Source organism: Mycolicibacterium arcueilense (genome assembly GCF_058536225.1).
The window spans coordinates 1922901-1980387 of the sequence record NZ_JBZTYL010000007.1 but is presented as its reverse complement, the minus strand read 5'-3'; the positions used below and the strand labels follow the sequence as shown (position 1 = coordinate 1980387).

Annotated in this window: 54 protein-coding genes (1 of these 54 running past the window's edge); 17 read left to right on the top strand and 37 right to left on the bottom strand. The window is 67.0% G+C overall.

Going from position 1 to position 57487, the window contains the following annotated elements; all coding sequences use genetic code 11:
* Both AC4LGL_RS13850 and AC4LGL_RS13845 read left to right on the top strand, forming a co-directional pair.
* Positions 1-289, top strand: the final stretch of a protein-coding gene (locus AC4LGL_RS13850; RefSeq protein ID WP_491839181.1) for an ATP-binding cassette domain-containing protein. Its footprint begins 1244 nt before the window's first position; only the last 289 of its 1533 coding nucleotides appear in the window; the start codon falls outside the window, past its left edge; the stop codon is at positions 287-289.
* A gap of 10 nt (positions 290-299) precedes the next feature.
* Positions 300-857, top strand: a complete 558-nt coding sequence (locus tag AC4LGL_RS13845; protein ID WP_491839180.1) for a DUF4190 domain-containing protein — start codon at positions 300-302, stop codon at positions 855-857.
* Positions 858-863: 6 nt separating this feature from the next.
* Here AC4LGL_RS13845 and AC4LGL_RS13840 read toward each other — a convergent pair whose 3' ends face one another.
* From AC4LGL_RS13840 to AC4LGL_RS13785, 12 genes are all read right to left on the bottom strand, one after another.
* Positions 864-1736 carry an acyl-CoA thioesterase II gene (locus tag AC4LGL_RS13840; RefSeq protein ID WP_491839179.1) on the bottom strand — a complete coding sequence of 291 codons (873 nt, stop codon included), beginning with the start codon at positions 1734-1736 and terminating at the stop codon, positions 864-866.
* A gap of 47 nt (positions 1737-1783) precedes the next feature.
* A complete protein-coding gene (gene pyk, locus AC4LGL_RS13835; protein ID WP_491839178.1) occupies positions 1784-3202 on the bottom strand; it encodes a pyruvate kinase in 1419 nt (472 codons plus the stop codon).
* A 24-nt stretch (positions 3203-3226) separates the two neighbouring features.
* Positions 3227-4729 carry a glutamate synthase subunit beta gene (locus AC4LGL_RS13830; RefSeq protein WP_491839177.1) on the bottom strand — a complete coding sequence of 501 codons (1503 nt, stop codon included), beginning with the start codon at positions 4727-4729 and terminating at the stop codon, positions 3227-3229.
* Positions 4722-9290 (bottom strand): glutamate synthase large subunit, encoded by a 4569-nt coding sequence (gene gltB / locus AC4LGL_RS13825; RefSeq protein WP_491839176.1) that lies wholly within the window; start codon positions 9288-9290, stop codon positions 4722-4724. Before gltB ends, AC4LGL_RS13830 begins: the two co-directional genes overlap by 8 nt.
* Positions 9291-9375: 85 nt before the next feature.
* Positions 9376-9789: a DUF2752 domain-containing protein gene (locus AC4LGL_RS13820; protein WP_491839175.1), complete on the bottom strand. Its 414-nt coding sequence runs from the start codon at positions 9787-9789 to the stop codon at positions 9376-9378.
* Positions 9779-10177, bottom strand: a complete 399-nt coding sequence (locus AC4LGL_RS13815; RefSeq protein ID WP_491839174.1) for a TM2 domain-containing protein — start codon at positions 10175-10177, stop codon at positions 9779-9781. Before AC4LGL_RS13815 ends, AC4LGL_RS13820 begins: the two co-directional genes overlap by 11 nt.
* A 26-nt stretch (positions 10178-10203) precedes the next feature.
* The gene (gene lgt, locus AC4LGL_RS13810) at positions 10204-12513 is read right to left on the bottom strand and encodes a prolipoprotein diacylglyceryl transferase (RefSeq protein ID WP_491839173.1); all 2310 of its coding nucleotides are present in this window, start codon (positions 12511-12513) and stop codon (positions 10204-10206) included.
* Positions 12510-13298, bottom strand: coding sequence for a tryptophan synthase subunit alpha (trpA, locus tag AC4LGL_RS13805; RefSeq protein ID WP_491839172.1), 789 nt, complete (start codon positions 13296-13298; stop codon positions 12510-12512). Before trpA ends, lgt begins: the two co-directional genes overlap by 4 nt.
* Complete coding sequence (trpB, locus tag AC4LGL_RS13800) at positions 13295-14560, bottom strand: tryptophan synthase subunit beta (RefSeq protein WP_491839171.1); 1266 nt, start codon at positions 14558-14560, stop codon at positions 13295-13297. Before trpB ends, trpA begins: the two co-directional genes overlap by 4 nt.
* Before the next feature lie 37 nt (positions 14561-14597).
* Positions 14598-15416, bottom strand: a complete 819-nt coding sequence (trpC, locus tag AC4LGL_RS13795) for an indole-3-glycerol phosphate synthase TrpC (protein WP_055113911.1) — start codon at positions 15414-15416, stop codon at positions 14598-14600.
* A gap of 83 nt (positions 15417-15499) precedes the next feature.
* The gene (locus AC4LGL_RS13790; RefSeq protein WP_491839170.1) at positions 15500-16132 is read right to left on the bottom strand and encodes a TIGR02234 family membrane protein; all 633 of its coding nucleotides are present in this window, start codon (positions 16130-16132) and stop codon (positions 15500-15502) included.
* Positions 16129-17676: an anthranilate synthase component I gene (locus AC4LGL_RS13785; RefSeq protein WP_491839365.1), complete on the bottom strand. Its 1548-nt coding sequence runs from the start codon at positions 17674-17676 to the stop codon at positions 16129-16131. The genes AC4LGL_RS13790 and AC4LGL_RS13785 overlap by 4 nt, the downstream gene beginning before the upstream one ends.
* 44 nt (positions 17677-17720) lie before the next feature.
* Here AC4LGL_RS13785 and AC4LGL_RS13780 point away from each other — a divergent pair, with 44 nt between their 5' ends.
* Positions 17721-18185 (top strand): peroxiredoxin, encoded by a 465-nt coding sequence (locus tag AC4LGL_RS13780; RefSeq protein ID WP_055113906.1) that lies wholly within the window; start codon positions 17721-17723, stop codon positions 18183-18185.
* Here AC4LGL_RS13780 and AC4LGL_RS13775 read toward each other — a convergent pair.
* Positions 18172-19920, bottom strand: a complete 1749-nt coding sequence (locus AC4LGL_RS13775) for a 2-isopropylmalate synthase (protein WP_491839169.1) — start codon at positions 19918-19920, stop codon at positions 18172-18174. The genes AC4LGL_RS13780 and AC4LGL_RS13775 overlap by 14 nt on opposite strands.
* A gap of 156 nt (positions 19921-20076) precedes the next feature.
* Here AC4LGL_RS13775 and AC4LGL_RS13770 point away from each other — a divergent pair, with 156 nt between their 5' ends.
* Both AC4LGL_RS13770 and AC4LGL_RS13765 read left to right on the top strand, forming a co-directional pair.
* Positions 20077-20748: a FadR/GntR family transcriptional regulator gene (locus AC4LGL_RS13770; protein ID WP_491839168.1), complete on the top strand. Its 672-nt coding sequence runs from the start codon at positions 20077-20079 to the stop codon at positions 20746-20748.
* Positions 20745-21542, top strand: a complete 798-nt coding sequence (locus AC4LGL_RS13765; RefSeq protein ID WP_491839167.1) for an ABC transporter ATP-binding protein — start codon at positions 20745-20747, stop codon at positions 21540-21542. Before AC4LGL_RS13770 ends, AC4LGL_RS13765 begins: the two co-directional genes overlap by 4 nt.
* 6 nt (positions 21543-21548) lie before the next feature.
* Here the strand turns inward: AC4LGL_RS13765 and AC4LGL_RS13760 are convergent, their stop codons facing one another.
* The 11 genes from AC4LGL_RS13760 to hisD are packed head-to-tail and all read right to left on the bottom strand — an operon-like array spanning position 21549 to position 31183.
* Positions 21549-22544 carry a hypothetical protein gene (locus AC4LGL_RS13760; protein ID WP_491839166.1) on the bottom strand — a complete coding sequence of 332 codons (996 nt, stop codon included), beginning with the start codon at positions 22542-22544 and terminating at the stop codon, positions 21549-21551.
* On the bottom strand, positions 22534-24180 hold the full coding sequence (locus tag AC4LGL_RS13755; RefSeq protein ID WP_491839165.1) for an N-6 DNA methylase: 1647 nt from the start codon (positions 24178-24180) through the stop codon (positions 22534-22536). Before AC4LGL_RS13755 ends, AC4LGL_RS13760 begins: the two co-directional genes overlap by 11 nt.
* A 50-nt stretch (positions 24181-24230) precedes the next feature.
* Positions 24231-24788, bottom strand: coding sequence for a hypothetical protein (locus AC4LGL_RS13750; RefSeq protein WP_491839164.1), 558 nt, complete (start codon positions 24786-24788; stop codon positions 24231-24233).
* A gap of 24 nt (positions 24789-24812) precedes the next feature.
* On the bottom strand, positions 24813-25160 hold the full coding sequence (hisI, locus tag AC4LGL_RS13745; RefSeq protein WP_491839163.1) for a phosphoribosyl-AMP cyclohydrolase: 348 nt from the start codon (positions 25158-25160) through the stop codon (positions 24813-24815).
* The gene (gene hisF / locus AC4LGL_RS13740) at positions 25160-25945 is read right to left on the bottom strand and encodes an imidazole glycerol phosphate synthase subunit HisF (protein WP_064887215.1); all 786 of its coding nucleotides are present in this window, start codon (positions 25943-25945) and stop codon (positions 25160-25162) included. Before hisF ends, hisI begins: the two co-directional genes overlap by 1 nt.
* Entirely contained in the window at positions 25942-26772 is an 831-nt protein-coding gene (locus AC4LGL_RS13735) for an inositol monophosphatase family protein (protein ID WP_491839364.1), read from the bottom strand. Before AC4LGL_RS13735 ends, hisF begins: the two co-directional genes overlap by 4 nt.
* Positions 26769-27503 (bottom strand): bifunctional 1-(5-phosphoribosyl)-5-((5-phosphoribosylamino)methylideneamino)imidazole-4-carboxamide isomerase/phosphoribosylanthranilate isomerase PriA, encoded by a 735-nt coding sequence (gene priA, locus AC4LGL_RS13730; RefSeq protein WP_491839162.1) that lies wholly within the window; start codon positions 27501-27503, stop codon positions 26769-26771. Before priA ends, AC4LGL_RS13735 begins: the two co-directional genes overlap by 4 nt.
* Positions 27500-28117: an imidazole glycerol phosphate synthase subunit HisH gene (gene hisH / locus AC4LGL_RS13725; RefSeq protein WP_491839161.1), complete on the bottom strand. Its 618-nt coding sequence runs from the start codon at positions 28115-28117 to the stop codon at positions 27500-27502. Before hisH ends, priA begins: the two co-directional genes overlap by 4 nt.
* Complete coding sequence (hisB, locus tag AC4LGL_RS13720) at positions 28114-28722, bottom strand: imidazoleglycerol-phosphate dehydratase HisB (protein WP_491839160.1); 609 nt, start codon at positions 28720-28722, stop codon at positions 28114-28116. The genes hisH and hisB overlap by 4 nt, the downstream gene beginning before the upstream one ends.
* Complete coding sequence (locus AC4LGL_RS13715) at positions 28719-29858, bottom strand: histidinol-phosphate transaminase (RefSeq protein ID WP_491839159.1); 1140 nt, start codon at positions 29856-29858, stop codon at positions 28719-28721. Before AC4LGL_RS13715 ends, hisB begins: the two co-directional genes overlap by 4 nt.
* Positions 29855-31183, bottom strand: a complete 1329-nt coding sequence (gene hisD, locus AC4LGL_RS13710) for a histidinol dehydrogenase (RefSeq protein ID WP_491839158.1) — start codon at positions 31181-31183, stop codon at positions 29855-29857. Before hisD ends, AC4LGL_RS13715 begins: the two co-directional genes overlap by 4 nt.
* A 104-nt stretch (positions 31184-31287) precedes the next feature.
* Between hisD and AC4LGL_RS13705 the strand changes: the two genes are divergently transcribed.
* On the top strand, positions 31288-31698 hold the full coding sequence (locus tag AC4LGL_RS13705) for a nitroreductase family deazaflavin-dependent oxidoreductase (RefSeq protein ID WP_491839157.1): 411 nt from the start codon (positions 31288-31290) through the stop codon (positions 31696-31698).
* A gap of 21 nt (positions 31699-31719) precedes the next feature.
* A complete protein-coding gene (gene rhtB / locus AC4LGL_RS13700) occupies positions 31720-32355 on the top strand; it encodes a homoserine/homoserine lactone efflux protein (protein WP_491839156.1) in 636 nt (211 codons plus the stop codon).
* Here rhtB and AC4LGL_RS13695 read toward each other — a convergent pair.
* Positions 32352-32762: an SRPBCC family protein gene (locus AC4LGL_RS13695; protein ID WP_491839155.1), complete on the bottom strand. Its 411-nt coding sequence runs from the start codon at positions 32760-32762 to the stop codon at positions 32352-32354. The two genes, rhtB and AC4LGL_RS13695, sit on opposite strands and share 4 nt — an antisense overlap.
* Positions 32763-32848: 86 nt before the next feature.
* On the opposite strand from AC4LGL_RS13695, the gene AC4LGL_RS13690 reads away from it, so the two are divergent.
* The gene (locus AC4LGL_RS13690) at positions 32849-33667 is read left to right on the top strand and encodes a helix-turn-helix domain-containing protein (protein WP_491839154.1); all 819 of its coding nucleotides are present in this window, start codon (positions 32849-32851) and stop codon (positions 33665-33667) included.
* On the opposite strand, the gene nadC is transcribed toward AC4LGL_RS13690, so the two are convergent.
* Genes nadC through nadA form a run of 3 tightly spaced genes read right to left on the bottom strand, consistent with a single transcriptional unit; the run spans position 33664 to position 37162 of the window.
* Entirely contained in the window at positions 33664-34521 is an 858-nt protein-coding gene (gene nadC, locus AC4LGL_RS13685) for a carboxylating nicotinate-nucleotide diphosphorylase (protein WP_491839153.1), read from the bottom strand. The genes AC4LGL_RS13690 and nadC overlap by 4 nt on opposite strands.
* On the bottom strand, positions 34521-36122 hold the full coding sequence (locus AC4LGL_RS13680; protein ID WP_491839152.1) for an L-aspartate oxidase: 1602 nt from the start codon (positions 36120-36122) through the stop codon (positions 34521-34523). Before AC4LGL_RS13680 ends, nadC begins: the two co-directional genes overlap by 1 nt.
* Positions 36119-37162 carry a quinolinate synthase NadA gene (nadA, locus tag AC4LGL_RS13675; protein ID WP_491839151.1) on the bottom strand — a complete coding sequence of 348 codons (1044 nt, stop codon included), beginning with the start codon at positions 37160-37162 and terminating at the stop codon, positions 36119-36121. The genes AC4LGL_RS13680 and nadA overlap by 4 nt, the downstream gene beginning before the upstream one ends.
* Positions 37163-37235: 73 nt before the next feature.
* On the opposite strand from nadA, the gene AC4LGL_RS13670 reads away from it, so the two are divergent.
* The 4 genes from AC4LGL_RS13670 to AC4LGL_RS13655 are packed head-to-tail and all read left to right on the top strand — an operon-like array spanning position 37236 to position 40576.
* Positions 37236-37901 carry an NUDIX hydrolase gene (locus tag AC4LGL_RS13670; protein ID WP_491839363.1) on the top strand — a complete coding sequence of 222 codons (666 nt, stop codon included), beginning with the start codon at positions 37236-37238 and terminating at the stop codon, positions 37899-37901.
* 42 nt (positions 37902-37943) lie between these two features.
* The gene (locus tag AC4LGL_RS13665) at positions 37944-39275 is read left to right on the top strand and encodes a lipase family protein (protein WP_491839150.1); all 1332 of its coding nucleotides are present in this window, start codon (positions 37944-37946) and stop codon (positions 39273-39275) included.
* A gap of 29 nt (positions 39276-39304) precedes the next feature.
* Positions 39305-40117 (top strand): DUF6597 domain-containing transcriptional factor, encoded by an 813-nt coding sequence (locus AC4LGL_RS13660; protein WP_491839149.1) that lies wholly within the window; start codon positions 39305-39307, stop codon positions 40115-40117.
* 48 nt (positions 40118-40165) lie between these two features.
* Positions 40166-40576: a VOC family protein gene (locus tag AC4LGL_RS13655; protein ID WP_491839148.1), complete on the top strand. Its 411-nt coding sequence runs from the start codon at positions 40166-40168 to the stop codon at positions 40574-40576.
* Here AC4LGL_RS13655 and AC4LGL_RS13650 read toward each other — a convergent pair.
* The 3 genes from AC4LGL_RS13650 to bioB are packed head-to-tail and all read right to left on the bottom strand — an operon-like array spanning position 40557 to position 42552.
* Positions 40557-41297, bottom strand: coding sequence for a DUF2567 domain-containing protein (locus tag AC4LGL_RS13650; protein WP_491839147.1), 741 nt, complete (start codon positions 41295-41297; stop codon positions 40557-40559). The genes AC4LGL_RS13655 and AC4LGL_RS13650 overlap by 20 nt on opposite strands.
* On the bottom strand, positions 41294-41533 hold the full coding sequence (gene bsaP / locus AC4LGL_RS13645) for a biotin synthase auxiliary protein BsaP (RefSeq protein ID WP_064887255.1): 240 nt from the start codon (positions 41531-41533) through the stop codon (positions 41294-41296). Before bsaP ends, AC4LGL_RS13650 begins: the two co-directional genes overlap by 4 nt.
* An 11-nt stretch (positions 41534-41544) precedes the next feature.
* Positions 41545-42552 (bottom strand): biotin synthase BioB, encoded by a 1008-nt coding sequence (gene bioB / locus AC4LGL_RS13640; RefSeq protein WP_055113863.1) that lies wholly within the window; start codon positions 42550-42552, stop codon positions 41545-41547.
* Positions 42553-42648: 96 nt separating this feature from the next.
* Here bioB and AC4LGL_RS13635 point away from each other — a divergent pair, with 96 nt between their 5' ends.
* Positions 42649-43266: a TetR family transcriptional regulator gene (locus tag AC4LGL_RS13635; RefSeq protein WP_491839146.1), complete on the top strand. Its 618-nt coding sequence runs from the start codon at positions 42649-42651 to the stop codon at positions 43264-43266.
* A 23-nt stretch (positions 43267-43289) separates the two neighbouring features.
* Here the strand turns inward: AC4LGL_RS13635 and AC4LGL_RS13630 are convergent, their stop codons facing one another.
* Genes AC4LGL_RS13630 through AC4LGL_RS13610 form a run of 5 tightly spaced genes read right to left on the bottom strand, consistent with a single transcriptional unit; the run spans position 43290 to position 48581 of the window.
* The gene (locus AC4LGL_RS13630) at positions 43290-44828 is read right to left on the bottom strand and encodes an HNH endonuclease signature motif containing protein (protein ID WP_491839145.1); all 1539 of its coding nucleotides are present in this window, start codon (positions 44826-44828) and stop codon (positions 43290-43292) included.
* A gap of 56 nt (positions 44829-44884) precedes the next feature.
* Positions 44885-45403, bottom strand: a complete 519-nt coding sequence (locus AC4LGL_RS13625) for a 2'-5' RNA ligase family protein (protein WP_491839144.1) — start codon at positions 45401-45403, stop codon at positions 44885-44887.
* 1 nt (position 45404) lies between these two features.
* A complete protein-coding gene (gene bioD, locus AC4LGL_RS13620) occupies positions 45405-46082 on the bottom strand; it encodes a dethiobiotin synthase (protein ID WP_491839143.1) in 678 nt (225 codons plus the stop codon).
* On the bottom strand, positions 46079-47227 hold the full coding sequence (locus tag AC4LGL_RS13615; RefSeq protein ID WP_491839142.1) for an 8-amino-7-oxononanoate synthase: 1149 nt from the start codon (positions 47225-47227) through the stop codon (positions 46079-46081). Before AC4LGL_RS13615 ends, bioD begins: the two co-directional genes overlap by 4 nt.
* Before the next feature lie 55 nt (positions 47228-47282).
* Positions 47283-48581, bottom strand: a complete 1299-nt coding sequence (locus AC4LGL_RS13610) for an adenosylmethionine--8-amino-7-oxononanoate transaminase (protein WP_491839141.1) — start codon at positions 48579-48581, stop codon at positions 47283-47285.
* A 91-nt stretch (positions 48582-48672) separates the two neighbouring features.
* On the opposite strand from AC4LGL_RS13610, the gene sucT reads away from it, so the two are divergent.
* From sucT to treZ, 4 genes are read left to right on the top strand one after another with little or no spacing between them, the layout of a single operon-like run.
* Positions 48673-50853 (top strand): acetyltransferase SucT, encoded by a 2181-nt coding sequence (gene sucT / locus AC4LGL_RS13605; RefSeq protein ID WP_491839140.1) that lies wholly within the window; start codon positions 48673-48675, stop codon positions 50851-50853.
* A gap of 4 nt (positions 50854-50857) precedes the next feature.
* Complete coding sequence (gene glgX, locus AC4LGL_RS13600; RefSeq protein ID WP_491839139.1) at positions 50858-53026, top strand: glycogen debranching protein GlgX; 2169 nt, start codon at positions 50858-50860, stop codon at positions 53024-53026.
* Between the two features lies 1 nt (position 53027).
* Positions 53028-55295 (top strand): malto-oligosyltrehalose synthase, encoded by a 2268-nt coding sequence (gene treY, locus AC4LGL_RS13595; RefSeq protein WP_491839138.1) that lies wholly within the window; start codon positions 53028-53030, stop codon positions 55293-55295.
* Positions 55288-57021: a malto-oligosyltrehalose trehalohydrolase gene (gene treZ / locus AC4LGL_RS13590; protein ID WP_491839137.1), complete on the top strand. Its 1734-nt coding sequence runs from the start codon at positions 55288-55290 to the stop codon at positions 57019-57021. The genes treY and treZ overlap by 8 nt, the downstream gene beginning before the upstream one ends.
* Here the strand turns inward: treZ and AC4LGL_RS13585 are convergent.
* Complete coding sequence (locus tag AC4LGL_RS13585) at positions 57015-57473, bottom strand: winged helix-turn-helix transcriptional regulator (RefSeq protein WP_491839136.1); 459 nt, start codon at positions 57471-57473, stop codon at positions 57015-57017. The genes treZ and AC4LGL_RS13585 overlap by 7 nt on opposite strands.
* Between the last annotated feature and the right edge of the window lie 14 nt (positions 57474-57487).

The window sequence follows — 57487 nt, the reverse complement described above, 5'->3', positions numbered from 1 at the left end:
CGGCTTGTCGAGCGTGCTCGAAGGCGGTCACACCGCGTTGTCGGCCGGTCAGCGGCGCCGGTTGTTGCTGGCGAGAGTGCTGGTGTCCGATTTCTCTGTCGTCCTGCTCGATGAGCCCACCGAGAACCTCGACGCCGCCGACAGCCAACGGATCCTCACCGAAATCCTCACTCCGGGTGACTGGTTCGCCGCGGACCGGACCGTCGTCGTCGCCACCCACCATCTGCCGGACGCGCTCGGCTGCCCCGTCGTGCACTGTCCACAGCCCGGCACCGTCATCGGCGGGTAGCCTCGCAGGCATGACCGACGAGCGATCCAACCCACCCGGGTCGGAGGAGCCGCAGCCGACCGAGCCTCCCCCGCCGTCGGGATATCCCTACGGGCCGCCCCCCGGTGCGTATCCCGGGCCGTACCCGTCGGCCCCGCCGCCGTACGGCGGATACCCGATGCAGCCCAGCCCGCGTGGGCCCGCCAACGGACTCGGCATCGCCGCGCTCATCCTGGCCATCTTCGCGCTGCTGCTGACGTGGACGGTGATCGGTGGACTAATATTCGGCATCGTCGCACTGATCCTCGGGTTTCTCGGTCGTGGGCGCAGCCAACGCGGCGAAGCCACCAATGGTGGCGTCGCTACCGCCGGAGTCGCGCTGGGAGCCATCGCCTGCGTGGTATCCCTGGTGTTCGTCGGCATCTGGCTGTACTTCGGCCAACGATGGTTCGACGATGTCGGTGGCCGGGACTACGTGCACTGCCTGCAGCAGGCCGGCGACGACACCGTGGCGCAGCAGCGGTGCGAGAAGGAGTTCGAACGGCGGATCGAGGATTCCTTCGGCGAGACGCCGACCACTATCCGCTGAGCCGACTCACGTCGTGGCGGTGCCGGGGAAGTACTTGACGATTCCCTCCTGGACCACCGTCGCGACCAGATGGCCAGCGGCGTCGAAAAAGTGGCCGGTGCCCAACCCGCGGGATTCCGCCGCCACCGGCGACGTGGTCGAGTACAGCACCCACTCGTCGAACTTGACCGGCCGGTGAAACCACACGGAGTGGTTCATCGTCACCGCGAAGATCCGGTCAAAACCCCAGGACAACCCGTGAGTGGTGATGATCGAGTCGAGCACGGTGGTATCCGAGGAGTACACCAGGGCCGCACCGTGCAGCACCGGATCGGAGGGCATGGTGCCCTCCGTCTTCAGCCACACCCGGTTGTGGTCGAGCTTGCCGCCCTTTTTCCGCATCACCCAGGACGGATCGTTGGTGTACCGCCATTCGATCGGGCGTAATGCCTCGACGAACAACGGCACCGTTTTCTCATAGCCGCGCAGCAACTCATCGATCTTGGGCAGCGTGTCCGGATGCGGAACCTCCGGAGCGGGCACGCTGTGCTCGAGCCCCCGGCCGGCGTTCATGTAGGACAACATCACCGAGGTCAGCAGGTTCCCGTCCTGCATGACATCCACCCGGCGGTTGGCGAACCGGCGCTCGTCGCGCAGCCGCACCACGTGGAACTCCAGATCCTTTTCCGGGTCGCCACCGGCGATGAAGTGCGCATTCAGCGCACTCGGCGCGAGCTTGTGTTCCAGCGTGCGCCCGCCGGCGACGAACGCCTGCGCGATCATCTGGCCACCGAAGGTGCGTACCGGGTTCTTACTCGGATGCGAGCCGATGAACAGGTTGTCATCGACGCGATTCAGATCGAGAACAGCCAGCAGCTCCTCGAAATCCGGGTGTGTCAAGGAATGCCTTTCGAGATCTTTGGCAGGCGCTGGTCGGCAGACGACCGCTAGACGTCGTCCTCCCCGATGCGGTGCACGTGGATCAGATTCGTGGAGCCTACTGTGCCCGGCGGCGCACCCGCGACGATGACCACCAGCTCACCGCGCTTGTAGCGGCCCAGATCCAGCAGCGACTTGTCGACCTGACGGATCATGTCGTCGGTGCTCTTCATCTGCGCCACGATGAATGTCTCGGTACCCCAGGTCAGGGCCAGCTGGCTGCGCACCTCGGGCAGCGCCGTGAAGGCCAGCACCGGAAGCGGGGTGTGCAGGCGGGCCAGGCGACGCACCGTATCCCCGGACTGGGTGAACGCGACCAGCGCCTTGGCGTCGAGTCGCTCGCCGATATCGCGGGCCGCATAGGAGATGACTCCGCGCTTGGTGCGAGGGGTGTGGGTCAGCGGCGGCACGCTCACCGAATTGTCTTCGACCGCCTTGATGATGCGGGCCATCGTCTTGACGGCCTCCAGCGGGTACTTGCCGACGGAGGTCTCGCCGGAGAGCATCACCGCGTCCGCGCCGTCGAGCACGGCGTTGGCGACGTCGGAGGCCTCCGCGCGGGTGGGCCGGGAGCTTTCGATCATCGACTCCAGCATCTGGGTGGCGACGATGACGGGTTTGGCGTTCTCCCTTGCCATCTGGATGGCGCGCTTCTGGACCAGCGGCACTTCTTCCAGCGGCAGTTCGACGCCGAGGTCACCGCGGGCGACCATGATCGCGTCGAATGCCAGCACGATGGCCTCGAGGTTTTCGACGGCCTCGGGCTTCTCCAGCTTCGCGATCACCGGAACGCGCCGGCCGACCCGGTCCATCACCTCGTGGACGAGTTCGATGTCGGCGGGCGACCGGACGAACGACAGGGCGATGAGATCAACGCCCAGGCGCAGCGCGAACTCGAGATCCTCGATGTCCTTCTCGGACAGCGCCGGTGCGGTCACGTTCATGCCGGGCAGCGACATGCCCTTGTTGTTGCTGACCGGGCCGCCCTCGGTGACCGTGCAGATCACGTCGTTGCCGTCGATCTGGTCGACCACCAGGCCGACGTTGCCGTCGTCGACGAGGACCCGGTCCCCCGGGCGGGCGTCCTCGGCCAACCGCTTGTAGGTGGTCGACACCCGGTCGTGCGTGCCCGGGCAGTCGTCGACGGTGATCCGCACCGATTCGCCGTTCGCCCAGTAGGTGGGACCGTCGGTGAACCGGCCCAATCTGATCTTGGGGCCTTGAAGGTCAGCCAGCACACCCACTGCATGGCCGGTGGCATCCGATGCCGCCCGGACCCGCTTATAGGCGGCCTCGTGGTCGGTGTAGTCACCGTGGCTGAAGTTCAGCCGAGCGACATCCATCCCGGCCTCGACCAGGGCCCGTACCGTCTCATCGGTGCTGGTAGCCGGGCCAAGCGTACAAACGATCTTTCCGCGTCTGCTCACGTCATGTCAGTCTAGTTGATCGATTCAGACGACGCTTAGTGGGAGCGTCCCGGGCCTCACCGGCGACGGCAGATCCGACTCACCCATCAGGTAGGCGTCCACCGCGTGCGCCGCGCTGCGCCCCTCTGCAATGGCCCACACCACCAGCGAGGCGCCCCGGTGGGCATCGCCGCAGACGAACACCCCGGGCGCGTCGGTCTGCCAGTCCGAACCGCACGACACGGTGCCGCGCCGGGTCAGTTTCAGGTGCAGCCCGTCGAGCAGCGCCATGTGCTCGACGCCTTCGAACCCGATCGCCAACAGCGCCAGGTCGCAGGGAATCTGCAACGACTCGCCGACCGGGGTGATCTGGCGCCGTCCTTCCGCGTCGCGGGTCACCTGAACCTCGGCGATCTCGACGGCCCGCACATGACCGTTGTCGTCGCCGAGAAAACGTTGTACCGCCACTTCGAACCGGCGCGCGCCCCCTTCGGCGTGTGCCGGAGAGGTCCGCAGCACCAACGGCCACGTCGGCCAGGGAGAGAGTTCGTCATCGCGGGTCTCGGGCGGCTCGGCGTTGTAGTCGAGCTGCGTCACCGACGCCGCACCCTGACGGTGCGCGGTACCCAGGCAGTCGGCGCCGGTGTCACCGCCACCGATGATCACCACGTGCTTGCCCGCCGCCGAGATCGGCGACGACGAGTCGCCTTCGCACTCGCGGTTGGCCGGCACCAGATGCTCCATCGCCAGGTGCACGCCGTCGAGCTCTCGTCCGGGCACGTCGTTGTCGCGGCCCCGGAGCGCGCCGACCGCCAGCACCACCGCCTGGTGACGCTGACGCAGCTGCTCGACGGTCAGATCGACGCCCACTTCGCACTCGGTGACGAATCGCGTGCCCTCGGCCCGCATCTGGGCCAGACGCTGATTCAGCACCGACTTCTCGAGCTTGTACTCGGGGATCCCGTAGCGCAGCAGCCCACCGACCCGGTTGTCACGCTCGTACACCGTCACCTCGTGGCCGGCACGGGTGAGTTGTTGTGCCGCAGCCAAACCTGCCGGTCCCGAACCGACGACGGCCACGCTCTTACCGGTGGAGATCGCAGCGGGCTGGGGTTCGACGGTGCCGTTCATCCAGGCGTGGTCGGCGATCGTCTGCTCGATCCGCTTGATCGTCACGCTGCCGCCGGTCTGCTCCTCGGAGATCGAGAGCACGCAGGCGGCCTCACACGGCGCCGGGCACAGCCGTCCGGTGAACTCCGGAAAGTTGTTGGTGGCGTGCAGGCGGTCACTGGCCGCATCCCAGCGTCCCCGCCGCACAAGGTCGTTCCATTCCGGGATCAGATTGCCCAACGGGCAGCCCGCCTTGCCGGAATGACAGAACGGGATCCCGCAATCCATGCAGCGCCGCGCCTGCTGCGACACCTCGCCGGCGCGCGCGTTGGGATCCTCGCGCTCGTACACCTCGCGCCAATCCCCCACCCGTTCCTCGACGGGGCGCTTGGCCGCCTCGATCTTGGGGACACGAAGAAATCCGCTCGGATCAGCCACGGCTGGCCTCCATGATCGCGCTGTCCACATCGCGTCCCTCGGCCTTGGCCATCCGGGTCGCCTGCAGGACACGCTGGTAGTCGGTGGGCATTACTTTGGTGAATTGCGCGCTGCGCCTTGGCCAGTCAGCCAGAATCGAGGACGCCAGAGTGCTGCCGGTATGGCGAGCGTGGGCGGCCACCACATCGTGCAGCCAGGCCAGATCTTCGGCTTCGAGCTGCTGCAACTGCACCATTTCGGTGTTGACCCGGGCCGGGTCCAGACCGAGCACGAAGGCAATGCCACCGGACATGCCGGCAGCCAGGTTGCGTCCGGTCTTACCCAGGATCACCACCCGTCCGCCGGTCATGTACTCACACGCATGGTCACCGACACCTTCGACGACGGCCAAGGCGCCGGAATTGCGCGCGCAGAACCGCTCGCCGACCCGGCCCCGCAAGAACACCTCACCCGAGGTGGCCCCGTACAGCAGGGTGTTCCCGGCGACGACGTTGTCCTCGGGCAGAAACAGCACATCGTCGGGTGGACGCACGATCACCCGGCCGCCGGAAAGCCCCTTGCCCACATAGTCATTGGCATCCCCGATCAGATCGAGTGTGACTCCCGGCGGCAGGAACGCTCCGATCGACTGGCCGGCCGACCCGGTCAGGGTGACGTGAATGGTGTTGTCGGGCAATCCGGCCGCACCGTAACGCCGGGTGACCTCCGAGCCGAGCAACGTACCCACTGTGCGGTTGACGTTGCGGACCGGAAGTTCCAAGCGAACCGGCAACGCATCTTCGAGTGCGCCCTCGGCGAGCTGGATGAGCGTCTGATCGAGGGCCTGCTCGAGTCCGTGGTCCTGGTCGCGCACCCGCAGCCGCTGGGTCAGCGTGCCGCCGTCGGCATCCGTCGGCAATGCGAAGATCGGGCTGAGGTCCAGCCCACGGCTCTTCCAGTGCGCCACACCGGGATCGGTGTCGAGCACCTCGGCGTGGCCGACGGCCTCGTCGATACTGCGGAATCCTAACTCGGCCAGGTACCGGCGGATGTCCTCGGCAATGAAGGTGAAGAAGTTCTCGACGAACTCGGGCTTGCCGTTGAACCGCGCCCGCAGTTCCGGGTTCTGCGTGGCCACACCGACCGGGCAGGTATCGAGGTGACAGACCCGCATCATGATGCAGCCCGACACCACCAGCGGCGCGGTGGCAAAACCGAACTCCTCGGCGCCCAACAGTGCAGCCACGATCACATCGCGGGCGCTGCGCATGCCACCGTCGCACTGCACGGTGATCCGATCACGCAAACCGTTGAGCACCAACGTCTGCTGGGTGTCGGCCAGACCGATCTCCCACGGCGCCCCGGCATGCTTGAGTGAGGTCAACGGTGCCGCGCCCGTGCCGCCGTCATATCCGGAGATCAACACGACGTCGGCATGCGCCTTCGACACCCCGGCCGCGACCGTGCCGACACCGACGCTGCTGACCAGCTTCACGTGGATCCGGGCCTGGTCATTGGCGTTCTTCAGGTCGTGGATGAGCTGGGCCAGGTCCTCGATCGAGTAGATGTCGTGGTGCGGGGGCGGCGAGATCAGTCCCACGCCGGGAGTGGAGTGCCGGGTCTTGGCGATGTTGGGATACACCTTGTACCCCGGAAGCTGGCCACCCTCACCGGGTTTGGCGCCCTGGGCCATCTTGATCTGGATGTCGGTGGCGTTCACCAGATAGTCGCTGGTGACACCGAAGCGTCCCGAGGCCACCTGCTTGACGGCGCTGCGCCGGCGCGGATCGTACAGTCGGTCGACGTCCTCACCACCTTCACCGCTGTTCGACCGGCCGCCGAGGTTGTTCATGGCGATCGCCATGGTCTCGTGGGCTTCCGCCGAGATGGAGCCGTAACTCATCGCCCCGGTGTTGAACCGGGTCACGATCGACTCGACCGGTTCGACCTCATCGAGCGGAACCGGGGGCCGCAGTCCCTGCTTGAACTCGAACAGCCCACGCAGGGTCCCGCCTTCGCGAGACAGCCGGTCGACCTCCTCCGAGTAGCGGGCGAAAATGTCGCGCCGACCGGTCCGGGTCGAATGCTGCAGCAGAAAAACCACTTCCGGGGTGAACAGATGCAGCTCACCTTCCCGACGGAACGCGTACTCGCCCCCGACCTCCAGCCGGCGGTGCACCCGCTCGGTGGGGTTCTCCGGATAGGCGCGCCGGTGACGCAGCTTGACCTCCTCGGCCAGCACGTCCAGCCCGACGCCGCCGAGCTGGGTGGTGGTTCCCGTGAAGTAGTCGTCGACGACGTCGCGGCTCAGCCCGATGGCCTCGAAGACCTGGGCGGCGGTGTAGGACGCGACCGTGGAGATACCCATCTTGCTCATCACCTTCACCACCCCCTTGCCCAGCGCCTTGACGTAATTGCGCACGGCAGTGGCGGTTTCGATGCCGGTGAGCTCGCCTTCGCGGATGAGGTCCTCGATCGACTCGAAGGCCAGATACGGGTTGACGGCGGCGGCGCCGTACCCGATGAGCATGGCGATGTGATGGACCTCGCGGGCGTCACCGCTTTCCACCACGAGCGCTACTTTGGTGCGTTCCTTGGAACGCACCAGATGGTGGTGTACCGCGGAAACGGCGAGCAGCGACGGGATCGGAGCCCGGGTGTGGTCGGAATCGCGGTCGGAGATCACCAGGGTGCGAGCACCTTTGGCAATCGCCTCGCTCGCCCTCGACCGCAGGTCGTCGACCGCTTCGGCCAGGCCTTCCCCACCCCGCTCGACGTCGTAGAGCGCACGCAGCACGGTGGTGCGCAGGCCCGGATGCTCACCGTCGTCGTTGATATGGACGATCTTGCTCAGCTCGTCGTTGTCCAGAACCGGCCAGCGCAAGACGATTTGGCGGCACGACGCGGCCGAGGGTTCCAGCAGATTCTCCTCGGGCCCCATCACGCGGGCCATCGAGGTGACCACCTCCTCGCGGATGGCGTCCAACGGCGGGTTCGTCACCTGGGCGAACAGTTCGACGAAGTAGTCGTAGAGCAGCCGTGAGCGCTTCGAGAGCACCGCGACGGGGGTATCGGTCCCCATCGAACCGAGCGGCTCGCCGCCGGATGCCGCCATCGGCGTCAGCAGGATCCGCAGTTCCTCCTCCGTGTAGCCGAACGCGATCTGACGGCGCACCACCGAGTCGTGATTCGGCTGGGTCCGGGCCCGCTCGGGCAACGTGCCGAGATCGAGCAGACCGGCATGCAGCCACTCGCCGTAGGGTTCGGCGGCCGACAACTGCTCCTTGATCTCGTCGTCTCCGATGATGCGCCCGGCGGCGGTGTCGACCAGGAACATCTTGCCGGGCTGCAGGCGCCCCTTGGCGACGATCTCGCCCGACGGCACGTCGAGCACACCGCTCTCGCTGGCGAGGATGACCCGGTCGTCGACCGTGCGCCACCAGCGTCCCGGCCGCAGACCGTTGCGGTCCAGTACTGCCCCCACCACGGTGCCGTCGGTGAACGTCACGCAGGCGGGGCCGTCCCACGGTTCCATCAGCGAAGCATGGAACTTCCAGAATGCGCGCTCCGCGGCGTCCATGGTGGTGGCGTTCTGCCACGCCTCCGGAATCATCATCAGCACCGCGTGCGGCAGGCTACGCCCGCCCAGGTGCAGCAGCTCAAGCACCTCATCGAAGGACGCCGAATCAGAGGCGTCGGGGCTGCAGATCGGCGACAACCGGCTCAGGTCACCGGGAATCCGTGCGCTGGCCAACAGCGCCTCCCGGGCGTGCATGCGGTTGCGATTACCGCGCACGGTGTTGATCTCGCCGTTGTGGGCGACGAAGCGGAACGGATGCGCCAACGGCCACGACGGAAAAGTGTTGGTGGAGAAGCGACTGTGGACGATGGCGATCGCGCTCATGCAGCGCTCGTCCCGCAGATCCGGAAAGTATTGCGGCAGCTGCATTGTCGTCAGCATGCCCTTGTACACGATGGTCCGGCTGGACAACGACGCGAAATACACCGCATCGGCGCCCTGGCCCTGTTCGGCGCGCTTGCGCAGTGGATAGACCTTGCGGTCCAGCTCGATACCGCCCAGCCGGTTGCCATCGACCTCTGGTGCCGCGACGAACAGCTGCGCCATGTGGGGCATGCAGCCCAGCGCCGTCGAACCGATCTCGGCGCCGTCCGGATCCACCGGCACCTCGCGCCAGCCGAGAACCTCAAGGTCTTCCTCAGCGGCCAGTGCTTCGATGCGGGCGCGGGCGGCACTGCGCGCGTCCTGGTCCTGCGGCAGAAAACAGATGCCCGCGGCGAAACTATGGCGGCCGTCGGCGGCAGAGGCGGGCAGTGCGAAGTCGACCACGTCAGTCAGCAGTTCGACCGGCAGCTGCAGCAGGATGCCGGCCCCGTCGCCACTGTTGGGCTCGGCCCCGGCGGCACCGCGGTGTTCGAGGTGTTCGAGGGCGGTCAGCCCATCAGTGACGATGCCATGGGAGCGGCGGCCCTGAATGTCGGTGATCATGGCCACGCCGCAAGAATCGGCCTCATTGGCGGGGTCATAGAGCCCCTGCGCATCTGGCAATGCCGAGAACAGCATCTAGTCGCACCTCCGCAAGTCCGGAACATCCTGGTCCCGGGACTGCACCGGCCCGAATTTTCAGTGTATCAGCGCAGGTGGGCTACTACTGAGCGCTTAACGTCGGGACCAGTGGGAAGCCTGGCAGGTTGCGCACCACCGTCCACAGCACAACCGCGACCACGATCGTCACCACGGCGGGCATCGGGAACAGCGCCTTGCCCAACCGCCATCGCACCAACATCCACACGATCAGAGCAGGCAGACCGACCAAGGCGAATACGTTGTCGACCACTGCCGCAGCCACGTCGCCGTGCAGCAGATCATGGGTCATCCGCAGCCCGCCACAGGCCGGACAGTTCAATCCGGTCAGAGCCTTGAACGGGCAGCCAGGAAACAGAAACCCGGGACGGTGTGGATCCGCCACACCGGTATAGGTCAACGCACCAGCCCCGAGCACTCCGGCCGTCAGCAGCGAATATCGTCCGGCCGTCGTGGAGGTGAGGCCGCTAGGTTCCATCGCGCAGTGGACGCCCGTACGGGTCGCGAACCTTGTCGGTGAAGATCAGGATTGCATCGACCAGTCCCCAGATGATGGCGCCGATGGTGCAGGTGGCCAACCCCACGATCAACTGGGCGATGCCCAATCCGGTTTGTCCCAGGTAGATCCGCCCGAGGCCGACAAAGCCGAACAGCCCGACCAATTGCAGCAGCCCGGCCACAACCTTCGACTTGTCGGAAAGCGGGTCACCGGTGACCGGATGACGGCCGAAGGGCGCGCTCGGATCCACGAACGCCGGCGGATAGGGCGGGTAGCCCGGTGGCGGTGGCGGATAACCCGCGGGTGGCGGAATGCCGGCCGACGACGGGATATCCGAGGAGCCTTCGGACTGCGACGGATCAGTCATACAGCCAGGATGCCAGAGCCCGATCCCTACCGGTTACGGCGGAACCAGCGACGCACCCGACCACCCTGCTTGGTCGTCTCGGAAGGCTCCGACGGCTCGACAGCAGCGGGTGATTCGGGGCCGGTTTCGCCCGACACGTCCTCATCGCCATCGTCCGTTTCGGCAGTCTCGTCTTCGTCGGTCGCGGGCTCGTCGGCTGCCTCCGCGGTGCCTTCTTCAGCCTCGCCCCCGGCGTCATCCGCCTGGTCGACCTCGTCGGCATCCACCGACGCCTCGGACTCACCGGTCTCAGTTGGAAGGGCGTCGTCGGCGTCTTCGTCGTCGGTGTCCGCCTCGACTACCGCTTCCTCGCCTTCGGCGTCCTCCGTGGTCTCGTCCGCAGCCGGCTCCTCGGCGGCTACCTCAGATTCGAGTTCCGGCTCGTCGTCTACGTCAGTGGACTCGTCGTCAGCGGGGACTTCGTCCGCAGCTTCTTCTTCGACCTCGGCTTCGGCTTCTTCAGCCTCGCCGTCTTCCTCAGCGGGCTCATCGTCGCCAGCGACCTCGTCGGCCGTCTCGTCAGCAGCCGACTCCTCGACGGCTACCCCAGATTCGAGCTCCGGCTCGCCGTCTTCCTCAGCGGGCTCGTCGTCGGCAGCAGCGGCCTCGTCCTCGACGTCCGACGCAGCCTGGGCTTCAGCTTCTTCAGCTTCTTCAGCCTCGCCTTCGCCATCAGTGGGCTCATCGTCGCCAGCAGCCTGGTCGGCCGTCTCGTCAGCAGCCGACTCCTCGACGGCTACCCCAGATTCGAGCTCCGGCTCGCCGTCTTCCTCATTGGACTCATCGGCGGCAGTGACCTCGTCCACAGACTCTTCTTCGACGTCCGGCTCGGCTACCGCATCCTGATCGGCGACCTGCTCCTCGGCAGCCTCGGCGACATCGTCCTCGGCCTCAGCACCAGTGGGCTCGTCATCAGCGACCTCGTCCGCAACTTCTTCCCCGGCCTCGGACTCGGCTTCAGCCTCACCGTCATCCTCAGTGGACTCACCGGCGGCAGCGACCTCGGCGTCGGACTCTTCTTCGACGTCCGACTCAGCTTCTACGGCTCCAGCTTCTGCTTCGGCGTCGTCAGCCTCGCCCTCGAGATCCGCCTCGTCTTCGGCGTCTTCAACCTCGCCCTCGAGATCCGCCTCGTCCTCGAGCTGGTCGGCCTCATCCTCAGCTTCGGCTTCCGCCTCGTCTTCGAGTTCCTCGGACTCCTCGTCGTCGGCGTCCTCGTCAGGCTCGGCCGCGATCCCCTTCAGTTCGATGGCCGCGGCAGCTTCGGCGCCGTCGTCCTCACTGGCGCCGACCTCGTCCGGATGCATGTGGTCGGCATCTTCGTCGTCGTCCTGACCCGCCACAACTGCGGCCGCGACGACACCGGTACCCGCCGCGGCGGCGACCAGCTCCTTGCCGAGTTCGTCGACCGTGGTTTCGTCCTCGTCGTCATCGCGCTTACCCACCAGGGTCGCCGGGTCTTCCCGCCCCTTGGTCGCCAGCATGATGTAGACAACGGCGCCGATGAACACGAACGTCGAGGTGAAGGTGTTGACGCGGATACCGGCGAATTCGGTCGCCGGGTCGCTGCGCATCAATTCGACCAGGAAACGGCCCGCACAGTAACCGGCCACATACAGCGCGAACAGACGACCGTGACCGAGCTTGAATTTCCGGTCCGCCCAGATCAGTAGCGCGAAAACCAGTAGATTCCACAGCAATTCGTAGAGGAAGGTCGGATGTACGACCTTGATGACCTCGCCGGTGGACACGCCATTGAGATCGTCGGGCACGCCGGCCGCATTCAGCCGCTTGTAGATCTCCAGACCCCACGGCAGCGTGGTGTCGCCGCCGAAGAGTTCTTGGTTGAAGTAGTTTCCGAGCCGGCCGATGGCCTGGGCCAAGATGATTCCGGGCGCGATCGCGTCCCCGAAGGCCGGCAGCGGTATCCCGTGCGCCCGGCAACCGATCCAGGCTCCGACACCGCCCAGCGCGACGGCGCCCCAGATTCCCAGACCGCCCTGCCAAACCTGGAATGCCGCACCGAGGCCCTTGCCGGTGGGCCCGAAATACGTGGGCCAGTCCGTCATTACGTGGTAGAGCCGGCCGCCGACAAGCCCGAACGGCACTGCCCACAAGGCGATGTCGTAGATGACGCCGGCTTGTCCGCCCCGCGCCTGCCAACGCCGGTCACCGATCACCAGCGCTGCGATGATGCCGACGATGATGCACAGCGCATACGCGCGTATCGGCACCGGGCCCAAATGCCAGACGCCCTGTGACGGGCTGGGCAAGTACGCGAGCACGGTAGTGGTCAAGCTGAAATCCTCTGCCTAACGCCGTTGGCCAGTTCTTCGGTGAGGCACCGGACTGCGTCCAACCCCTCACTCAGGGCCGACACCAGTGCCGACCCGACGATGACGCCGTCGGCGTAGGCGCCGATCTCGGCCGCCTGCGCTCCCGAGCGCACACCCAACCCCACTCCGACGGGAATGTCGGAGACTTCCTTGACGCGGCGCACCAACTCCGGCGCCGCGTTCGAGACCACGTCGCGTGCGCCGGTGACACCCATTGTCGATGCGGCATAGACAAAGCCGCGTGAAGCGTTCACCGTCGCCGCGAGCCGCTCCGGCGTGGACGACGGGGCGACCAGGAAGATCCGGTCCAAGTTGTGTTCCTCCGATGCCGCGATCCAATCGACGGCTTCCTCGGGGATCAGGTCCGGGGTGATCAACCCGTAGCCACCGGCAGAGGCCAGGTCGCGGGCAAACGTGTCAACGCCCTTGCGCAACACCGGGTTCCAGTACGTCATCACCACGGCGCGGCCGCCGGCGTTGCTGATCGCCTCGACCGCCGCGAGGGTGTCGCGCACCCGAACCCCGCCGGCCAGCGCCGCCTCGGTGGCGGCCGCGATCGTCGGTCCGTCCATCCCAGGATCCGAGTACGGCACGCCGACTTCCACGAGATCACAACCGGATTCGACCATCGCCGTCATCGCCGCGATCGACGTCTGAACGTCCGGGAACCCGGTCGGCAGGTACCCGATCAGCGCGGCACGACCCTCGGCGCGGCAGCCGTCGAACAACTCCGCCAGCCGGCTCATCCTGCGCTCCCCTCATCGAGCAGTCCGAACCACTTGGCCGCGGTCTCAACGTCCTTGTCGCCGCGCCCGGACAAGTTCACCACGATGATTGCTCCGCTGCCCAGTTCAGGGCCCAACTTGAGCGCACCGGCCACCGCATGCGCCGACTCGATCGCGGGGATGATGCCCTCGCGGCGGCACAGCAACGAGAACGCGTCCATCGCCTCGGTATCGGTGACGGGACGGTACTCGGCGCGGCCGATGTCTTTGAGGAAGGCATGCTCGGGCCCGACGCCCGGGTAGTCCAAACCGGCCGAGATGGAGTGCGATTCGATCGTCTGACCGTCCTCGTCCTGCAACAGGTAGGAGAACGATCCCTGAAACGCACCAGGCGAGCCACCGGTGAATGTCGCGGCGTGCCGACCCGTCTCGACACCGTCACCCGCGGCCTCGAAACCGACCAACCGCACCGCCGGGTCGTCGATGAAGGCGTGGAACACACCGATGGCGTTCGAGCCGCCGCCGACGCACGCGGTGACCGCGTCGGGCAACCGGCCGGCCTGATCGAGGATCTGCGCCCTGGCCTCCATGCCGATGATGCGCTGGAAATCCCGCACCATCAGCGGGAACGGATGCGGGCCTGCCGCCGTCCCGAAGCAGTAATAGGTGTCGTCGGCGTTGGTGACCCAGTCCCGGAACGCCTCGTTGATCGCGTCCTTGAGCGTCTTGGACCCGGCCTCGACCGAGACGACGGTGGCGCCGAGCAAGCGCATCCGGGCGACGTTGAGCGCCTGGCGGGCAGTGTCCACCGCGCCCATGTAGATGATGCATTCCAGTCCGAGCAGGGCACATGCGGTGGCGGTGGCCACCCCGTGCTGGCCGGCTCCGGTCTCGGCGATAACGCGCGTCTTGCCCATCTGCCGCGCCAGCAGTGCCTGGCCCAGAACGTTGTTGATCTTGTGAGAACCGGTGTGGTTCAGGTCTTCTCGCTTGAGGAAGAGGCGTGCACCACCGGCATACTCGGACAGTCGGGTCGCTTCGTACAGCGGGGACGGCCGACCGCTGTAATGACGCTGCAACCGGTCGAGTTCGTCGAGAAAGGCTTGGTCGCCGCGCGACTTCTCGTAGGCCGCGGTGACCTCTTCGATCACCGCCATCAGCGCCTCGGGAACCAACCGACCGCCGTAGGAACCGAAATGTCCCAATGCGTCGGGATCGTGAACGGTGGGTTCGGCAACGCCAGCGCTGGTACGGGGCAACTCGGGCCCCGCGAGATCCGCCATCAAAGTGTCTTTTCGTACAAGCGGCTCATTGACTGGTTCAGCGAGCCGGTTTCGGGCAGGACGGGTGCGTACCGGCAGTGACCAGATCGGCGACCGCGCTGCGGGGATCCCCGCTGGTCACCAGACCTTCACCGACCAGCACGGCATCGGCACCCGCGCCGGCGTACGCCAGGAGGTCAGCGGTTCCACGGACCCCGGACTCCGCGACGCGGATGACATCGGAGGGCAGCCCCGGCGCGATCCGGGCGAAGCAGTCACGGTCGACTTCCAGCGTCTTGAGGTCGCGGGCGTTGACACCGATCAACTTGGCCCCGGCCTGCAACGCCCGGTCGGCCTCCTCTTCGGTGTGCACCTCGACGAGCGCGGTCATGCCGAGGGATTCCGTGCGCTCCAAAAGCGATTCCAACACCGACTGCTCCAGCGCCGCCACGATGAGCAGCAACAGATCGGCGCCGTGCGCCCGCGCCTCATGGATTTGGTACGGCTTGACGATGAAGTCCTTGCGCAGCACCGGAATTGACACTGCCGCCCGCACCGCGTCCAGATCGTCGAGTGAGCCGTTGAACCTGCGCTGCTCGGTGAGCACGCTGATCACCCGGGCACCGCCGGCCTCGTAGGCCTGCGCCAACTGCGCCGGATCGGCGATATTGGCCAACTCACCTCGGGACGGGCTCGCACGCTTCACCTCGGCGATCACGGCAATACCCGGTTCCCGCAAGGCGGCCATCACGTTCAGTGGCGCCGGTGCTTCCTGGGCCCGCGCCTTGATATCAGCCAAGCTGATAACGGCCTCGCGGGCGGCAACGTCGGCGCGGACTCCCTCGATAATGGAGTCGAGCACTGTGGCCGAACTCATCGCCCGTCGGTTCCTTTCTGGTGCCTCCGGGCCGGTCCCGGTTGCCCTCCCTGGAAGGGTAGCCGTCGCCACACCTTCACCATTCACCGGCCCTTACTGTCCGGATCACTGCCGCCATCACTGCCGTCACCGGTCGGATCGTGACCTTCGTCCAGCGCGTCCCACAACATTCGCTCCGACATCGGCTCATCACCGCCGTCGCCCCTGGCTGCCTCCCGCCGCGCCGCCGGTGCCGCGTAGCGGGTCGCAGTGCCACGCCTCGCGCTGTTGGCCGACCGCATCAGCAGCACCGCGCCGACCAGTGCACACCCCGCTGCCACCAGGGTGAGCACCGCGCCCCCGTAGGACCGACTGGTTCCGCCCCCGGCTGCGGTCAACTGGGAGACGGGAACGACTGCCAGGTCAGCGGCCCGCTGCGCCACATCCTTGATCACCCACAGGCTGATCCCCAGGTACCCCATGCCGGCGCTGGCGGCGGCGATCAGCAGGGCCAGCAGCCGCAGCGCCCAGCCGTGCACGGCCAGCGCCGCTACCGCGGCCGCCAGCACCAGCAACGCCAGCGGGATCAACGCCGTCGACCAGGATGCGCCCGTCAACGCCGTGGTCTTGGGCTGCCCGAGCCCGTCGAACGATGTCACCGAGACCCAGGTCATCCGCGAGGCGACCCACAGCAGCACCGCCGCGACGACGAACAGCGCCTGCGCCACCCGTGTCACGGCTCGGCCAATGTGTCGGCGGCGGCAATGGCGTTGAGCACGGCTTTGGCCTTGTTCGCAGACTCGTTGTACTCGTAAGGGCCGTTGGAATCGGCCACGACTCCCCCGCCGGCCTGCACGTAGGCCGTGCCGTCACGCATCAGTGCGGTGCGGATGGCGATCGCGAAGTCGGCGTTGCCCGCGAAGTCCAGGTAACCCAGCACGCCGCCGTACAGGCCGCGCCGGGTCATCTCGACCTCCTCGATCAACTCCATGGCCCGGACCTTGGGTGCCCCCGACAGGGTGCCGGCCGGGAAGCAGGCCGTCACCGCGTCGAGCGCGACCTTGCCCTCCGCCAACTCCCCGGTCACCGTGGACACCAGGTGCATCACGTGGCTGTAGCGCTCGATGTGGCTGTAGTCCTCGACCCGCACGGTGCCCGGGCGGCACACCCGCCCCAGGTCGTTACGGCCGAGGTCGACCAGCATCAGGTGCTCGGCACGTTCCTTCTCGTCGGACAGCAGCTCCTTCTCGAGCAGCACGTCTTCTTCCTCTGTGTTGCCGCGCCACCGCGTTCCCGCGATCGGATGGGTGGTGGCCCGGCCGTCCTTCACCGTGACCAGCGCCTCGGGACTGGAGCCGACGACCGAAAAGTCCAGTCCGCCATCGGCATCGGGGACATTGAGCAGGTACATGTACGGGCTCGGATTCGTCACCCGCAGCATCCGGTAGACGTCGATCGGGTCGGCGGCGGTATCCATTTCGAACCGTTGCGACGGCACCACCTGGAAGGCTTCGCCGGCCTCGATGTCGCCGACGAGCTTCTCGACGATCGCGGTGTACTCCTCCACCGTGCGCTGTGCGCGATGATCGGGTGCGGGGCGACTGAACGTCGCCACCGAGGAAGACAGCGGCTGGCCCAGTGCAGCGGTCATGACGTCCAGGCGTCGCACCGCATCGTCGTAGGCCTCGTCGACGCGCTCGTCGGTGCCGTTCCAGTTCACCGCGTTGGCGATCAGGGTGATGGTGCCCTCGTGGTGATCGACGGCGGCGATGTCGGTCGCCAGCAGCAGCACCATGTCCGGCAGGCCCAGATCGTCCACGGTGAGCTCGGGCAGCCGTTCCAGCCGGCGCACCATGTCGTAGGCGAAGTAACCCACGAGCCCCGAGGACAGCGGCGGCAGATCCGGCACGGCCTCGGTCTGCAGCAGATCCAGGGTGGCCCGCAACGCCGCCAGCGGCTCGCCACCGCTGGGCGCGTCCTTGGGGGCCGTGCCCAGCCACACCGCCTGGTCGTCGCGGACCGTCAGGGCCGAGGGGGCACCGGCGCCGATGAACGACCAACGCGACCACGAGCGACCGTTCTCGGCCGATTCCAGCAGGAACGTTCCGGGACGGTTGGCGGCGAGCTTGCGGTACGCCGACAACGGCGTCTCGCTGTCGGCCAGCACCTTGCGGGTCACCGGGACCACGCCGTGCTCGGCGGCCAGTGCCCGGAAATCCTCGCGCGATGTGGTGCGGGTGAGGCTGTCGGGGGTGGTTTGCACAGACCAATCCTCCCAGATCGACCGAGCAGGACCGGCATGCAGACGGCGTAGCGTGAGCGACCATGACACAGATCAGGACCGGTGACACCGTTCCCGACTTCGAGCTCCCCGACCAGACCGGCACGATTCGCAGCCTGACGAGCCTGCTCGCCGACGGCCCCGTGGTGCTGTTCTTCTACCCGGCGGCGATGACGCCGGGGTGCACCAAGGAGGCCTGTCACTTCCGGGATCTGGCCGGCGAGTTCGCCGCCGCCGGGGCGAACCGGGTCGGCATCAGCACTGACCCCGTCGCCAAGCAGGCCAAGTTCGCCGACATCCAGAGTTTCGACTATCCGTTGCTCTCGGATGCCGACGGCAAGGTGGCGGCCCAGTTCGGGGTGAAGCGTGGCCTGCTCGGCAAGCTCATGCCGGTCAAGCGGACCACGTTCGTCATCGATACCGACCGCACCGTGCTCGCGGTGATTGCCAGCGAGATCAGCATGGACACCCACGCCGACAAGGCACTGGAAGTGCTCAAGGCGCGTTGACCGCCCGCAGCACCGCCGCCATCGACGCTGCGAGCACCGAATCGCTGCGCCCGCACGCCCATCCGGTGCGACTGGGCGACCGGTACTCCAGGTAGCTGACGGCGGTGCTGCCGATCGACTGTTGGGTCAGGCTCAACACCTCGACCGGATGGCCGATCTCGGCGAGCGCGGCCCGCAGTGCATCCACCGGGCCGATGCCGCGATGGCTACTGGTGACCGTGCTGCCGTCGAACACCAACGTCAGGTCGGTGACCGCGGCCGCGCCGTCGCCGCCGGTGTGCCAGTCCTTGAGTTGCACCGGCCCGGTCGGCTCCAGATAGGTCGCCTCGAACAGGTCGAACAGTTCGGCGGCAGTCACCTCCGCGCCGCTTTCGTCGGTGTGGGCCTGGACGTGACGGGCGAAGTCGATCTGCAGCCGACGAGGCAGCTCCAGCCCGTAATCCGTGGCCAGCAGATAGGCGATGCCACCCTTGCCGGACTGGGAGTTCACCCTGATCACCGCGTCATAGGTGCGGCCGATGTCGGCCGGATCGATCGGCAGATACGGTACCCGCCAATCGATTTCGTTTTCCGGCTGTCCGGTGTCCGCGGCCCGCCGGCGATGTTCGGCGAAGCCCTTCTTGATCGCATCCTGGTGAGTCCCGGAGAACGCGGTGTGCACCATGTCCCCGACATAGGGATGGCGTTCGTGGATCGGCATGCGGGTGCAGTGGCTGACCGTGCGCGCGATCTCGTCGATGTCGGAGAAGTCGATCATCGGATCCACACCCTGGGCATGCAGATTCAGCGCCAGGGTGGCGATGTCGACGTTGCCGGTGCGTTCGCCGTTGCCGAAGACGCAGCCCTCCACCCGCTGCGCACCGGCCAGCACCGCGAGCTCGGCGCAGGCGATGCCGGTTCCCCGGTCGTTGTGCGGATGCACCGAGAGGATGACGCTGTCGCGGCGGGTCAGGTTGCGATGCATGTACTCAATCTGGTCGGCATAGACGTTCGGGGTGGCGATCTCGACGGTGGCCGGCAGGTTCAGGATGACCGGGCGTCCCGGGGTGGCGTGCCACAGTTCGGTGACCGCGTCGCACAACTCCAGTACGTAGTCGGGCTCGGTGAGGTTGAACACCTCCGGGGAGAACTCGAACCGCACGTTCGGCATATCGTCGGTGAACTCGAGGACGTCACGCGCACCGGCATAGATGAGCTGGCTCAGCTCGCCTCTGGCCTTGCCCAGCACGACATCGCGCCAGGTCGGAGCGGTCGCGGTGTACATGTGGATGACGACGTCGTTGCTGATGCCGCGCACCGAGTCCACGGTTCGTTGGATCAGGTCGCGGCGCGCCGGGACGAACACGACGATGGTGACATCCGGCGGGGCGATGTCGGACTCGGCCAGCAGTCGGACGAAGTCGAAATCGGTCTGCGAGGCGGACGGATACCCGACCTCGATCTCCTTGTAGCCCATGGCCACCAGCAGCTCGAAGAAGCGGCGCTTGCGGGCCGGGTCCATCGGCTCGGCCAGCGCCTGATTGCCGTCACGCAGATCCACCGGCACCCACAGCGGCGCGCGTTCGATCCGGGCGGTGGGCCAATCACGTTGAGCCAGTCGAACTTCGACACGGTCATAGACACTGGCGTAACGGTGCGACGGCATTTGCGAGTGCCGCTGCCGATTCCAGGCCGGTGCAGTGGCCGGGATCTCGCCGGCCGGGGTGTTGATGGTGGGAAATACGAAAGTGGTCATGAGGGTGCCTTCGGTCGGATTGGAGTTCGACCGGCGCGACACAGCCCCACGGCAGGGGGCCGGTCGATTCAGGCCCCGCCGCGGCGGCTAAGGAGGAGGGCGCGCGTCATGATGGGTAGACTATACACAACTCCTCAGACAAGTAGACAGGTTTCGATGACGTCCCAAGTTCAGCGTCACCCGCTGGCGGCCCAGACCGCCCAGCTTCTGCTGACGCGCATCCGCCAGGGCGAATGGCCACTCGGACATCGGCTTCCGGGCGAGACGACCCTGGCCGCACAGCTCGGCGTAGGCCGCTCCACCCTGCGCGAAGCCATCCGCGAACTGTCCGGCAAGGGCGTGTTGGAGAGCCGCCAGGGTGCCGGCGTATTCGTCACGGCACTCGACGCCGCCGAAGACTGGGATACCGTGCTGCGCCGGGCCACCATCGTCTCGGTCATCGAGGCACGCATCGCCATCGAGGCCGAAGCCGCCGCGCTCGCCGCGGCCCGGCGTACCCCAGCCGATCTGCGCGCGATCCGTCGCACCCTGGCTGCCCGCGGGGTCACCGGACAGTCGGTACCCGACCACGTCGACGCGGACATGGCGTTTCACCGCACGGTGATCGCCGCGTCCCACAACGAGGTGCTGATCCAGTTGTTCGATGCCTTCCTGCCGCGGCTGCGGCTGGCGATGATCGACATGCTCAAGATCCGGCCGATCGCGTCCGAACCTTGCGATCACGACCTGCACCAGCAGTTGGCCGACGCGATCGTCGCCCGAGATCCCGAGGCAGCTGCGGCGGCCAGCAGAACCCATTTGAGCTCATTGAAGGAGTCTTTCGCATGACCCCGGTCCTCGACATCGCCGATGTGACGTTCCGCCGCGACGGCAAGCAGATCATCGACGGCATCTCCCTGACGGTGCAATCCGGTGAGCACTGGGCGCTGTTGGGCCCCAATGGCGCCGGCAAGAGCACGCTGCTGGGTTTCTGTGCCGCCGTGACCTTTCCGACCTCAGGCACCGTGCACGTGCTCGGCGGCCAGATGGGCCGCACCGACCTGGCCGTGCTGCGCCGCTCCATCGGCCACGTGAATCCCCGGCATCGGCTGCAATACCCGTTGACCGTGCGCGAGGTGGTGCTCACCGGCATCACCGCCACGATCGACATCGCCGCGCACTGGACGCCGACCGCAGAGCAGGCCCGCCGGGCCGAGGAACTGATCGACACCGTGGGGCTGTCGGCGCGGGCCGACGCGATCTGGCCCACGCTGTCCCAGGGCGAGCGCGGCCGCACCTTGATCGCACGGGCATTGATCGCCGATCCACAGCTGCTCCTGCTCGACGAACCCACTACCGGTCTGGACGTCGCGGCCCGCGAGCAGTTACTGGAAACCCTTGACACCCTGGATGACTCGCACCCGGACATGGCCTCGATCCTGGTCACCCACCACCTCGAGGAGCTGCCCACCAGTACCACGCACGCGCTGTTGATCGCCCACGGCCGTACGGTGGCCAGCGGCGCGGCCCGCGACGTCGTCAACACCGAACACGTCAGCGAAGCTTTCGAGCACCCCGTGGTGGTGGGGTATCAGGACGGCCGGTGGAGTGCGCGGGCCAAGGCCAGCTCGCGGGTGCTGTAGGGCTGCTCAGGCGTCGGCCGGCGTATTGCGACGCCGGCGGGCCTCACGATGCCGGGTCACCGGTGTGGTGTCGATGACGCGGTTGACCATGGTCGCCAGAAAGCGCGAAGGTTGGAGCTCGGGCGGCACCGCGTCATGCCGGATCGCGATGTCGGGCAGTGCCGCCAGCGCCTCGTCGACGGCTGCCGTGGCGACGTCGACGATCTCGAACAGCGCATCCGGCTCGGCTTTTTCGATGCTGTCGACTTCCTCGTCCGCGGACTCGGCCACCTCAGAGTCGTAGTCGATCATCACCAGTGCCACCGCGTGGTAGGCGTCGTCCTCGGTGCCGAGCTTGCCCAGCAGATCGATGAGCCACTCGGCCTTGTCCGGCTCGGTGCTCAGGATCGTCGACCGCAGGCCGTAGACGAATCCGAGCGCCGAAAGCGGGTGGCGCAGGCGCAGATTCTTGGCGTCGCCGTAACTTTCCTCGACCCGGTTTGCGGCATTCTTGCCGAAGCTGGAATCCATACGTTTGGTACTGATCAGCAACTCCGGACCGGTATCCCAATCCGACATCACCACGTCGACCTGTTTCATGTAGTGCTTGCCCAGCACGCTGGCACTCGACGCGGCAACGCCTTTCATCGACCGCTTGAGCCGTTGCTCGATGAGGTGGCGTTCCTTCTGCGGCAGCGCCTCAAGCAGATTGGAGATAGCGCTGGGCATGATCCGCGGATCCGTCGCTCGGGGCCACACCGCATCCGGATCGAATCCGGCGCGGCGCAGCTCGTAGGCCAGCCACACATCCAGTGCCAGCGCCGGAACGCCGGTGGTGGACGGCGCGTCCAGGAACAGCGGGACACCGAGAAGCTTGCGCAGCACCCGGAAATCGGGAACGAAGGTCAGTGCGCCCGCGCTGCGCACCCACGGATTGGTGTGCACACCGCCGGGTGCGGCGTCGGCCACGATGCGATCGAAGATGGCCCACGCCGTGGCCTTGGTCGACGGTTCAGCGGGCACGCCGAGACCTTACCGTCCGACGGGTCGCCAATGAATCGCGCGCCGTCCGAACAGGTTCCAAGACGATCTGGGCCGGCAACCCCAATGCGTCGTCGACGGTGCGCGTCGCGTCGAGCAAACGGCCGCGCTCCAGCAGCGATCCGACGCGCCGTCTGATGGCTCGCAACTCATCGGCGCGGCCGGCCACCAGATCGGGTGAGGGCACGAGCCAACGGTCGGCCTCACGGGGTTCGATCTTGAGGATGCCGCCGCCGTAGGAACGGCCGACGATTTCGGCATGCAGCACCGTCACCGAGTTCAACGCGGCCAACCCGAGCAGGTCGCGCCCCAACGTGCGCAGCCCGTCGCGCAGATACACACCGTGCACCGAGTTGAGATGATGCGCCTTGGCCCGGTTGCTGACCAGCCGCGGGGTGTCGGCGTTCATACAGGTCAACAGCAGGTCGGCCGGGTTCACGAGCGGCACCAGATACCAAGGCTGACGCACCCGGCATTTGTAGGCCAGATGAACGCCTGCCGCATGCCCGGCATCGATGTAGCGCTGCGCGGCGGCCGATGGCTGCCCGGCCGGCCGAAACAGGTGGATGGACCGGCCGTCCTCCCCCAGCTTGGCCAGTTGCTCGGCGGTCAGCGTCAGGCCGCGCAGATGCGCACTGCCCGGCGGGGACAACGGCAACAGGTCGCTACCGCGCAGACCGAGTTCACGTACGCGGCCCGGGGACAGCGCGAAGAAGCCGTTGTTGCCGGTCACCATGCCCAGCGTCGTGTCACCCCAGGTTTCCAGCATGGAGAAGTGACCCGCGTCGTGCAGACCGTGGAGCGCGTCGACCGGTGCGTTGCCGATCAGTCCACTGACCCATTTGTCGGCCGGATCGCGCGGTGACCAACGACGTTGTGCGAGTTCGGATGTCAAGGAACTGGCGTTGCGAGCCCGGTGGATGACGGCGTGGCTGGTCGGGCCGCCGCCATAGCCGTCGGCCAGCAGCAGCACCACATCGGCTTCGGCCTCGGGAAACACCTGCTCGTCGAACATCACCAACTCGACGCTGGCGAACCGGTCGAACAGAAACTTCCGCACCGCCGCCGCATAGTTGACACTCAGCAGCTCCGCGGGCAGCACCAGGGCCAGGCGTCCTCCCGGCTGCAGGAACAACGCAGCGTGCACGGTGAACGCGGCCCAGCTCGAGGCCAGTCCCGACAACGTCACCCCGGCCTTGAGCGCGGCCCGGCGCGACTGCGCCCGGGTGGCACCCCGGAAATCCTGGTAGCGGATGTAGGGCGGATTGCCGATCACCGCGGTGTACTCAGCACGCGGCTCGACATCGAAGAAGTCGGATGTCTTTATGCGGGCCCGTCCCCCGGCCTCGCTGACGCGGCGGCGCGCGGTGGTGGCGCTGCTCCGGTGAATCTCGATGCCGTCGAGTTCGGGATGCTCGACATCGAGCTGCTGGAGTCGGCGAGTAGCGGCCACCAGGAATGCGGCGTCTCCGGCCGAGGGCTCCAGGACGCGCTCATCGGCGGAACGCACGGCCCATTGGGCGAGGTAATCGGTGATCTGAGCCGGTGTGAAGAACGCACCGCGCGCTTTGCGGGCTTCGGCAGAATCGCCGTGGGCCGGCCCAGCGCTGTCAGTCACCCCGTTATTGTGCGATACCGCACCGACAAGCCGATGACCGCAACGCCCGCTCAGAGTTTGAAGTTGGTGTAGACGACCCGGTGCCCGAGAAATCTGCTGACCTCGGCGATGAACTCGGGCGCCAACGGATTCCAATTCCAGACTTCCATGGTCAGCAGGCCGAATCCCCAGGTCGGCTCCCAGTCCCACCCGTTGACGTCGTTGGCCGCACCACAGGACGGGCACGGCATCGCACCGACACCACCATCCGCCCAATCACCGATGGCAGCGAATGCCGCCTGCCAATTCTGACCATCCGGTGCCGGCAACTCCCGGTGCCCGCAGGGCCGGCAAGTCAATACTTCAGGCTCATAGCTGTAAGACACCACCCGGCCGACGCTGATGGCAGCTCCGTTCGTCCAGAGCACCGGTGCCGGTTCGGTGCCGCCGATGGCGTGGCCATACTTCGGTCCGGGTGGGTGACCGAGTGGCGTCCCGAGTACGCAGTCGGTTTGCTCGGCACTGATCACCCCGGTGTCGATGAGCCACCGGGTCAGGCGGGCACCCAACTCGGGTGCGTCCTCGGCGGACACCTCGACATCAACCAGTGACTGCGACCAATCTCCCATCGCTCCACGGTAATGCCGCGGCAGTCAGTCCACGGGCGGCAAAAGCACGTCCGCATCGAAGCACGTGTGCGCCCCGGTGTGGCAGGCGGGGCCGATCTGGTCGACCTCCAGCAACACCGTGTCGCCGTCGCAGTCCAGGCGAACCGAGTGCACGTACTGGGTGTGACCGGAAGTCAGGCCCTTGACCCACTGCTCGCCGCGGGACCGCGAAAAATACGTGGCCTCACGGGTTTCCAGTGTGCGGGCCAGTGCGTCGTCGTCCATCCAGGCGACCATCAGCACCTGGCCGGTGGAACGCTCCTGCGCCACGGCGCTGAACAGCCCGTCGGCGTTGCGCTTGAGGCGCTTGGCGATGTCGGGATCGAGAGGCATTACCGCACCACGATTCCTTCGGCCGCCATCGCAGCCTTCACCTGACCGATGGTCATCTCGCCGAAATGGAACACACTGGCAGCCAGCACCGCATCCGCACCGGCCTGCACGGCGGGAGCGAAATCAGCGACCGCACCGGCACCACCACTGGCGATCACCGGGACGCCCACTGCCGCGCGCACGGCACGCAGCATCGGCAGGTCGAACCCGGCCTTGGTTCCGTCGCGGTCCATCGAGTTGAGCAGGATCTCCCCGACGCCGAGTTCGGCACCGCGGGCGGCCCATTCGATGGCATCGATGCCGGTGCCGCGGCGCCCGCCGTGAGTGGTCACCTCCCACCCCGAGGGGGTGGGCTGGTCACCGGCGGGCACGGTGCGCGCGTCGACGCTGAGCACGATGCACTGCGAACCGAACTGGCGGGCCATCTCGGCCAGCAGTTCGGGCCGGGCGATCGCGGCGGTGTTGACCGACACCTTGTCGGCGCCGGCACGCAGCAGCACGTCGACGTCCTCGACCGCACGCACACCGCCACCGACGGTCAGCGGGATGAACACCTGCTCGGCGGTGCGCTTGACCACCTCGAGCATGGTGGACCGGCCCGACGAGGACGCGGTCACATCGAGGAAGGTCAGTTCATCGGCGCCCTCGGCGTCGTAAACGGCCGCGAGTTCCACGGGATCGCCCGCATCGCGCAGGTTTTCGAAGTTGACACCCTTGACCACCCGGCCGGCGTCGACGTCGAGGCACGGGATCACCCTCGTCGCGACGTCACTGATGGTGCTCACAGGTAGTCCTCCGGATTGCCAGCAGATTTGACGAGTTCCAGCATGCGTTCGTGCACGCCGGGTGCGGCGGCCAGCGCCGACTTCGACTCGGCCGTCCACGGATCGCCGGCCAGGTCGGTCACGATGCCGCCGGCGGCCCGGACCAGCGCCACACCGGCCGCATGGTCCCAGATGTGGTGCCCGAAACTGATGGCCCCGCCCAGGATCCCGGCCGCGACGTAGGCCAGGTCCACCCCGGTGGCGCCGTGCATCCGCACCCGCGAGCACACCCGGCTGAGGTTGGACAGCACCTCGACGCGGTAGCGGCCGGGGAACCGGCCGCGAGAGTCGATGTTGAAGGTCTGGATCCCGACGATCGAATCGGTCAACGTCGGCGACCCCAGCGGCGGCAGCGCGGTTCCGTTGTCCCGCACCGGTCCCCCGGCCAGCGCCGAATACCGCTGTCCGGTGAACGGCAGCCAGGTCAGGCCGGCCACCGGCTCGCCATCGGCCAACAGTCCGAGCAGGATGGCCGCCATCGGCGACCCTGCCGCGTAGTTGAACGTGCCGTCGATCGGGTCGAGCACCCACACCAGCGGTGAATCGATGGGCTCACCACCGAATTCCTCACCGTGGACCCCGATACCGGTGGCCTCGGTCAGTGCCCGCACCACCTGCCGCTCGATCGCCAGATCGACCTCGGTGGCAAAGTCGTTGCCCTGCTTGGTGACAGCCGAATCCGCGCGGTGCCCGGCGATGAACGGCACGGACGCCGCGTCGAGAATCTCGGCGGCCGCAGCAACCAGTGCGGCCAGCTTCGACGAATCCAGCTCACCCACCTCGCTTATCCGCTGACCGCGGCCAGTGCCTGCGGCAGAGTGAATCGTTCGGCGTAGAGCGCCTTCCCGACGATCGCGCCCTCGACACCGTGGCCGGTCAGGGTGGCGATTGCCCGGAGGTCTTCCAGGCTGGACACCCCGCCCGAGGCGATCACCGGGGCGTCGGTGCGGTCGGCCACCGCGGCCAACAGTTCCAAGTTGGGCCCGGTCAGGGTGCCATCCTTGGTGACGTCGGTGACGACGTAGCGCGAGCACCCTTCGCGGTCAAGGCGATCCAAGACCTCCCACAGGTCGCCACCATCGGTTTCCCAGCCGCGGCCACGCAACCGCCAGCTGTCGTTCTCGAACTGGACGTCCAGCCCGACCGCGACCCGGTCGCCGTACTCGGCGATGGCCCGGCGGCACCACTCGGGGCTTTCCAGCGCCGCGGTGCCGATGTTGACCCGTGCACAACCGGTGTCCATGGCCGCTTTGAGCGAGTCGTCATCGCGAATCCCGCCGGACAGTTCGACTTTCACGTCGAGCTTGCCGACCAGATCGGCCAGCAGTTCGCGGTTGCTGCCGCGCCCGAAGGCGGCGTCCAGGTCCACCAGGTGGATCCACTCGGCGCCGTCGCGCTGCCAGGCCTCCGCAGCTTCCAGTGCCGAGCCGTAATCGGTCTCACTGCCGGCCTTGCCCTGCACCAGACGCACCGCCTTGCCGTCCACCACATCGACAGCCGGCAACAGAATCAAACTCACAGTCCCTCAACCCAATTCGCGAGAAGCGTCGCACCGGCGTCGCCGCTCTTCTCCGGATGAAATTGCGTAGCCGACAACGCGCCGTCTTCGACGGCGGCGATGAACGGCACGTGATGCGTCGCCCAGGTGGCGCGTGCGTCCGGATTACCAGACCACTCCTGAGCGGCGTACGAATGCACGAAATAGAAGCGCGTGGCGGCGTCGAGTCCCTTGAACAGGGTGCTGCCGGCCGCAGCATCGACGACATTCCAGCCCATGTGCGGGATCACCGGCGCGTCCAGTCGGGTCACCGAGCCTGGCCACTGCCCGCACCCGGTGGACTCCACGCCGAACTCCACGCCGCGGGCGAACAGGATCTGCATGCCGACGCAGACCCCCAGCACCGGACGACCGTGCTGCAGGCGGTCGGCGATGATCTTCTCGCCGCCGATCGCCCGGAGTCCGGTCATGCAGGCCTCGAAGGCACCGACACCGGGCACCACCAGACCGTCGGCTGCCGCGGCAGCGCCCGGATCGGCCGTGACTTCCACGTCCGCGCCGACCCGCTCCAGCGCACGCTGAGCCGAGCGGAGATTGCCCGATCCGTAGTCGAGAACGATGACTTTCTTGGTCACAGAGTGCCTTTGGTCGACGGAACGCCGGTCACCCGGGCGTCGTACTCGACGGCCTGGCGCAACGCGCGGGCCACGGCCTTGTACTGCGCCTCGGTGATGTGGTGCGGGTCGCGACCGTAGAGCGTGCGCACATGCAACGCGATGCGGGCGTTGAACGCCAGTGATTCGAACACGTGCCGGTTGATCACGGTGTGGTACGGCGCCTGCGATCCGGCGATGGTGAATTCCACCATGAACTCCGGTTCGCCGGTGTGCACGAAGTACGGCCGGCCGGACACGTCGACCGCGGCGTGCGCGAGGGACTCGTCCATCGGGATGAACGCGTCACCGAACCGCCGGATGCCCTTCTTGTCACCGAGCGCCTGGCCGAGTGCCTGGCCCAGCACGATCGCGGTGTCCTCGATCGTGTGGTGCCCCTCGATCTCGATGTCGCCCTTGGCGTGCACGGTGAGATCGAAGCTGGCGTGGGTGCCCAGTGCGGTCAGCATGTGGTCGAAGAAGGGCACACCGGTGTCGATGTCGACGACACCGGTGCCGTCGAGATCGATCTCGACGGTGATGTCGGATTCCCTGGTCTTGCGTTCGACTTTCGCGCGACGGGTCACGATGCTCCTACCGGGCTGTTGGCGGGCTGAAGTTCGGTGGCAGCCAGATCGGCGCTGGCGGCCAGGAATGCGTCGTTTTCCTCGGCCAGACCGATCGTGGTGCGCAGGAAGCCAGGGATACCGACATCGCGGATCAGAATTCCCTTGTCCAGGTAGCGCTGCCACGTCGCCGGCGCATCGGTGAAATCGCCGAACAACACGAAGTTCGCGTCGCTGGGGATCACGCGGTACCCGAGGCGGGTCAGTTCGGCGCTCACCCGGTCACGTTCGGCGGCCAGGGTCGCGACGCTGGCCAGGGTGTCATCGGCATGACGCAGTGCTGCGCACGCGGCCGCCTGGGTGAGGACCGACAGGTGATACGGCAGACGCACGAGCAGCAACGCGTCGATCACGGCGGGTGCGGCGGCCAGGTAGCCGAGCCGTCCGCCGGCGAACGCGAACGCCTTGCTCATCGTGCGGGTGACGATCAGCTTGGCCGGGAACTCGTCGATCAGTGTGACCGCACTGGGCTGCGAGGAGAACTCACCGTAGGCCTCGTCGACGATCAAGATCCCACCCGGCATCGCTTGCAGCAGCCGGCGCAGGTCCTCGATCGAGACGCTCTGGCCCGACGGGTTGTTGGGGCTCGCCACGAACACCACGTCGGGTGTGCGCTCCTCGACCGCGGCCACCGCCACATCGATGTCGAGCCCGAAATCCGCGGCGCGGGCCGCCTGCAGCCACTCGGTCTGGGTGCCATCGGAGATGATCGGGTGCATCGAGTAGGACGGCACGAAACCGATTGCGGTGCGCCCCGGTCCACCGAACGCCTGCAGAAGCTGCTGCAGGATCTCGTTGGAACCGTTCGCCGCCCACAGGTTGTCGACGGTGAGCGGCACGCCGGTGGCCGCCGTGAGATAGGCGGCCAGATCGGTGCGCAACTGAACCGAATCCCGGTCGGGATAACGGTGGAGCTCGGCCGCGGCGTCGCGGACCGATGCGGCGACGTCGTCGATGAGGGCCTGGGTCGGCGGGTGCGGGTTCTCGTTGGTATTGAGCCGCACCGGAACCACCAATTGCGGTGCCCCGTAGGGCGATTTCCCGCGCAGGTTTTCGCGCAGCGGCAGATCGGCCAGCGTCACATCCTGTGCGCTCACCGTTCGAACCTCCGTCGGACCGCCTCGCCGTGCGAGGGCAGGTTTTCTGCCTTGGACAGCGTGATCACATGGCCAGACACATCTTTGAGTGCGGCCTCGTCGTACTCGACGACGTGGATGCCGCGCAGGAACGTCTGCACGGACAGTCCGCTGGAGTGTCGGGCGCAGCCCGCGGTCGGCAGCACGTGGTTGGAGCCGGCGCAGTAGTCACCGAGGCTGACCGGAGACCAGGCGCCCACGAAAATGGCTCCGGCAGAACGAATCCGGCCAGCCACCGCAGGCGCGTCTTCGGTCTGGATCTCCAGGTGCTCGGCGGCGTAGGCGTTCACCACCCGCACGCCGGCATCGATATCGTCGACGAGCACGATCGCCGACTGCTTGCCGGAGAGCGCGGCCTTGACGCGCTCGACGTGCACGGTGGTCTCCAACTGGCGGGCGAGCTCGCGGTCGGTGGCCGCGGCCAGTGCCTCGCTGTCGGTGACCAGCACACTGGCCGCCATCTCGTCGTGCTCGGCCTGGCTGATCAGGTCGGCGGCGACGTGCACCGGATCGGCCGTGTCGTCGGCCAGGATGGCAATCTCGGTCGGTCCGGCCTCGGCATCGATGCCGACCTGCGAGCGGCAGATCCGCTTGGCCGCGGTCACGTAGATGTTGCCGGGGCCGGTGATCATGTCGACGGGGGCCAACTCCGTGCCATCGGTGTCGATGCCGCCGTAGGCCAGCAGCGCTACGGCCTGTGCGCCGCCGACAGCCCACACCTCTTCGACGCCGAGCAGCGCCGCAGCGGCCAGGATGGTCGGGTGCGGCAGCCCGTCGAATTCGGCCTGCGGTGGGCTGGCGATCACCAGCGAATCAACACCGGCGGTCTGCGCGGGCACCACGTTCATCACGACACTCGACGGGTACACGGCGTTGCCGCCGGGGACGTACAGTCCGACGCGCTCGACCGGGACCCAACGTTCGGTGACGGTGGCACCAGGCGCCAGCGTGGTGGTGGTGTCGGTGCGGCGCTGATCGGCGTGCACCATGCGGGCCCGGTCGATCGCGACCTGCAGTGCGGCGCGAACATCGGGGTCGAGGTCGGCAAGGGCCGCAGCGAGTCGGTCCGCGGGCACCCGCACGGTGTCGGGACGGATGCCGTCGAAGGTATGACCGTAGTCCAGCGCGGCCTTCGCGCCGTGCTCGGCGACGGCCTCCACGATCGGGCGGACCTTGGGCACAATTGCGTCCACATCGACTCCGCCGCGGGGCAGCGCGGATCGCAACTGCGCGGCATTCAGCGCACGGTTACGCAGGTCGATACGGGACATCTGAAACTCGGCCATCAGTTCAATTGTCCCTGATCAGTCCAGTTGATAAAAATCCGTCGCCGGCTGCCGCCGGCACAACCCGCCGTAGGGTGGTCCCAGACTGCCGAATGGAGCCCTAGATGTCCGCAAAAGACCATCCGAACAACGCCCCTGGCGTACCGATGCTTGTGCCGCCCGCGCTGGAGCGGTTCCAGATCAAATACATCAACCCGCTGGTCAAACCGTTTTCCAAGCGCTTGCCGGGCTTCACCGTGATCAAGCATCGGGGCCGTACCTCCGGTACGCCGTACGAGACGATCGTGACCAGCTACCGCAATGGCAACGTTTTCGCGGTGACGCTCCTGCACGGCAAGACCAACTGGGTGAAGAACGTGATCGCCGCCGGTGGGGCCGACGTGCACCTGTTCCGCGGCGACATCAAGATCACGAACCCGCGCGTCCTGCCGGCGGGTACCGACGATCCCACCCTCCCCCGGATCCCCCGCAACGCGGCCCGCCGGATGGGCGTCTTCGTCGCAGATATCGTTTGACACGGTCGCCAGACTGCACATATGACCTGGCAGATCTGGCTCGCGTTTCTCGGCGCGTCGATCGCCATCAGCTTGTCCCCCGGTGCTGGGGCGATCCAGTCGATGGCGACCGGCCTGACCCATGGCGTACGTCGTGGGTCATGGAGCGTGCTCGGACTCCAGCTCGGGCTGCTCGCGCAGCTGGTGTTGGTGGCCGTCGGCCTGGGCGCCCTCGTCGCCAAGTCGATGCTGGCCTTCCACATCGTCAAGTGGATCGGTGTGGCATATCTGATCTGGCTGGCGATCCAGCAATGGCGTAGCGCCTCGCAGGATCTACGCGACCGGATGGGCGGTGCGGGCGAGCGGGGCCGGCTGGCCCTGGTGACGCGCGGATTCCTGGTGAACACGACCAACCCGAAGGGCTTGGTGTTCCTGGTCGCGGTGCTGCCGCAGTTCGTGGTGCCGACCGCACCGTTGCTCCCGCAGTACCTGGCGATCGGGGCGACGATGGTCGTCGTCGACGTGGTCGTGATGAGTCTCTACACCGGCCTGGCGGCGCGGTTGCTCAATTGGCTGCAGACACCGCGTCAGCAGACGATGCTCGGCCGGGTGTTCTCCGGGCTGTTCGCGACGGCCGCCGTGGTGCTCTCGTTGGTCCGCCGCGGCGCGACCGCCTAGCCACCCGTCGTAGCCTCCAGCGCTTCCTTGATGATCGGTGCTGCCGTTTCCATCGCAGTCTGCAGCGGACTGGCGACTTCGGATGGCAGCACATCGCGAGACCAGACGAAGCGGCAATGGTTCGGCCCGTCGGCCACCACCTGCATCACGGCATTGTCATGCTCAGGCCGGGCGGTGTCGCCGATCAGCGAGTACGCGATCCGGCGGGCCTGGTCGTCGCGGCTGACCAGCCGCTCGCGGGCGACGAACCCGTCCGCGAACGTCACGACGCGAACGTCGCCGTCGGCCTCGGAAGAAGTGACGAAGCCGGGGGCCATCCGCACCGGACCATCGGCCCAGTCGCCTATCACCTGCCACACGTGTGCACCGTCGGCGTCAACTTCGAACTCGATCTGGATGAAGGCCATGGCATCAGTCTGGCCGGACACTGACCTGGTGTCTTGAACATTCTTGCGGGCCTTGGATGTCGGTCCGCGGGGCTAGCGTGTGGGAGGTGTTGAGTGCACAGACGCTGATTTCCCGGCCGGATTTCAGCATCGCCACCTGGAGCTGCACCGGCGAGCACGCGGACTGGTCCGAGCCTGAATGCCCGGTCGACGGGCGGTTCGTCCTGGTGCGCTCCGGGCGCTTTCAGCGTCGTGGGTCCGGCGGCCCGGTGGAACACGATGCGACGCTCGGCTATCTCGGTGCGCCCGGGGAGCCCGAACATTTCGCTCATCCACACGGCGGCGATGCCTGCACGTCGTTGCAGCTCAACGCCGAGAACTGGTGGCAACTCGCCGGCGAGCCGAAACGGATCGGCCCTACCGCCGTGTATGTGGACGCCCGGCTCGAACTGGCCCATCGGCGGCTCCTGTCCGCCGGTCCCGACGATCCCGACTATCAACTCGCGGAGGGTCTGGTGCAGCTGGTGGGCACGGCGCTGCGTTCGGTGGCACAACGACCGATACCGGCCGGGTCACCGGCTCAGCTCTCGGAGCGGCGGTTGGTGGCACAGGCCCGCGAGGCGATCAGGCAGGCCGACGACGCTGCCGTGGGACTGTTCCCCCTTGCCGCCGCTCTCGGGGTTTCCCCGTACCGGCTGAGTCGTTCGTTCGGCCATGAATTGGGGGTGTCGGTGACGCGGTACCGCAACCGGGTCCGGATCAGCCGGGCGCTAGACCATCTGCACCGCAGAGACTCCACGGTGGCCGATATCGCGGCTGCACTGGGCTTCGCGGACCAAGCGCACCTCTGCCGCACAATGCGTGCACACACCGGGTGGACGCCGACCGCGGCCCGGCGCGAATTGCGCCGAGCCGCAGCGGATTAAGTGTCCAGGCCGATATCGAGCACCCGCACCGAATGGGTGAGGGCACCGATCGCGAGGTAGTCGACCCCGGTACCGGCGTAGTCGGCGGCGCTGTCCAATGACAGGCCACCCGAGGATTCCAACAGGGTTTTGGGCGAGCGCGTGTCGCGGCGCTGCACGGCGATCTGGGTCTGCCAGACCGGAAAGTTATCGAGCAGCACCAATTCCACGTCGGCGGCGAGCACGTCGTCGAGTTGCTCGAGCGAATCCACCTCGACCTCGCAGGGCAGGTCCGGCGCCTCCGCCCGGACCGCCTTGAGCGCGGCAAGCACCGACCCCGCCGCGGCGACGTGGTTGTCCTTGATCAACGCCGCGTCGCCCAGCCCCATCCGATGGTTGACGCCACCACCGACGCGGACCGCGTACTTCTGCAGCGCACGCAGGCCCGGCAGCGTCTTGCGGGTGTCGCGGATCTTGGCGTTGGTACCGGCCACCGCATCGACCCAGGCGGCGGTCGCCGTGGCGATCCCCGACAGGTGGCACATCAGGTTCAGCATGGTGCGTTCGGCCGTGAGCAGCCCGCGGGTCGGCGCCTCGACCGTCAGGATCGCCGAACGGGCGTCCAGGCGGGCACCGTCCTCGACTCGGTTGATCACGCGGTAGCCGTCGGCACCGAGGACCTCGTCGAGCACCAGTAGCGCGATGTCGACACCGGCGGCCACGCCTGGCTCCCGATTCACCACCGAGGCGGTGGTCATCGCATCGGCGCCCACGGTGGCAAGAGTCGTGATGTCCGGGCCGTAGCGCAGGTCTTCTTCGAGCGCGCGTGTGATCGTGGCCCTGGCCTCCGCCAGCTCAGTATCCGAAAGTGCCATCAGCACACCGCCGTTGCGGTATCGAGGACGGGGCGGCCGGCTACGGCGCGAATTGTCACGGAATGCTCCTGAGCGGGGTCGGTATCGGGGTAATCGGCGCGATGGTGGCAGCCACGGCTTTCGGTGCGGGCCAGGGCCCCGACGGCGATCGCGCGTGCGGTCGCGGTGAGGGCCGCATCCTCGAAGCTGTGGCGGTTGGCGGGCTGCACCGAACGCGCATCGGCCAGAACAGCGTCGAGCCGCCGCAGGCCCTCGGCGTCGCGGACCACTGAAGCATGCTCGGACATGGCTTGCTGCAGGACATCTCGGTCAACGGAGTCTTGACGGCGGTCCTGCGGCGCCTGGGCGCGCACCGAACCGGCCGCGCTTGCGTGCTCGGCGGCCAACCGGCCGGCCCGGCCGCCGACGACGAGCCCTTCCAGCAGGCTGTTGGAGGCCAACCGGTTGGCTCCGTGCATCCCGGTGCGGGCGACCTCGCCCGCGGCGAACAGCCCGGGCAGTTCGGTACGTCCATGCACGTCAGTCACCACACCGCCGCAGCTGTAGTGGGCGCCGGGAACCACCGGAATCGGTTGGCGGGTGGGGTCGATCCCGGCCGCCGCGCAGGCCGCCGCCACGGTGGGAAACCGGTCGGAGAACCGGGCGATACGCCGGGCATCCAGATAAACGCACGGGTCACCCGAGGTGCTGAGCCGGGCGTTGATGGCAGCCGCGACCACATCGCGGGGGGCCAGGTCCCCCATCGGATGCACCCCATCGGTCACCGAGTTGCCTTGCGAGTCAATGAGTACGGCGCCTTCACCGCGGAGTGCTTCGGTGATGAGCGGACGCCGTCCGCCGCCGTTCTCCGCGTACAGCATGGTCGGGTGGAACTGGACGAACTCGATGTCGCGGACCGCAACTCCGGCCCACAGCGCCAGGGCGATGCCGTCACCGGTCGAGCCACTCGGATTGGTGGTGGCCGCGTACACGTGGCCGAGGCCGCCGGTTGCCAGGATGACCGATGGCGCGTGGATGAGACCCAGGCCGTCCTCGTTGCGCACCAGCACTCCGGTCACGCCACTGTGGTCACGCAGGATCTCGCACGCCACGTGGTCACGGCGGATGTCGAGTTCAGCGGCTGCCGAATCGAGGGCGCGCTGCACCTCGGCCCCGGTGGAATCACCCCCGGCGTGAATGATCCGGCGGCGGGTGTGGCCGCCCTCGCGGGTCAGCGCCCAGCGCCCAGGTGCTGTCTCGTCGAACTGGGCGCCGTCGGTCACCAGATCCGCCACCGCGCCGTAGCCGGCCGCGACGATGGAGCGCACCGCATCCGGATCGCAAAGGCCGCCGCCCGCCGCGACCGTATCGGCAACGTGCGCCTCGACGGAGTCGTCGGAATCCGGCAACACGACAGCAATCCCGCCCTGGGCATGGAACGTCGCAGTCTCGCGAGCCTTGCTCAGGACCACCACTCGCCGGCCCCGGCGGTGCGCGGCCAGGGCCGCCACCAGACCGGCGACTCCGGTGCCGACCACGACAACGTCAGCGCGCTGCTGCCACAGCGTCGAACTGCCGCAGGCGAAGCGGCTCGATCCCCGGGCGCTGCCCGTCGGGGTCATTCGCCGCCGCCGGGCTGACCAATCGCGATCATGCGCTGCACGCTGGCCCGTCCCAGCCGAGCGGTCTCGGGATCGACATGCACCTCGTCGGCACCCTCGATCAGGCAGCGCAGCAGTGCGGCCGGAGTGATCATCTTCATGTAGGTGCACGACGCGCGGTCGTTGACGGCCAGGAAGTCGACTTCCGGTGCAGCCCTGCGCAACTGGTGCAGCATGCCGACCTCGGTGGCGACGAGTACCTGTCGGGCCCGGGTTTCACGGGCCGCGTCGAGCATTCCGCCCGTTGACAGGATCTTCACCCGCTCCTCGGGAACCGCACCCTCACCGGCCAGGTAGAGCGCCGAGGTGGCACAACCACATTCAGGGTGCACAAAGAGTTCGGCGTCGGGGTGCGACCGGGCCTGGTCGGCCAGCTCGTCGCCGTTGATCCCGGCGTGCACGTGGCATTCGCCGGCCCAGACGTGCAGGTTCTTGCGGCCGGTGACGCGGCGCACGTGCGCACCCAGGAACTGGTCCGGGCAGAACAGCACCTCGCGGTCCCCGGGGATCGAGGCCACCACCTCGACGGCATTGGACGAGGTGCAGCAGATGTCGGTCAGCGCCTTCACCGCGGCAGTGGTGTTGACGTAGGAAACGACGACCGCACCGGGGTGCTCGTCCTTCCAGGCCTGCAGCTCGTCGGCGGTGATCGAGTCGGCCAGCGAGCAACCGGCGCGCTGATCCGGGATCAGCACCGTCTTGTCGGGGCTGAGGATCTTGGCCGTCTCGGCCATGAAGTGCACGCCGCAGAACACGATGGTGTCCTCGGGAGCCTCGGCGGCGATGCGTGACAGCGCCAGGGAATCACCGACGTGGTCGGCGACGTCCTGGATGGCCGGCAACTGATAGTTGTGCGCCAGCAGCGTCGCGCCACGCTGATCGACCAAACGGCGGATCTCGGCAGCCCATTTCTCGTCGCCGTCAACGCCGGAATAGCCACCGGGACCATCGACGATCTGATCTGCCAAGCCCCCCGCGAGGGTGTCATTGAGAGCGGTCACGCCGACCTCCTCCACTGCGTCAGGTTTTCGACTTATAATCGAAAACATGCCACATGGTAACACCGCGCACGAAGTGCTCGCCGTCGTGTTCCAGGTTCGCGGCCTCGACACCCGGCAACCCGCACTCAACGTGCTGCTGTGGCAGCGGGCACTGGATCCGGAGCAGGGCAAATGGTCCCTGCCGGGCGGCCGACTGGATGACGACGAGGACCTGATCAGTTCGGTTCGACGACAGCTCGCCGAGAAGGTTGACCTGCGAGAACTCGCCCATCTCGAGCAACTGGCGGTGTTTTCCGACCCGCATCGCGTTCCCGGCACGCGGACCATCGCATCGACGTTCCTGGGCCTGGTGCCCTCCCCCTCTACCCCGGCCCTGCCGCCGGACACCCGGTGGCATCCGGTCAGCGACCTCCCCCCGATGGCCTTCGACCACGCACCGATGGTCGAACACGCACGCAACCGCCTGGTGGCCAAGATGTCGTACACCAACATCGGATTCGCCTTGGCGCCAAAGGAATTCGCGCTGTCCACGTTGCGTGACATCTACAGCGCCGCGCTCGACTACCAAGTCGATGCCACGAACCTGCAGCGCGTCCTGGAACGCCGCAAGGTCATCACCCGCACCGGGACCACCGCCCGATCCGGGCGTAGCGGCGGCCGTCCCGCGGCGCTGTACCGCTTCACCGACTCGCGCTACCGCGTGACCGACGAATTCGCTGCTCTGCGCCCGCCCGGGTGAGTCGACTGGCTTCTTAGACCCTCCTTAAGTAAGAATGCCGGGATGGACATGGGCAGTGCAGCCACCGTCTCGGCAGCCGAATGGATCGGTCGGGCACCTCACGAGGAGCTCGACCAGGCCGCCCGGCCCGTCCTCCCCCACGACGACGCGTTCTATGTACCGCCCGCGGGGTTCCAGCACGCCGAACCAGGCACCGTCCTGCGCAGCCGTGACGTCGAGCTGGCGTTTCTGGGCCTGATCCCGCAGCGCCTGCAGGCCACGCAGCTGTTGTTCCGTTCCACCGACCGCAACGGCATCCCGGAAGCTGCCGCCACCACCGTCATCGTCCCGGCCGACGCCGCACCGGACTGTCCGATCGTGTCGTACCAGTGCGCGATCGACGCAATTTCAGCCCGGTGCTTCCCCTCCTACGCCCTGCGCCACCACGCCAAGGCCACCGGCTCCCTGGCCCAGCTGGAATTTCTGCTGGTCTCGGCCGCGCTGGCCGAAGGCTGGGCGGTCTCGGTGCCCGATCACGAGGGCATCAACGGCATGTGGGGCGCGCCCTACGAGCCCGGTTACCGGGTGCTCGACGGCTTGCGGGCGGCGCTCAACACCGAGCACCTGTCGTTGTCTCCGACGGCACCTATCGGCCTGTGGGGATATTCCGGCGGCGGCCTGGCCAGCGCCTGGGCAGCCGAGATGGCCGGCAGCTACGCCCCTGAGCTCAATATCGTCGGCGCCGTCCTGGGCTCCCCTGTCGGCAACCTCGGAAACACCTTCCGCCGGCTCAACGGCACCGTGTTCTCCGGGCTGCCGGCCCTCGTGGTGGCCGCCCTCGCCGACATCTACCCCAACCTCAACCGAGTGATCGCCGAGCACGCCACCACAGAGGGACGCAAGATCCTGGACCGGCTGCACCGGATGACCACCGTGGAGGCCGTCGTGCGGATGTTCCGCACCGACATGGCCGATCTGGTCGACCTGCCCCTGGAACAGATCATCGACGGCCCCGAAGTCACCGAGGTGTTCAACGACACCAAACTCGGTGTGGCCGTGCCGGTCCCGCCGGTGCTGATCGTGCAGGCCGTGCATGACGAGATCATCTCGGTCGACGACATCGACGAACTCGCCGATACCTACCTGGCCGGCGGGGCCGACGTGACCTACCACCGCGACATGTTCAGCGAACACCTGCTGTTGCACCCGTTCTCGGCGCCGATGGCGTTGCGCTGGCTGAACGACCGGTTCGCCGAGCGCCCGCTGACCGCCAACCTCGTGCGTTCCAAATGGCCGACGCTGCTCAACCCGATCACCTACATGGGCATGGCGCGACTGGCCGGAATCGCCACCAAAGTGGCTTTGGGCCGGACGGTACGGCGGCGCCCGCTCTGACCTTTCGCGAGCTGGCACAATAGGGGTAGATGCGTTATATCCGTCAGCCTCCGACGGTGGCCCTGCGCGACAGCGTCGACCACCTGTGGTGCATTGCGGACGGACCCACGTACCCGGCGGAACGCATCCTGCCCACCGGTACCACCGAACTTGTCGTGAACCTCGGCGCCGACACCATCACCATAGCGAACCATCAAGGTTCACAACGACTTTCGGGATCCGCAGTCTCCGGCCCCTACACCCGGCCGTTCGACATCGACGCCCGTGAGCACACCGCAATGGTGGGCGTGCATTTCAAACCGGGTGGCGTACACGCGGTCCTCGGAGTGTCACCGCACGAACTGCTGGGTTCCCACATCGATCTCGACGCAGTGTGGAACGGCGCAGCCGACCTGCGCGCCGAGATCTGCGAGGCGAAGTCGATCACACAGCGCTTGGCGATCGTCGAACGTGCGCTGCTCACCCGATCGAGCGGCGACCGCGGGCTGACCCCGGAAGTGGCCTTCGCGGTGGGCGCGCTCAGCCTCGACCGCCAACCAACGATCGAAAAGCTTGCCCGCGCAATTGGCTTCAGTCACCGCAGGCTGATCCAGCTGTTCACCGCCCAGGTCGGGATGCCACCCAAACGGTTCGCCCGCCTGCAACGGTTCCGGCACGCACATGACGCCGTCTCATCGGCACTCTCACCGCCGCATTGGCCTACCTTCGCCGTCGAGCACGGATACGCCGACCAGTCGCACATGATCAGGGAGTTCCAGGAGTTCTCCGGGATGACCCCCGCCCAGCAACTACGCCGAGGCAGCTACGTCGCGAAGGATGACCACATCGCGCTCGAGCCGTAGGTCAATTTTGTTCAATACATCCGCCGCGAAGATCGGCAGACTGCGGTCATGTCTAGACATACCACCTACCGAACCGGCGCGATCCGCTACCAGGTCACCGACGTCGAGCGCGCGGTGGCGTTCTATACCGGGCACCTGGGATTCGATGTCGCACTCCGTGGAGGACCGGCATTCGCATCCGTGGTCAACGGGGATCTCACCGTGTTCTTGAGCGGGCCGGGCAGCTCGGGTGCACGTCCACTGCCCGACGGCACGCCACAGACCCCCGGAAGCTTCAATCGGATCGTGCTCGAAGTCGACGACCTCGACACCGCCGTCACCGAGTTGCACGGGGCCGACGTCAGGTTCCGCAACACGATGGAGACGGGGCCGGGCGGACGGCAGATCCAGGTCGACGACCCCGACGGCAACCCCGTCGAGCTTTTCGAACCCGCAGCCGTCAAGCCCCGGGCGGACTGACCACCGGCGGGATCACCGGATACGTCGGGGTCTCCACAGGAGGCCACGCGCCCAGGTCGTCACGCACGGTGGACACCGCGATCAGCGCATAGACCATTGCCGCCGCGGCTGCAGGAAACAGGATCGTGCCGGCGATCTGCAGCGGTGTGTGCCCGAAAAAGACCGACGGCGCTTCCAACACGTACTGGACCCGATGTTCCGGGCTCACCGGGGCTCCGGCGATGTCCAACGAGCCGAACCGCACGTGCGCCAGTGCCGCACCGACACCGGCAGCCACGCCGGTGGCCAACGCAGAGCCCATGGCCAACGCAGCGACCATGACGGGCCCGCGATGCGGAGCCCATTGCCACAGCGCCACCGCGGCCACGATCGCCAGGACGACGAGCATGCCGACGAACATGAATGCCGACGTGAAGAAATGATCGGATTCACTGCCCAGATACGCGTGCACCCGCTCACCGCTACGGGTCAACGCGATCACGCCATGAATCCCCGGCGTCAACCAGGCCCACAGCGCGCCGAGCAGCGCACCGGCCACCGCCAGAGCCCCAAGGACGGTCACCACCGCACGCTCGCGCGAAACTCTCGGTGCGCCAGGGAGATTGGCGGGAGCCGAACCGGCCTGGGCAACCTGCTCTTCGCCCGAGAGGCTCATCGGGACCTTCTGCTCTTCGCCCGAGAGGCTCATCGGGACCTTCTGCTCTTCGCCCGAGAGGCTCATCGCCGCGTATCCAGGTCCATCGAATCCACCTGCCCATGCCGCGAACACTTGGCCCACCACCCGGTGGGCCGCACCTGGACGATCATCCGGCGGCCGCATTCGGCACAGAACCGTGGCGGTTCCAGCCCGAGCTGAGCGGCAGTGGGCACGACGCTTCCGTCCGCCGCGTCCGCCTGGACCCCGGTGTAGACGTTGTATAGGCCGGCGCCGACGGGCGCGGGCAAGTCTTGAACCATCACCACCAGTTCTACAGGCTGGCGTTCAGCGCCTTGATCGGCATCTGCAGATCGTCGAGCAATTCCAGGTCCGACTCGGCCGGACGGCCCAGGGTGGTCAGGTAGTTGCCGACGATGACGGCGTTGATGCCGCCCAGGATGCCCTGCTTGGCGCCGAGGTCACCAAGGGTGATCTCGCGGCCACCGGCGAAGCGCAGCATCGTGCGCGGCAGCGCCAGCCGGAACGCGGCCACCGCCTTGAGGGCCTCAGAGGCAGGCAGCACCTCGAGATCGCCGAAGGGTGTGCCCGGGCGCGGGTTGAGGAAGTTCAGCGGCACCTCGTGCGGGTCGAGCTCGGCCAGGTTGGCGGCGAACTCGGCGCGCTGCTCCAGCGTCTCGCCCATGCCCAGGATGCCGCCGCAGCAGACCTCCATGCCGGCCTCGCGCACCATTTCCAGCGTGCCCCAGCGCTCTTCCCACGAGTGGGTGGTGACGACGTTGGGGAAGAACGACTGTGCGGTCTCCAGGTTGTGGTTGTAGCGGTGCACGCCCATGTCCTTGAGGCGGTCCACCTGCTCCTGGGTCAGCATGCCCAGCGAGCACGCGATCTGGATGTCGACCTCGTTGCGGATCGCCTCGATGCCCGCGGCGACCTGGGCCAGCAGGCGCTCGTCGGGGCCACGCACCGCGGCCACGATGCAGAACTCGGTGGCGCCGGTCTTGGCGGTCTGCTTGGCCGCCTCGACCAGGCTCGGGATGTCGAGCCAGGCGCTACGCACCGGGGAGGCGAACAGACCCGACTGCGAGCAGAAATGGCAGTCCTCCGGGCAGCCGCCGGTCTTGAGGCTGATGATGCCCTCGACCTCGACCTCGGGGCCACACCACTTCATCCGGACCTCGTGGGCCAGGGCCAGCAGTTCCTCGAGCTGGTCGTCGGGCAGCTGCAGCACCTGCAGCGTCTGGTCCTTGTCGAGGCCGACGCCACGCTCCAGAACCTGCTCGCGAGCTACGCCCAGTACATCTACGGCTGCCTGCGTCACCGAAAGTCCTCCTGTGGATCATGGGGTCGGCCGGGCCGACAATTGAACACGTCGGCCGAGCCGACAATTGAACACCGTTCAGGCTAGGGTAACGGTGTGCAACTCCACAAACCCGACGTGGTGGATGCGGCGACGGCCATCCTCGACAACTACGGCATCGCCGACCTGACGATGCGCCGCCTGGCCCGTGAGCTCAACGTCAGTCCGGGTGCGTTGTACTGGCACTTCGCCAACAAACAGGAACTGCTCGGCGCCGTCGCCGACCGCATCCTGCAGCCTGCGCGCACTGATTCCACGACGCCGTCCTGGCCGGGCCGGATCCACGAGATCTGTGTGGCGCTGCGCGACGCACTGCTGTCGCACACCGACGGCGCCGAACTGGTGTCATCGAGCTTCGCGGCCGGGCAGTCAAAGCTGGCCATCGAGATCGTGGCCCAACTCGCCGACGCCGCCCAGCGGGCCGGTGTGGCATCGCCGGACGACGAGTTGGCTGCTCGCACTTTCCTGTACTTCGTGCTCGGCTTCACCGCCGACGAACAGTCCCGTCTGCAGTGGGACGCCGCGGGCGCCCTGGCCGACGAGCAGTCGGTGCTCACCCGTGACACCTCCCGCCAGTTCGCCTTCGGCCTGCAGTTGCTCGTGGACGGTGTGGCAGTACGGGGCGCCAGCGCACTCAGCTCCGGCCGCGATGGCCGGCAGCGTAGCGAGAATTGATCCGGGCAGCTCAGAATGCCGCCTCAAAATGGCGGTGGTGGTCCATATTCTTCGGCGAGCCAGGCTTGGTATTGGCGTTCGACGTCGAGGTCGTTGTTGAATTCGGCGCGTAGGCGTCGTTCTTCGGCGATGCGTTCTTGGCGGTCCTGCTCGCGAGTGTGTGAGCGTTTGGGCATCTTCCCGGCCCGGTGCGGATTCTCGTTGGGGGCTTCGGGTACGGACAGGTTGAGGTCCCCGGTGGGTTGGCCCAGGGTGGGAAACATACCCGCGCCATGGGGTTCGGTGACATGTGTGTGGCCGGTGGGTGTGGTGATTTCGACTGTGCCGTCAGGTAATTGACGATCCGACCAGCCCGGGCAGAACGTCTTCACCAAATGATGGGCCCGGCAGTACAGCTTGGTGTTCGATGGATGCGTCGGGCCCGCCGGATAGGGCACGGTGTGGTCGATGTCGCACCGGGCGATCGGGGCGTCACAACCGGGGAACCGACACGTCAGATCGCGCCAGCGGATGAACTCCGATAGTGCCACCGACGGGCGATACCCCGGCTCAGCCCCCTCGGGGGCGGCGGACTCGCTGGGTTCGATCGGCGCCTCAGGCGAACCGCTCGGTTCGGTCGACTCAACCGTGTCAGACACCGTGCCTTGTTCGGCCGGAGTCTTAGGCGCTGCAGGCATCCGCACCGGCTTGATCTTGGCCGTGGCCGCCAGGTCGCGAACGGATTCGGCGGGCAGGATGCCATGCCCAGGCAGATACCCCGGATTCTGCGAGCTGCCATCGAGAGTGGATTGCTCGGCCAGCACGTGCACCACCGCCGCATCGGCCGCCGCACGCTTTTGGGCGGCCGGGCAATCATCCCGACCACACCGGCAGGTCAACTGGGCCTCCCGCCGCGCCAACGGCCCGATCGCATCGGCACGGCGCCGCTCCCGGCTGCGCGGATCATGCTCACACACCGTGTCCGCCAACGCATCCAGGCGTTGATCGAACGCCGCCCCGTCAACGGCATCCACATTGGCCACGATGGTGGCCTGACCGGGGCTGCCCGGATCGACCTGCACAAACCGGTCCTGCGCCAGATCCGGCGGCACCCGGACCCCGTTCGGATCGAGTTTCGCGATCCACTGATCAATCCGATCCCGCAACTGCCGCTCGGAGAACCGCATCCACTGAGGCGCCCGCTCAGCCAACTCGGCGTCCAGCCCGGCCCACACCGCGGGGTTGGTGGTCTCGGTGCGAGCGATGATCATCCGCACCACCCGATAGTCGATATCGCCGACGGCGAAGCGGGCCGCCACCTGGGGCAGTTTGTCGCGCAACACCCGAGCGTGATGTACCTGGGTGCCGCCGCGGCCCCGGCTGATCCGCATCGCCACCGAAACCTCCGCCGAAACCTCTTCGAACGGATCGGTGCGCCACAAAATGCTGTCGGCCAGTTCCTGTTCACGCAGGCTGTCCAACGCCCCGATCGCGGCCAACCGTCCGGCGATCGCCACCGACTCGGCCCGCGTAGCAGCACTGACCTCGTCGATCAGCTCCACATCAGACAGTGGATCGAACATGTGTTCGATTATGCCACCACCCACCGACGCTGCGGGCGAATTCGGGCCGGACAGACCTAGGGGCAGTTCCCGATCGGGTGATCCAGGCGCTTGTCGCCGTCCCAATGACGTAGCCCGGCCACCTGACCGATGATCTCGGCGGGTCGCCCGGCGATCCGCACAGCGGTGGTCTGCCGGCCCGGAGCGATCCGCCGGGCCAGCGTGACGTGCGGAGTCCAGTTCCCCGGTTCGGTGTGGGGCATGGGAGTCGGGTCCATGAACGGCAGGCACAGTCGATACACCTCGGCCTGGATCTCGAGCAGCTCCTCCGTCGGGACCAGCAGCCGCGCCAATACTCCGGCCGAGCGCCCGAAGATCAGCGTCGCGCCCAGCCGGCACTGCAGCGGGAACCGGTGGACGAGGTCGGTGAGCACGACGTCAGCCTGAGCGTCGATGTGTTGGGCGACGGTCAGCGTCGCGTGCGGCCTGCTGGCGGGCGCCTGGCTCGGAATGTCGGCGTCGCGCAGTGCATCCCAGATCCGCCGGACCGTGTCCTCGGTGTCCGGGTCGAATACCAGCTCGACGGAATGGACCATCTCAAGCCAGGCCGGTCAGCCAGTTCAGATCGAAGGCGTCGGCGCAGAGCTTCTCGAACTCCTCGGCGCTCGCCCCGCCCGCTCCTGCGGGCAGTACTGCACGCACCGGCGCCAACCGTGCCAGCGCGTCCCGGTTTCCGGACTCGGCGGCGCCGGGGTTCTCCGGCCACGCCCCGATCACCAGACCGGCGCAGGTAATTCCTTGCCCTGCAAGTGATTCCAATGTCAACGCGGTGTGGTTGAGCGTTCCCAGCCCCGGGGAGACCACCACGAGGACGGTAGCGGAGAGATCAACAGCCAGATCACGCAGCGTGACGCCGTCAGCCCCCAGCTCGACCAGCAGACCACCCGCACCTTCGACGAGGGTCAGCCCGCCGGGAACCTCGGCGGCTCGCACCGCGTCCACCAACTCGGTACGCGTCGGCAATGGAAGTCCGGCACGCTCCGCGGCAGATACCGGCGCCAGCGGTTCCGGATACCGCCATCCGCCGTGCAGATTGCCGACCCCGGACAGCCGGTGCACCTCACCGAGGTCGTTGTCACCGTCCACGGTTCCGGTCTGCACCGGCTTGGACACCGCGACATCGAGCCCAGCCAGCCGCGCCGCGCAGGCCAGCGCGGCGGTCGTCACGGTCTTGCCGACGCCGGTGTCGGTCCCGGTGACGACCAGCGTGCTCACAACCGGGCCTCCGACAGAACCTCGGTCAACACCTGACGGGCCAGATCCATCTCGTCGGCGGTCAGCGAGGCCCGGGCCGTCAAGCGCAGACGTGAGGTGCCCTCGGGAACCGTCGGTGGCCGGAAGCAGCCCACCCGTACACCGCGGTCCAAGCACGCGGCCGCAGCAGCCACCGCGACCTCCGGCTCACCGAGGATCACCGAGACGACCGCGGAATCGGGCACCGCGGTATCCCCGGAGATCCGGGCCAGCTCGGCGGCATGGTCCAGAACTGCTTGCGCTCGCTGGGGTTCGGCGATCAGCACCCGCAGGGCGGCCGCCGCCGCACCGACTGCCGCCGGCGCCAATCCCGTATCGAAGATGAACGGACGGGCCGCGTCGATCAGGTGGGCGCGGATCGGCTCGGGGCCGAGCACCACGCCGCCCTGGCTGCCGAGCGCCTTCGACAGCGTCGCCGTCATCACCACGTCCGGCGCTCCGGCGAGGCCGGACTCGTACAACAGACCCTGCCCGCCCGGACCGCGCACGCCGAGTCCATGTGCCTCGTCGACGAGCAACAACGCACCGTGCCGGCGGCAGACCGCGTGCAGTTCGCGCAGCGGCGCGAGCACGCCGTCGGTGCTGAACACCGATTCGGTCAGCACCACCGCGCGGTCCTCGGTGCGCGACGAGAGCGCGGTATCGACGGCGTCAACGTCGAGGTGCGGCGTGACGGTCACCCGCGCACGGGACAACCGGCAGGCGTCGACCAGCGAGGCATGGGTCAGGGCATCGGAGACGAGCAGCGAGCCGGGACCGCTCAGTGCGACGACGGCACCCAGGTTGGCGGTGTAACCCGAGGAGAAGACCAATGCCGACTCGGCGCCGACGAAGGTCGCCAGCGCGGTCTCGAACTCTTCGTGCAGCTCGGTGTTTCCAGTGACCAGCCGCGATCCGCCGGCGCCGGCACCCCAGGTGCGCAGTGCCTCGATGCCGCCGTCGAGCACCTCCGGGTGCTGCGACAGCCCCAGGTAGTCGTTGGAGGCCAGGTCCAATTCGGTCGCCACAGCGGGGCGGGTTCGCAGCTCACGACGAAGCCCGGCCTGCCTGCGCTGTGATTCGACATCGGCCAGCCAGGCCAGCGGTGATAGATCGGTGCGCGTCACAGTGGGCTCCTCGCTGCGGTTGAACACGTCGGCGGTGCCGACAGTTGAACACCGTTCAGGTTAGTGCACGAGCGACGCCGACCATGCCGGCGGTGATCTGTTCCACCTCCGCAGGCGTGCAGATGAAGGGCGGCATGGCATAGACCAGCTTGCCGAACGGACGCAGCCATACCCCGTGCCGCAACGCCGCCAGCGTCGCCACCTTCATGTCGACCGGCTCGCGCATCTCGATCACGCCGATGGCGCCGAGCACCCGCACATCGGCGACGCCGGGCAGGGCGCGGGCCGGCTCGAGTCCCTGTCGCAGGCCCGCCTCGATCTCGGCCACCCGGGCCGGCCAGTCACTGCTGACCAGCAGTTCCACCGCGGCGACACCGACCGCACAGGCCAGCGCGTTGGCCATGAACGTCGGCCCGTGCATCAGGGCACCGGGCTCCCCCGCACTGATCGTCCGTGCGATCTCACGGGTACACAGCGTGGCCGCCAGGGTGATGTAGCCGCCGGTCATCGCCTTGCCGACACACATGATGTCCGGGCTCACCCCGGCGTGCTCGGCGGCGAACAGCTTTCCGGTGCGGCCGAATCCGGTGGCGATCTCATCGAAGATGAGCAGCACATGGTGGCGATCGCAGATGGCCCGCAAGTCCGCGAGGTACCGCGGGTCGTGGAACCGCATTCCCCCGGCACCCTGCACAACAGGTTCGACGATCACGGCGGCGAGCTCATCGGCGTGCTCGGCCAGTTGCCGCTCGAACGCCTCGCTGTAGGACGGCTCGTAGTCGGCGGGCACGGGCGGTGCGAACACCTGGGGCACCAGAACGTCGGTCCACAGGGAATGCATGCCACCGTCGGGATCGCACACGCTCATCGGGGTGAACGTGTCGCCGTGATAGCCGCCGCGCCAGGTCATCAGACGGTGCTTGGACTCTCGGCCGACGCTGCGCCAGTACTGCAGCGCCATTTTGACCGCCACCTCGACCGACACCGACCCGGAGTCGCTGAAGAACACGGTCTCCAGGGGCGCGGGGGTGAGGTCGACCAGCAGCTGGGCCAGCCGGGCGGCCGGTTCGTGGGTCAGACCGCCGAACATGACGTGGTTCATGGTGGCGAGCTGGTTGTTGATGGCACGGTCCAGCACCGGGTGTCCGTGCCCGTGTACGGCAGTCCACCAGGACGCCATCGCATCGAGAACCTCGAGCGGTGCGCCGTCGGTAGGGTCGATCACAGTCAGCCACGCGCCCTTGGCCCCGACCGCGACGACCGGCGGCAACACGTCCGCATCCATGGCGCTGTAGGGGTGCCAGATGTGCGCCGCGTCGATGGCGCTGATCTGCGCCGGTGTCAGCTCAGGCACAGTCGGGCAGCCTAGCCCTTTGCTCACAGGGTGTGACGCACGCATCCGAAATGTGAGCGGCGGGCCGATGTTAGGTAAATTGGCCTCGACCATGAAAACCCTTGACGCCCCCCGGACGGAGCCCGGCACCGAATCCGGTTCCGTTCCGCACGCAGTCATGGGCACCCGTGCATCAGGTTTCTACCGCCACGATCTGGACGGACTGCGCGGTATCGCGATCGCCCTCGTGGCGATGTTCCACATCTGGTTCGGGCGGGTTTCCGGTGGTGTCGACGTTTTCCTGGCGCTGTCCGGATTTTTCTTCGGCGGCAAACTCCTGCGGATCGCGCTCAACTCCGAAGCACCGCTATTGCCTGTTCCCGAACTGATCCGGTTGATTCGGCGCCTACTTCCAGCCCTGGTTGTGGTGCTTGCCGCAGCCGCCGTGCTGACGATCCTCGTGCAACCCGAGACCCGCTGGGAAACGTTTGCTGACCAGAGCCTGGCGAGCCTGGGTTACTACCAGAACTGGGAACTGTCCAACACCGCTGCGGACTACCTTCGCGCCGGTGAGGCGGTCAGTCCGCTGCAGCACATCTGGTCGATGTCGGTCCAAGGGCAGTTCTACGTGGCGTTCCTGGCACTGGTCTTCGGGTTCGCTTTCCTCGGCCGCCGGATCTTCGGGCGGCACCTACGCACCGCATTCATCGTTTTACTGGGCGCCCTGACCATCGCGTCGTTCGTGTACGCGATCATCGCCCACAACAACGATCAGGCGACGGCCTACTACAACAGCTTCGCCCGCGGCTGGGAACTGCTGATCGGCGCACTCGCCGGGGCTTTGGTTCCGGCAGTGCGGTGGCCGATGTGGCTGCGCACGATCTTGTCCACCGTGTCGTTGGCCGCGATCCTGTCGTGCGGATGGTTGATCGACGGCGTCAAGGAGTTCCCGGGGCCGTGGACGCTGGTTCCGGTCGGCGCCACCGTGCTGTTCATCCTGGCTGCCGCAAACCGGTCCGAGGATCCGAGCGCGGGCCAGCGGTTACCTGCACCCAACCGGATGCTGGCGACCAAGCCGTTCGTGTCGCTGGGCTCGATGGCCTATTCGCTCTACCTCTGGCACTGGCCGTTGCTCATCTTCTGGCTGTCCTACTCGGGTCACGCGCACGCCAACTTCCTCGAGGGCACGATCGTGCTGCTGGTGTCGGGCGTGCTCGCCTGGCTCACCACCCGCTACATCGAGGAGCCGCTGCGCTCGCAGAAGAAGGCAAAGGACACCACCCAGACTGTGTCCATGCCTGCCGTTCCGTGGCGAGTCCGACTGCGCCGGCCCACCATCGTTCTCGGCTCGATCGTCGGACTGCTCGGTGTCGCGTTGACGGCCACCTCCTTCACCTGGCGCGAGCACGTCACCGTGCAGCGCGCCAACGGCAAGGAGCTGTCCGGACTGTCGGCCCGCGACTACCCGGGGGCCCGCGCGCTGATCGACCATGCCCGGGTGCCCAAGCTGCCGATGCGCCCGACGGTGCTGGAAGCCAAGGACGATCTGCCCGCGTCCACGACCGACGGCTGTATCAGCGATTTCGGCAACACCGACGTGATCAACTGCACCTACGGCGACAAGAACGCGGCGCGCACCATCGCGGTCGCCGGCGGCTCGCATGCCGAGCACTGGATCACCGCGCTCGATCTACTGGGCCGCCTGCACAACTTCAAGGTGGTCACCTACCTCAAGATGGGTTGCCCGCTCACCACCGAGGAAACCCCGCTGGTGATGGGCGACAACCGCCCCTATCCGAAATGCCATGAGTGGAACCAGAAGGTGATGTCCCAGCTCATCGCCGATCGCCCCGACTTCGTGTTCACCACATCGACGCGGCCCTGGAACATCAAAGACGGCGACGTCATGCCGGGCACCTACATCGGAATTTGGGAAACCCTCTCCCAGAACAACATTCCGGTTCTGGCAATGCGCGACACCCCGTGGCTGACCCGCAACGGCAAGCCATACTTTCCCTACGACTGTCTGGCCAACGGTGGCGATTCCATCTCCTGCGGCATCGAGCGGTCCAAGGTACTCTCCGACCACAACCCCACGCTGGATTTCGTCGGGAGGTTTCCTCTGCTCAAGCCACTGGACATGAGCGATGCGGTGTGCCGGAAGGACTATTGCCGCGTGGTGGAGGGAAATGTGTTGCTGTACCACGATTCTCACCATATTTCGACGACCTATATGCGCACGATGACAGGCGAACTGGGCCGTCAGATGGCGGTTGCCACCGGTTGGTGGTGAACCCATGCCGCCGTCATCTGCAGTGCCGCCCTCGTCAGCACCCACGCCGATGTCGACTGTGTGGCCCGGCGAGGCCTACCCGCTCGGTGCCACCTATGACGGTGCCGGCACCAACTTCTCGTTGTTCTCCGAAGTCGCCGAACGCGTCGAGCTGTGCCTGATCGCGAAGGACGGCACCGAACATCGGATCAACCTCGAAGAGGTCGACGGCTACGTCTGGCACGCCTACCTACCGACGGTCACCCCCGGCCAGCGTTACGGGTACCGGGTCTACGGCCCGTGGGACCCGGGCAGCGGTCATCGGTGTGACCCCAGCAAGTTACTGCTCGACCCGTACGGCAAGTCGTTTCACGGTGACTTCGATTTCAGCCAGGCCCTGTTCTCCTACGACCTGAACGCCGAGCCTCCCGGTACCGGAAACCCGCCCGCGGTCGACTCTCTCGGTCACACCATGACGAGCGTGGTGATCAACCCCTTCTTCCAGTGGGGATCCGACCGGGCGCCCAAGACGCCGTATCACGACACGGTGATCTACGAGGCACACGTCAAGGGCATGACCCAGACCCACCCGGGGATCCCGGAGGAACTGCGGGGCACGTACGCCGGACTCAGCCACCCGGTGATCATCGAATACCTCCAGTCGCTGAACATCACCGCGATCGAGTTGATGCCGGTGCACCAGTTCATGCATGACCACCGACTCCTCGACCTCGGGCTGCGAAACTACTGGGGCTACAACACGGTTGGCTTTTTCGCGCCGCACTTCCAGTACGCCGCCACCCGGCATGCCGGCGGGGCGGTGGCCGAGTTCAAGACCATGGTCAAGGCGTTCCACGACGCGGGCATCGAGGTGATCCTCGATGTGGTCTACAACCACACCGCCGAAGGCAACCACCTCGGTCCGACCATCAACTTCCGCGGCATCGACAACGCGGCCTACTACCGACTGCTCGACGGGCAGCCCGAGTACTACAAGGATTTCACCGGGACCGGCAACAGCCTCAACGCCCGGCACCCACACACGCTGCAGCTGATCATGGACTCACTGCGGTACTGGGTCCTGGAGATGCATGTCGACGGGTTCCGTTTCGACCTGGCCTCCACGCTGGCCCGCGAATTCTATGACGTGGATCGCCTCTCGGCGTTCTTCGATCTGGTCCAGCAGGATCCGGTGGTCAGCCAGGTCAAGCTGATCGCCGAGCCGTGGGACATCGGCGAGGGTGGCTACCAAGTCGGGAACTTCCCAGGTTTGTGGACCGAATGGAACGGGAAGTATCGCGATACTGTGCGCGATTACTGGCGGGGCGAGCCCGCGACTCTGGGCGAGTTCGCCTCCCGGCTGACCGGCTCCTCGGACCTGTACGAAGCCACCGGCCGTCGTCCCGGCGCCAGCATCAACTTCGTCACCTGCCACGACGGGTTCACCCTCAACGACCTCGTGTCCTACAACGAGAAGCACAACGAGGCCAACGGTGAGGACAACCGCGACGGCGAGAGTCACAACCGCTCATGGAACTGCGGGGTCGAGGGACCGACCGACGATCCGGAGATCCTGGCCTTGCGCGCCAAGCAGATGCGCAACATCGTGGGGACGCTGATGCTGTCGCAGGGCACCCCGATGATCGCGCACGGCGACGAGATCGGCCGTACACAGTTGGGCAACAACAACGTGTACTGCCAGGATTCCGAGCTGTCCTGGATGGACTGGTCGCTACTGGAGACCCACGCCGAGCACCTCGAGTTCACCCGCAAGGTACTGGCATTTCGTAAGCGCCATGCGGCATTTCGTCGTCGCCGGTTCTTCGAGGGCAAGCCGATCCGCAGTGGTGATCAGGTCCGCGACATCGCCTGGCTCACTCCGGGCGGTACGGAGATGACTCCGGAGGACTGGGGCACGGGATTGGGAACCTGTGTCGCGGTGTTCCTGAACGGCGACTCCATCCCCGCCCCCAATGCCCGCGGTGAACGCGTTGTCGACGACACGTTCTTGTTGTGCTTCAACGCCAATGACCACGAGCAGGATTTCGTCACGCCCAACGGCGACTATGCCGCCGAATGGACCGGCGACCTCGACACCGCCAGTCCGACGGGCGATTCCGATCTGGTGGTGGCCGCCGGCGAGAAGATCTCGCTACAGGCCCGCTCACTACTCGTCCTGCGCAAGACGGCCTGACATGCCGCGCCCGGTGCTGTCCACATATCGGCTCCAGATGCGCGGGGACTGCTGCACATTCGACGATGCGGTGAACCTGCTCGACTACCTCGACCGTCTCGGTGTGTCCCACCTTTATCTCTCCCCGATCCTGTCCGCCGCACAGGGATCGACCCATGGGTACGACGTCACCGACCCCACCACGGTGTCGGCCGCACTCGGTGGGCCCGAGGGTCTACAGCGCCTGTCCGAGGCGGCGCGATCCCGCGGCATGGGGCTGATCGTGGACATCGTGCCCAACCATGTCGGCGTCGCCCATCCCGAACAGAATCCGTGGTGGTGGGACCTACTGCGACACGGCCGGAATTCGTTGTACGCCGACTACTTCGACATCGACTGGGGTCTCGACGACGGCCGGATCGTGTTGCCGGTCCTGGGCTCCGATGACGACATCGCCGATCTGGTGGTCGACGGCGACGTACTGCGCCTGGGCGATCTGGTCTTCCCGATTGCACCGGGGACCGGCGCGGGCACCGGCAGCGATGTGCACGATCGCCAGCACTACCGGTTGACCGGTTGGCGCAGCGGAATCTGCGGCTACCGGCGCTTCTTCTCGATCACGTCTCTGGCAGCACTGCGACAGGAAGACCGTGCTGTTTTCGACGCCAGCCACGTAGAGGTCAAACGCTGGTTCGACGAAGGATTGGTGGATGGTCTGCGAATCGACCACCCGGACGGATTGTCGGATCCCGCAGGCTATCTGCGGTGGTTGCGTGAGCTCACCGGTCCGGACGCGTGGATCGTGGTGGAGAAGATCCTGGCTGCCGACGAGAGCCTCGATGCATCGCTCCCGGTGAACGGCACCACCGGGTACGACGCGTTGCGTGAGGTCGGCGGACTGTTCATCGACCCGGCCGCCGAGAGTCCACTCACCGCGGTGAGCGGGCATCCGGATCCCGAGGCCGAATCGACGCTCAAGACGGCCGCCGTGGCCGACACCCTCGCCAGCGAGTTGGGCCGCCTGTGCCGGTCTGTCACGGCGGTGACGGGGCAGCACGATCCCCGACTGCCTGCGGCGCTGGCCACACTGATCAGCAGGATCGGCGTGTACCGGAGTGACTATCCGGCGCTGGGCACGATCCTCCCGGTGGCAATACAGGAGTCTGCCTGCGCCGCACCCGAACTCACCGAAGCGTTGACCACGATCTCGGAAGCCATGTCCCGCAGCAGCGAGGTGGTTTCCCGGTTCAACCAACTGTGTGGCGCCGCGACTGCCAAGGCCGTCGAAGACTGCCTGTTCTACCGCGAAGCCCGTCTGGTGTCGCTCAACGAGGTCGGCGGTGCACCGGAGTTGTTCGGGGTCACGGCCGCTGAGTTCCACCAGCGGGCGACGACGCGAGTGCGTGCCTGGCCGTCCACGATGACGGCGTTGTCGACCCATGACACCAAGCGCGGTGAGGATGTGCGCGCCCGCATCGGGCTGCTGTCCCAGGTGCCCGAGACGTGGGCAGATTCGGTCGAGCGGTGGATTGCAACGTCCACTCCCCCGGATCGCGACACCGCACTGTTCTTGTGGCAGAACATCTTCGGCGTCTGGCCGATCGACGGCGCTGTCACCGGCGAGCTTCGCTCCCGGCTGCACGGCTACGCCGAGAAGGCGATCCGCGAGGCCGCCACCAGGACGTCGTGGCACGACCCCGACGAGGATTTCGAGGATGAGGTACACGCGTGGCTGGACCGGGTGCTCGACGGGCCGGTCGCAGCCGAACTGACGGCATTGGTGAGCCGGCTCGAAGCCCATGCTCGCAACGACGTCCTGGGCCAGAAACTCATTCAACTCACGGCACCCGGCATCCCCGACGTCTACCAGGGCACCGAGACGACCGAGGACAGCCTGGTCGATCCGGACAACCGGCGCCCGGTCGATCACGCGGCACTGCGCGGCGCTGTGGAACGCGGCGACGACGACAAGCTGCGCGTGACCATGGCCGCCCTGGCGCTACGCCGGGCCCGGCCCCAGACATTCTTGGCCGGCGGCTACACCCCACTGCCGGCCACCGGCAGTGCTGCGAGACACCTGGTGGCGTTTCTGCGGGGCCAGGATGTGGTGGTGGCCGCCTGCCGGTGGACCGTGGCGCTGGCCGAAACCGGCTGGGAAGACACAGCATTGCCGCTGCCCGACGGCCGGTGGTTGGATCGACTCAGCGGCCGTCAGTGGGCGGGGTCGGTCCCGCTGACCGAGCTGCTCGCCGATTCCCCGGTGGCGCTGCTGGAGCGTACCGATGACTGAATTTTCCGTGTGGGCACCGGCCCCCGACCGCGTGCGGGTTGACCTCGACGGAACGCTGCACGACATGGTGCGCTCCGAAGACGGCTGGTGGCGGGCCGAAGTCGCGAGCCGTAGCGATGCCCGATACGGGTTCGTTCTCGACGACGACCCGACGGTGCTGCCGGATCCTCGCTCAGCGCGCCAACCCGACGGTGTGCATGAACGCTCTCAGCTGTGGCGGCCGGAGCCCGACGCCTGGACCGACAGCGGCTGGGCGGGCCGCTCGATCACCGGCGCGGTGATCTACGAACTTCATATCGGAACCTTCACTCCCGAGGGCACATTCGATTCCGCCATCGACAAGCTCGACCACCTGGTGGACCTCGGTGTCGATTTCGTGGAGTTGATGCCGGTCAATGCCTTCAACGGCACCCACGGCTGGGGTTACGACGGCGTGCTCTGGTACGCGGTGCACGAGCCCTACGGCGGTCCCGACGGGCTGATCCGGCTCATCGACGCCTGCCATGGTCGTGGTCTCGGTGTGCTGATCGACACGGTGTTCAACCACCTCGGCCCCTCTGGCAATTACCTTCCGCGGTTCGGCCCCTACCTGTCATCCGGCCACAATCCGTGGGGCAGTTCGATCAACCTGTCCGATGCCGACGCCGACGAGGTGCGTACCTACATCATCGATTGCGCGCTGCGCTGGATGCGCGACTTCCACGCCGACGGCCTACGCCTGGATGCAGTGCACGCACTCGTGGACAACACCGCAATCCATCTGCTCGAGGAACTGGCGACCGACACCGACGCCCTGGCCGAGGAACTCGGCCGACCGCTGTCGCTGATCGCCGAAAGCGACCTCAACGATCCGCGGCTGATCACCCCGCGCGACCGCGGCGGTTACGGGCTGACCGCACAGTGGGACGACGATATCCACCACGCCATTCACACCGCGGTGTCCGGCGAAAGGCAAGGATATTACGCCGATTTCGGATCACTGGCGACGTTGGCGCAGACGTTGAAGCACGGCTACTTTCATGCCGGCACCTATTCGTCGTTCCGGCACCGCAGACACGGTCGGCCATTGGACACCGCAACGATTCCGGGCACTCGGCTGCTGGCCTACACCCTCACCCATGACCAGGTCGGCAACCGCGCCGTCGGCGACCGGCCGTCACAGTTGCTGACGTTCGGCCAGCTGGCGGTCAAGGCCGCGTTGGCTCTCGGATCTCCTTATACGGCGATGCTTTTCATGGGCGAAGAGTGGGGATCGTCCTCGCCGTTCCAGTTCTTCAGCTCGCATCCGGAGCCGGACCTTGCCCGCGCCACTGCCGAGGGGCGCAAAGCCGAGTTCGCCGAGCACGGCTGGGACGCCGACGAGATCCCGGATCCGCAGGACCCGGCCACCTTCCAGCGCTCCAAACTGAACTGGGACGAGGTCACCGTTGGTGATCATGATCGGCTCCACCGCACCTATCGCGCGCTGATCGCATTGCGGCGCAGCGAACCCGACCTCGCAGACCCGTGGCTCGACCACATGTCCATCGACTTCGACGAAGAGCAGCGCTGGATCGTCCTGCATCGAGGGGCGGTGTCGATCGCCTGCAACCTGAGCGCGGAGGCGGTGGCGGTTCCTGTTTCCGGCGAGCTGCTCCTGGCGTGGGAGGCCCCCGAGATCCGCGCCGAATCCACTGTGTTGGCCGGTCACTCATTCGCCGTCCTGCGCTGCACGCGCGATCAGTGAATCTTCCGCACGGACGTGCCGTCGAGGTCCACGACGGCACCGCGCGAGTTCATGGGCCGTAGTTCCGAAAGTTGATCACCGCTCGTGTCGACGAGCACCGAGTGCGCCTCGCCAGATGCGAATGCATGCCGCTCACCCCACTGGCCCAGCGCCACCACCACCGTGAACAGGTCACGACCGGTCTGGGTGAGCGTGTATACCTGCCGCCGACCGGATGCGGCCGTCTCCCGGTCGAGAATGCCGCGGTCGACCAGTCGGCGTAGGCGGTCGGTCAGGATGTTGCGCGCGATGCCGGTGCGCTGCTGAAAGTCGGTGAAGGCGCGGGCTCCGTCCATGGCGTCACGCACGATCAGCAGGCTCCAGCGATCCCCCACCAGGTCGAGGGTCCGCGCCACCGGACATGCGGGATCGGTCCAGGTCATGTCATCGCTGTGCGGTATCGCGTCGCCCATCGCTCCCCCCTGAA

What these genes read in the sequence shown, in the direction of transcription:
- AC4LGL_RS13845 (WP_491839180.1), top strand. Translation starts at nt 300, where the DNA reads ATGACCGACGAGCGATCCAACCCACCCGGGTCGGAGGAGCCGCAGCCG.
- gltB (WP_491839176.1), bottom strand. Translation starts at nt 9,290, where the DNA reads ATGCTGTTCTCGGCATTGCCAGATGCGCAGGGGCTCTATGACCCCGCC.
- AC4LGL_RS13820 (WP_491839175.1), bottom strand. Translation starts at nt 9,789, where the DNA reads ATGGAACCTAGCGGCCTCACCTCCACGACGGCCGGACGATATTCGCTG.
- AC4LGL_RS13815 (WP_491839174.1), bottom strand. Translation starts at nt 10,177, where the DNA reads ATGACTGATCCGTCGCAGTCCGAAGGCTCCTCGGATATCCCGTCGTCG.
- trpA (WP_491839172.1), bottom strand. Translation starts at nt 13,298, where the DNA reads ATGAGCCGGCTGGCGGAGTTGTTCGACGGCTGCCGCGCCGAGGGTCGT.
- trpB (WP_491839171.1), bottom strand. Translation starts at nt 14,560, where the DNA reads ATGGCGGATCTCGCGGGGCCCGAGTTGCCCCGTACCAGCGCTGGCGTT.
- trpC (WP_055113911.1), bottom strand. Translation starts at nt 15,416, where the DNA reads ATGAGTTCGGCCACAGTGCTCGACTCCATTATCGAGGGAGTCCGCGCC.
- AC4LGL_RS13780 (WP_055113906.1), top strand. Translation starts at nt 17,721, where the DNA reads ATGACACAGATCAGGACCGGTGACACCGTTCCCGACTTCGAGCTCCCC.
- AC4LGL_RS13775 (WP_491839169.1), bottom strand. Translation starts at nt 19,920, where the DNA reads ATGACCACTTTCGTATTTCCCACCATCAACACCCCGGCCGGCGAGATC.
- AC4LGL_RS13770 (WP_491839168.1), top strand. Translation starts at nt 20,077, where the DNA reads ATGACGTCCCAAGTTCAGCGTCACCCGCTGGCGGCCCAGACCGCCCAG.
- AC4LGL_RS13765 (WP_491839167.1), top strand. Translation starts at nt 20,745, where the DNA reads ATGACCCCGGTCCTCGACATCGCCGATGTGACGTTCCGCCGCGACGGC.
- AC4LGL_RS13750 (WP_491839164.1), bottom strand. Translation starts at nt 24,788, where the DNA reads ATGGGAGATTGGTCGCAGTCACTGGTTGATGTCGAGGTGTCCGCCGAG.
- hisI (WP_491839163.1), bottom strand. Translation starts at nt 25,160, where the DNA reads ATGCCTCTCGATCCCGACATCGCCAAGCGCCTCAAGCGCAACGCCGAC.
- hisD (WP_491839158.1), bottom strand. Translation starts at nt 31,183, where the DNA reads ATGGCCGAGTTTCAGATGTCCCGTATCGACCTGCGTAACCGTGCGCTG.
- AC4LGL_RS13705 (WP_491839157.1), top strand. Translation starts at nt 31,288, where the DNA reads ATGTCCGCAAAAGACCATCCGAACAACGCCCCTGGCGTACCGATGCTT.
- rhtB (WP_491839156.1), top strand. Translation starts at nt 31,720, where the DNA reads ATGACCTGGCAGATCTGGCTCGCGTTTCTCGGCGCGTCGATCGCCATC.
- AC4LGL_RS13695 (WP_491839155.1), bottom strand. Translation starts at nt 32,762, where the DNA reads ATGGCCTTCATCCAGATCGAGTTCGAAGTTGACGCCGACGGTGCACAC.
- nadC (WP_491839153.1), bottom strand. Translation starts at nt 34,521, where the DNA reads ATGGCACTTTCGGATACTGAGCTGGCGGAGGCCAGGGCCACGATCACA.
- AC4LGL_RS13680 (WP_491839152.1), bottom strand. Translation starts at nt 36,122, where the DNA reads ATGACCCCGACGGGCAGCGCCCGGGGATCGAGCCGCTTCGCCTGCGGC.
- AC4LGL_RS13665 (WP_491839150.1), top strand. Translation starts at nt 37,944, where the DNA reads ATGGACATGGGCAGTGCAGCCACCGTCTCGGCAGCCGAATGGATCGGT.
- AC4LGL_RS13660 (WP_491839149.1), top strand. Translation starts at nt 39,305, where the DNA reads ATGCGTTATATCCGTCAGCCTCCGACGGTGGCCCTGCGCGACAGCGTC.
- AC4LGL_RS13655 (WP_491839148.1), top strand. Translation starts at nt 40,166, where the DNA reads ATGTCTAGACATACCACCTACCGAACCGGCGCGATCCGCTACCAGGTC.
- AC4LGL_RS13650 (WP_491839147.1), bottom strand. Translation starts at nt 41,297, where the DNA reads ATGAGCCTCTCGGGCGAAGAGCAGAAGGTCCCGATGAGCCTCTCGGGC.
- bsaP (WP_064887255.1), bottom strand. Translation starts at nt 41,533, where the DNA reads ATGGTTCAAGACTTGCCCGCGCCCGTCGGCGCCGGCCTATACAACGTC.
- AC4LGL_RS13630 (WP_491839145.1), bottom strand. Translation starts at nt 44,828, where the DNA reads ATGTTCGATCCACTGTCTGATGTGGAGCTGATCGACGAGGTCAGTGCT.
- AC4LGL_RS13625 (WP_491839144.1), bottom strand. Translation starts at nt 45,403, where the DNA reads ATGGTCCATTCCGTCGAGCTGGTATTCGACCCGGACACCGAGGACACG.
- sucT (WP_491839140.1), top strand. Translation starts at nt 48,673, where the DNA reads ATGAAAACCCTTGACGCCCCCCGGACGGAGCCCGGCACCGAATCCGGT.
- glgX (WP_491839139.1), top strand. Translation starts at nt 50,858, where the DNA reads ATGCCGCCGTCATCTGCAGTGCCGCCCTCGTCAGCACCCACGCCGATG.
- treY (WP_491839138.1), top strand. Translation starts at nt 53,028, where the DNA reads ATGCCGCGCCCGGTGCTGTCCACATATCGGCTCCAGATGCGCGGGGAC.
- treZ (WP_491839137.1), top strand. Translation starts at nt 55,288, where the DNA reads ATGACTGAATTTTCCGTGTGGGCACCGGCCCCCGACCGCGTGCGGGTT.
- AC4LGL_RS13585 (WP_491839136.1), bottom strand. Translation starts at nt 57,473, where the DNA reads ATGGGCGACGCGATACCGCACAGCGATGACATGACCTGGACCGATCCC.